General features: G+C 66.7%; 53 protein-coding genes, 1 tRNA gene and 2 pseudogenes (1 of these 56 running past the window's edge). 36 read left to right on the plus strand and 20 right to left on the minus strand.

Annotated features, from left to right (window positions below; translation table 11 throughout):
- Positions 1 to 20: 20 nt before the first annotated feature.
- Complete coding sequence (gene trxA, locus XaplCFBP3123_RS19060) at positions 21 to 362, minus strand: thioredoxin TrxA (RefSeq protein WP_005923050.1); 342 nt, start codon at positions 360 to 362, stop codon at positions 21 to 23.
- A gap of 198 nt (positions 363 to 560) precedes the next feature.
- Here trxA and rhlB point away from each other — a divergent pair, with 198 nt between their 5' ends.
- From rhlB to rpoH, 6 genes are all read left to right on the plus strand, one after another.
- Complete coding sequence (rhlB, locus tag XaplCFBP3123_RS19065; RefSeq protein WP_104535460.1) at positions 561 to 2,279, plus strand: ATP-dependent RNA helicase RhlB; 1,719 nt, start codon at positions 561 to 563, stop codon at positions 2,277 to 2,279.
- 75 nt (positions 2,280 to 2,354) lie between these two features.
- A complete protein-coding gene (ftsE, locus tag XaplCFBP3123_RS19070; protein WP_016903688.1) occupies positions 2,355 to 3,041 on the plus strand; it encodes a cell division ATP-binding protein FtsE in 687 nt (228 codons plus the stop codon).
- Positions 3,038 to 3,988, plus strand: coding sequence for a permease-like cell division protein FtsX (ftsX, locus tag XaplCFBP3123_RS19075; protein ID WP_104535461.1), 951 nt, complete (start codon positions 3,038 to 3,040; stop codon positions 3,986 to 3,988). The genes ftsE and ftsX overlap by 4 nt, the downstream gene beginning before the upstream one ends.
- A gap of 8 nt (positions 3,989 to 3,996) precedes the next feature.
- Positions 3,997 to 4,839 (plus strand): response regulator, encoded by an 843-nt coding sequence (locus XaplCFBP3123_RS19080; protein ID WP_172453386.1) that lies wholly within the window; start codon positions 3,997 to 3,999, stop codon positions 4,837 to 4,839.
- Positions 4,836 to 5,561 carry a uracil-DNA glycosylase gene (gene ung / locus XaplCFBP3123_RS19085; RefSeq protein ID WP_104535462.1) on the plus strand — a complete coding sequence of 242 codons (726 nt, stop codon included), beginning with the start codon at positions 4,836 to 4,838 and terminating at the stop codon, positions 5,559 to 5,561. The genes XaplCFBP3123_RS19080 and ung overlap by 4 nt, the downstream gene beginning before the upstream one ends.
- A gap of 198 nt (positions 5,562 to 5,759) precedes the next feature.
- Complete coding sequence (gene rpoH / locus XaplCFBP3123_RS19090; protein WP_024938885.1) at positions 5,760 to 6,635, plus strand: RNA polymerase sigma factor RpoH; 876 nt, start codon at positions 5,760 to 5,762, stop codon at positions 6,633 to 6,635.
- A gap of 137 nt (positions 6,636 to 6,772) precedes the next feature.
- Here rpoH and XaplCFBP3123_RS19095 read toward each other — a convergent pair whose 3' ends face one another.
- Complete coding sequence (locus tag XaplCFBP3123_RS19095; RefSeq protein ID WP_104535463.1) at positions 6,773 to 7,387, minus strand: trimeric intracellular cation channel family protein; 615 nt, start codon at positions 7,385 to 7,387, stop codon at positions 6,773 to 6,775.
- A 52-nt stretch (positions 7,388 to 7,439) separates the two neighbouring features.
- Positions 7,440 to 8,732, minus strand: coding sequence for an NAD(P)/FAD-dependent oxidoreductase (locus XaplCFBP3123_RS19100; protein WP_104535503.1), 1,293 nt, complete (start codon positions 8,730 to 8,732; stop codon positions 7,440 to 7,442).
- A gap of 118 nt (positions 8,733 to 8,850) precedes the next feature.
- Here XaplCFBP3123_RS19100 and XaplCFBP3123_RS19105 point away from each other — a divergent pair, with 118 nt between their 5' ends.
- From XaplCFBP3123_RS19105 to XaplCFBP3123_RS19115, 3 genes and pseudogenes are all read left to right on the plus strand, one after another.
- Entirely contained in the window at positions 8,851 to 9,363 is a 513-nt protein-coding gene (locus XaplCFBP3123_RS19105) for a hypothetical protein (RefSeq protein WP_104535464.1), read from the plus strand.
- Positions 9,364 to 9,383: 20 nt separating this feature from the next.
- Positions 9,384 to 9,596 (plus strand): annotated as a pseudogene (locus XaplCFBP3123_RS19110) (OST-HTH/LOTUS domain-containing protein); the annotation flags it as partial.
- Positions 9,593 to 10,255: a glutathione S-transferase family protein gene (locus tag XaplCFBP3123_RS19115; RefSeq protein ID WP_429001641.1), complete on the plus strand. Its 663-nt coding sequence runs from the start codon at positions 9,593 to 9,595 to the stop codon at positions 10,253 to 10,255. The pseudogene XaplCFBP3123_RS19110 and the gene XaplCFBP3123_RS19115, both read left to right, overlap by 4 nt.
- Before the next feature lie 242 nt (positions 10,256 to 10,497).
- Here XaplCFBP3123_RS19115 and XaplCFBP3123_RS19120 read toward each other — a convergent pair whose 3' ends face one another.
- Positions 10,498 to 12,720 carry a primosomal protein N' gene (locus XaplCFBP3123_RS19120; RefSeq protein ID WP_104535466.1) on the minus strand — a complete coding sequence of 741 codons (2,223 nt, stop codon included), beginning with the start codon at positions 12,718 to 12,720 and terminating at the stop codon, positions 10,498 to 10,500.
- A gap of 471 nt (positions 12,721 to 13,191) precedes the next feature.
- Here XaplCFBP3123_RS19120 and XaplCFBP3123_RS19125 point away from each other — a divergent pair, with 471 nt between their 5' ends.
- The 5 genes from XaplCFBP3123_RS19125 (at position 13,192) to XaplCFBP3123_RS21565 (ending at position 18,764) form a co-directional block, all read left to right on the plus strand.
- Positions 13,192 to 14,229 (plus strand): hypothetical protein, encoded by a 1,038-nt coding sequence (locus XaplCFBP3123_RS19125; RefSeq protein ID WP_104535467.1) that lies wholly within the window; start codon positions 13,192 to 13,194, stop codon positions 14,227 to 14,229.
- A complete protein-coding gene (locus tag XaplCFBP3123_RS19130) occupies positions 14,216 to 14,818 on the plus strand; it encodes a DUF3106 domain-containing protein (RefSeq protein ID WP_104535468.1) in 603 nt (200 codons plus the stop codon). The genes XaplCFBP3123_RS19125 and XaplCFBP3123_RS19130 overlap by 14 nt, the downstream gene beginning before the upstream one ends.
- A 385-nt stretch (positions 14,819 to 15,203) precedes the next feature.
- A complete protein-coding gene (locus XaplCFBP3123_RS19135; RefSeq protein ID WP_104535469.1) occupies positions 15,204 to 16,580 on the plus strand; it encodes an MATE family efflux transporter in 1,377 nt (458 codons plus the stop codon).
- 84 nt (positions 16,581 to 16,664) lie between these two features.
- Complete coding sequence (sppA, locus tag XaplCFBP3123_RS19140) at positions 16,665 to 18,566, plus strand: signal peptide peptidase SppA (protein ID WP_104535470.1); 1,902 nt, start codon at positions 16,665 to 16,667, stop codon at positions 18,564 to 18,566.
- A gap of 24 nt (positions 18,567 to 18,590) precedes the next feature.
- Complete coding sequence (locus XaplCFBP3123_RS21565) at positions 18,591 to 18,764, plus strand: hypothetical protein (protein WP_172453387.1); 174 nt, start codon at positions 18,591 to 18,593, stop codon at positions 18,762 to 18,764.
- 81 nt (positions 18,765 to 18,845) lie between these two features.
- Here XaplCFBP3123_RS21565 and XaplCFBP3123_RS19145 read toward each other — a convergent pair whose 3' ends face one another.
- Positions 18,846 to 19,061, minus strand: coding sequence for a hypothetical protein (locus tag XaplCFBP3123_RS19145; RefSeq protein WP_047127474.1), 216 nt, complete (start codon positions 19,059 to 19,061; stop codon positions 18,846 to 18,848).
- Between the two features lie 105 nt (positions 19,062 to 19,166).
- Here XaplCFBP3123_RS19145 and XaplCFBP3123_RS19150 point away from each other — a divergent pair, with 105 nt between their 5' ends.
- Entirely contained in the window at positions 19,167 to 19,943 is a 777-nt protein-coding gene (locus XaplCFBP3123_RS19150) for an SDR family oxidoreductase (RefSeq protein WP_024938534.1), read from the plus strand.
- Positions 19,944 to 20,220: 277 nt separating this feature from the next.
- On the opposite strand, the gene XaplCFBP3123_RS19155 is transcribed toward XaplCFBP3123_RS19150, so the two are convergent.
- From XaplCFBP3123_RS19155 to XaplCFBP3123_RS19195, 9 genes are all read right to left on the minus strand, one after another.
- Positions 20,221 to 20,898, minus strand: a complete 678-nt coding sequence (locus XaplCFBP3123_RS19155) for a hypothetical protein (protein ID WP_104535471.1) — start codon at positions 20,896 to 20,898, stop codon at positions 20,221 to 20,223.
- Positions 20,895 to 21,662: a hypothetical protein gene (locus tag XaplCFBP3123_RS19160; protein WP_104535472.1), complete on the minus strand. Its 768-nt coding sequence runs from the start codon at positions 21,660 to 21,662 to the stop codon at positions 20,895 to 20,897. The genes XaplCFBP3123_RS19155 and XaplCFBP3123_RS19160 overlap by 4 nt, the downstream gene beginning before the upstream one ends.
- Positions 21,663 to 21,752: 90 nt before the next feature.
- Entirely contained in the window at positions 21,753 to 22,316 is a 564-nt protein-coding gene (locus XaplCFBP3123_RS19165) for a Sua5/YciO/YrdC/YwlC family protein (protein WP_104535473.1), read from the minus strand.
- A 9-nt stretch (positions 22,317 to 22,325) separates the two neighbouring features.
- On the minus strand, positions 22,326 to 24,809 hold the full coding sequence (locus tag XaplCFBP3123_RS19170; RefSeq protein ID WP_104535474.1) for a DNA topoisomerase I: 2,484 nt from the start codon (positions 24,807 to 24,809) through the stop codon (positions 22,326 to 22,328).
- Between the two features lie 182 nt (positions 24,810 to 24,991).
- On the minus strand, positions 24,992 to 26,221 hold the full coding sequence (locus XaplCFBP3123_RS19175; RefSeq protein ID WP_104535475.1) for an RDD family protein: 1,230 nt from the start codon (positions 26,219 to 26,221) through the stop codon (positions 24,992 to 24,994).
- 27 nt (positions 26,222 to 26,248) lie between these two features.
- Entirely contained in the window at positions 26,249 to 26,983 is a 735-nt protein-coding gene (locus XaplCFBP3123_RS19180) for a pilin (protein WP_104535476.1), read from the minus strand.
- Positions 26,984 to 27,020: 37 nt separating this feature from the next.
- The gene (locus XaplCFBP3123_RS19185) at positions 27,021 to 27,494 is read right to left on the minus strand and encodes a DUF494 family protein (RefSeq protein WP_003484452.1); all 474 of its coding nucleotides are present in this window, start codon (positions 27,492 to 27,494) and stop codon (positions 27,021 to 27,023) included.
- 43 nt (positions 27,495 to 27,537) lie between these two features.
- Entirely contained in the window at positions 27,538 to 28,674 is a 1,137-nt protein-coding gene (gene dprA / locus XaplCFBP3123_RS19190; RefSeq protein ID WP_104535477.1) for a DNA-processing protein DprA, read from the minus strand.
- 71 nt (positions 28,675 to 28,745) lie between these two features.
- On the minus strand, positions 28,746 to 29,882 hold the full coding sequence (locus tag XaplCFBP3123_RS19195; RefSeq protein WP_104535478.1) for a LysM peptidoglycan-binding domain-containing protein: 1,137 nt from the start codon (positions 29,880 to 29,882) through the stop codon (positions 28,746 to 28,748).
- A 131-nt stretch (positions 29,883 to 30,013) separates the two neighbouring features.
- Between XaplCFBP3123_RS19195 and def the strand changes: the two genes are divergently transcribed.
- From def to XaplCFBP3123_RS19220, 5 genes are all read left to right on the plus strand, one after another.
- Positions 30,014 to 30,526 (plus strand): peptide deformylase, encoded by a 513-nt coding sequence (def, locus tag XaplCFBP3123_RS19200; RefSeq protein ID WP_104535479.1) that lies wholly within the window; start codon positions 30,014 to 30,016, stop codon positions 30,524 to 30,526.
- Between the two features lie 108 nt (positions 30,527 to 30,634).
- On the plus strand, positions 30,635 to 31,558 hold the full coding sequence (gene fmt / locus XaplCFBP3123_RS19205; RefSeq protein WP_104535480.1) for a methionyl-tRNA formyltransferase: 924 nt from the start codon (positions 30,635 to 30,637) through the stop codon (positions 31,556 to 31,558).
- Positions 31,558 to 32,868 (plus strand): 16S rRNA (cytosine(967)-C(5))-methyltransferase RsmB, encoded by a 1,311-nt coding sequence (gene rsmB, locus XaplCFBP3123_RS19210; protein ID WP_104535481.1) that lies wholly within the window; start codon positions 31,558 to 31,560, stop codon positions 32,866 to 32,868. The genes fmt and rsmB overlap by 1 nt, the downstream gene beginning before the upstream one ends.
- 47 nt (positions 32,869 to 32,915) lie before the next feature.
- The gene (locus XaplCFBP3123_RS19215; RefSeq protein WP_104535482.1) at positions 32,916 to 34,637 is read left to right on the plus strand and encodes an ArnT family glycosyltransferase; all 1,722 of its coding nucleotides are present in this window, start codon (positions 32,916 to 32,918) and stop codon (positions 34,635 to 34,637) included.
- A 153-nt stretch (positions 34,638 to 34,790) separates the two neighbouring features.
- The gene (locus tag XaplCFBP3123_RS19220; protein ID WP_104535483.1) at positions 34,791 to 36,068 is read left to right on the plus strand and encodes an O-antigen ligase family protein; all 1,278 of its coding nucleotides are present in this window, start codon (positions 34,791 to 34,793) and stop codon (positions 36,066 to 36,068) included.
- Between the two features lie 141 nt (positions 36,069 to 36,209).
- On the opposite strand, the gene XaplCFBP3123_RS19225 is transcribed toward XaplCFBP3123_RS19220, so the two are convergent.
- Positions 36,210 to 37,034 carry a glycosyltransferase family 2 protein gene (locus XaplCFBP3123_RS19225; protein WP_104535484.1) on the minus strand — a complete coding sequence of 275 codons (825 nt, stop codon included), beginning with the start codon at positions 37,032 to 37,034 and terminating at the stop codon, positions 36,210 to 36,212.
- On the opposite strand from XaplCFBP3123_RS19225, the gene XaplCFBP3123_RS19230 reads away from it, so the two are divergent.
- Positions 37,035 to 38,093 (plus strand): CDP-glycerol glycerophosphotransferase family protein, encoded by a 1,059-nt coding sequence (locus XaplCFBP3123_RS19230; RefSeq protein ID WP_104535485.1) that lies wholly within the window; start codon positions 37,035 to 37,037, stop codon positions 38,091 to 38,093.
- Between the two features lie 75 nt (positions 38,094 to 38,168).
- Here the strand turns inward: XaplCFBP3123_RS19230 and XaplCFBP3123_RS19235 are convergent, their stop codons facing one another.
- From XaplCFBP3123_RS19235 to ribA, 3 genes are read right to left on the minus strand one after another with little or no spacing between them, the layout of a single operon-like run.
- Positions 38,169 to 39,674 carry a PH domain-containing protein gene (locus tag XaplCFBP3123_RS19235; protein ID WP_104535486.1) on the minus strand — a complete coding sequence of 502 codons (1,506 nt, stop codon included), beginning with the start codon at positions 39,672 to 39,674 and terminating at the stop codon, positions 38,169 to 38,171.
- Positions 39,671 to 40,270: a PH domain-containing protein gene (locus XaplCFBP3123_RS19240; protein ID WP_104535487.1), complete on the minus strand. Its 600-nt coding sequence runs from the start codon at positions 40,268 to 40,270 to the stop codon at positions 39,671 to 39,673. The genes XaplCFBP3123_RS19235 and XaplCFBP3123_RS19240 overlap by 4 nt, the downstream gene beginning before the upstream one ends.
- A 7-nt stretch (positions 40,271 to 40,277) precedes the next feature.
- Positions 40,278 to 41,411, minus strand: coding sequence for a GTP cyclohydrolase II RibA (ribA, locus tag XaplCFBP3123_RS19245; RefSeq protein WP_104535488.1), 1,134 nt, complete (start codon positions 41,409 to 41,411; stop codon positions 40,278 to 40,280).
- A 244-nt stretch (positions 41,412 to 41,655) separates the two neighbouring features.
- On the opposite strand from ribA, the gene XaplCFBP3123_RS19250 reads away from it, so the two are divergent.
- Positions 41,656 to 42,177, plus strand: coding sequence for a GNAT family N-acetyltransferase (locus tag XaplCFBP3123_RS19250; protein ID WP_016902496.1), 522 nt, complete (start codon positions 41,656 to 41,658; stop codon positions 42,175 to 42,177).
- Between the two features lie 54 nt (positions 42,178 to 42,231).
- On the opposite strand, the gene XaplCFBP3123_RS19255 is transcribed toward XaplCFBP3123_RS19250, so the two are convergent.
- A complete protein-coding gene (locus XaplCFBP3123_RS19255; protein WP_172453388.1) occupies positions 42,232 to 43,248 on the minus strand; it encodes a lauroyl acyltransferase in 1,017 nt (338 codons plus the stop codon).
- Between XaplCFBP3123_RS19255 and dtd the strand changes: the two genes are divergently transcribed.
- From dtd to XaplCFBP3123_RS19330, 14 genes and pseudogenes are all read left to right on the plus strand, one after another.
- Positions 43,247 to 43,687 carry a D-aminoacyl-tRNA deacylase gene (dtd, locus tag XaplCFBP3123_RS19260; RefSeq protein WP_104535490.1) on the plus strand — a complete coding sequence of 147 codons (441 nt, stop codon included), beginning with the start codon at positions 43,247 to 43,249 and terminating at the stop codon, positions 43,685 to 43,687. The genes XaplCFBP3123_RS19255 and dtd overlap by 2 nt on opposite strands.
- A gap of 107 nt (positions 43,688 to 43,794) precedes the next feature.
- A complete protein-coding gene (rpoD, locus tag XaplCFBP3123_RS19265; RefSeq protein ID WP_104535491.1) occupies positions 43,795 to 45,666 on the plus strand; it encodes an RNA polymerase sigma factor RpoD in 1,872 nt (623 codons plus the stop codon).
- Positions 45,667 to 45,855: 189 nt separating this feature from the next.
- Positions 45,856 to 46,169: pseudogene (locus XaplCFBP3123_RS19270) on the plus strand (DUF6566 family protein).
- 278 nt (positions 46,170 to 46,447) lie between these two features.
- Positions 46,448 to 46,523 (plus strand) — tRNA-Ile (locus tag XaplCFBP3123_RS19275).
- A 166-nt stretch (positions 46,524 to 46,689) separates the two neighbouring features.
- Positions 46,690 to 47,880, plus strand: coding sequence for a tyrosine-type recombinase/integrase (locus tag XaplCFBP3123_RS19280; protein ID WP_057673592.1), 1,191 nt, complete (start codon positions 46,690 to 46,692; stop codon positions 47,878 to 47,880).
- A gap of 344 nt (positions 47,881 to 48,224) precedes the next feature.
- A complete protein-coding gene (locus tag XaplCFBP3123_RS21760; RefSeq protein ID WP_253254254.1) occupies positions 48,225 to 48,737 on the plus strand; it encodes a helix-turn-helix transcriptional regulator in 513 nt (170 codons plus the stop codon).
- Positions 48,734 to 48,931, plus strand: a complete 198-nt coding sequence (locus XaplCFBP3123_RS19295; protein ID WP_053045950.1) for a hypothetical protein — start codon at positions 48,734 to 48,736, stop codon at positions 48,929 to 48,931. The genes XaplCFBP3123_RS21760 and XaplCFBP3123_RS19295 overlap by 4 nt, the downstream gene beginning before the upstream one ends.
- Positions 48,932 to 48,938: 7 nt before the next feature.
- Entirely contained in the window at positions 48,939 to 49,220 is a 282-nt protein-coding gene (locus XaplCFBP3123_RS19300; protein ID WP_080995657.1) for an ogr/Delta-like zinc finger family protein, read from the plus strand.
- Positions 49,221 to 49,513: 293 nt separating this feature from the next.
- Positions 49,514 to 49,723 carry a hypothetical protein gene (locus XaplCFBP3123_RS19305; protein ID WP_053045948.1) on the plus strand — a complete coding sequence of 70 codons (210 nt, stop codon included), beginning with the start codon at positions 49,514 to 49,516 and terminating at the stop codon, positions 49,721 to 49,723.
- Positions 49,720 to 49,935 (plus strand): hypothetical protein, encoded by a 216-nt coding sequence (locus XaplCFBP3123_RS19310; RefSeq protein WP_010369976.1) that lies wholly within the window; start codon positions 49,720 to 49,722, stop codon positions 49,933 to 49,935. Before XaplCFBP3123_RS19305 ends, XaplCFBP3123_RS19310 begins: the two co-directional genes overlap by 4 nt.
- Complete coding sequence (locus XaplCFBP3123_RS19315) at positions 49,932 to 50,582, plus strand: hypothetical protein (protein ID WP_104535493.1); 651 nt, start codon at positions 49,932 to 49,934, stop codon at positions 50,580 to 50,582. The genes XaplCFBP3123_RS19310 and XaplCFBP3123_RS19315 overlap by 4 nt, the downstream gene beginning before the upstream one ends.
- Complete coding sequence (locus XaplCFBP3123_RS19320) at positions 50,569 to 51,405, plus strand: toprim domain-containing protein (protein WP_057673433.1); 837 nt, start codon at positions 50,569 to 50,571, stop codon at positions 51,403 to 51,405. The genes XaplCFBP3123_RS19315 and XaplCFBP3123_RS19320 overlap by 14 nt, the downstream gene beginning before the upstream one ends.
- 66 nt (positions 51,406 to 51,471) lie before the next feature.
- Complete coding sequence (locus XaplCFBP3123_RS19325) at positions 51,472 to 53,310, plus strand: DUF927 domain-containing protein (protein WP_104535494.1); 1,839 nt, start codon at positions 51,472 to 51,474, stop codon at positions 53,308 to 53,310.
- 73 nt (positions 53,311 to 53,383) lie between these two features.
- The gene (locus XaplCFBP3123_RS19330; RefSeq protein ID WP_253254255.1) at positions 53,384 to 54,133 is read left to right on the plus strand and encodes a hypothetical protein; all 750 of its coding nucleotides are present in this window, start codon (positions 53,384 to 53,386) and stop codon (positions 54,131 to 54,133) included.
- A 352-nt stretch (positions 54,134 to 54,485) separates the two neighbouring features.
- Here XaplCFBP3123_RS19330 and XaplCFBP3123_RS19335 read toward each other — a convergent pair whose 3' ends face one another.
- On the minus strand, positions 54,486 to 55,783 hold the 3' portion of the coding sequence (locus XaplCFBP3123_RS19335; RefSeq protein WP_146091398.1) for a YecA family protein. Its footprint extends 226 nt past the window's final position; 1,298 of the gene's 1,524 nt are visible here — the last part of the coding sequence; its start codon lies off the right edge, out of view; the stop codon is at positions 54,486 to 54,488.

Genomic DNA, 55,783 nt, shown 5'->3' on the forward strand with positions numbered 1-55,783 from the left:
ATCGCTGGACGCCCACTCGCTCAGGCGGCCGCGCCGCCCAGGGTCTTGTCGATCATCTGGGTCAGCTGGCCCTTGCCAACTGCACCGATCTGGGTGGCCTGCACCTGACCGTCCTTGAACAGCAACAGCATCGGGATCGAGCGCACGTGGTACTTGATGGCCAGCGCGCGGTTCTGGTCCACATTGACCTTGGCAACCTTCAGTCTGCCCTGGTATGTATCGGCCAGATCGTCCAGCACCGGGGCGATCATCTTGCAGGGTCCGCACCACTCGGCCCAGAAATCCACCAGCACCGGTTCGCCGGATTGCAGTACTGCTGTATCGAAGTCGGCATCGCCGACATGTTGAACCTTGTCGCTCACGTTGGGTCTCCTGGAAACCAAAACGGCCCGCCCGAACGGGCAGGCCGCTACATTGCGTTAAACTGGGGCATTGCGCGACTGAATCAAGTGTCAGTCCTGAAGCCGCGCTGTCCGCCACAACAGCCGCAGTTTGCGACGCTGTCGGCATCGATGCAAGCCGCGCCCGGGCTGCCCAGGGCGCCTCACGAAGACGGAATAATGAGCGACAAACCGCTGACCGATTTGACTTTTTCCACGTTCGACCTGCATCCGGCGCTGATCACCGGGCTGGAGAGCGCCGGGTTTACCCGCTGTACCCCGATCCAGGCGCTGACCCTGCCGGTCGCGCTGCCAGGCGGCGACGTCGCCGGCCAGGCCCAGACCGGCACCGGCAAGACCCTGGCGTTCCTGGTGGCGGTGATGAACCGCCTGCTGATCCGCCCGGCGCTGGCCGACCGCAAGCCGGAAGACCCGCGCGCGCTGATCCTGGCGCCGACCCGCGAGCTGGCGATCCAGATCCACAAGGATGCGGTCAAGTTCGGCGCCGACCTGGGCCTGCGCTTTGCGCTGGTCTACGGCGGGGTGGACTACGACAAGCAGCGCGAGCTGCTGCAGCAGGGCGTGGACGTGATCATCGCCACCCCGGGCCGGCTGATCGACTACGTCAAGCAGCACAAGGTGGTCTCGCTGCACGCCTGCGAGATCTGCGTCCTGGACGAAGCCGACCGCATGTTCGACCTGGGCTTCATCAAGGACATCCGCTTCCTGCTGCGGCGCATGCCCGAGCGCGGCACCCGGCAGACCCTGCTGTTCTCGGCCACGCTCAGCCATCGCGTGCTCGAGCTCGCCTACGAGCACATGAACGAGCCGGAAAAGCTGGTCGTCGAAACCGAGACCATCACCGCCGCACGGGTGCGCCAGCGCATCTATTTCCCCTCCGACGAAGAAAAGCAGACGCTGCTGCTGGGCCTGCTGTCGCGTAGCGAAGGCGCGCGCACCATGGTGTTCGTCAATACCAAGGCGTTCGTCGAGCGGGTGGCGCGTACGCTGGAGCGGCATGGCTATCGGGTCGGCGTGCTGTCGGGCGACGTGCCGCAGAAGAAGCGCGAGTCGCTGCTCAACCGCTTCCAGAAGGGCCAGCTCGAAATCCTGGTCGCCACCGACGTGGCCGCGCGCGGCCTGCATATCGACGGCGTCAAGTACGTCTACAACTATGACCTGCCGTTCGATGCGGAAGATTACGTGCACCGCATCGGCCGTACCGCGCGGCTGGGCGAAGAGGGCGATGCGATCAGTTTCGCCTGCGAGCGCTATGCGATGAGCCTGCCGGATATCGAGGCCTATATCGAGCAGAAGATCCCGGTCGAACCGGTGACCTCCGAGCTGCTGACGCCGCTGCCGCGCACCGCGCGCGCGCCGGTGGAAGGCGAAGAGGCCGATGACGACGCCGGCGACAGCGTGGGCACGATCTTCCGCGAGGCGCGCGAGCAGCGGGCCGCCGAAGAACAGCGTCGCGGCGGTGGTCGCAGCGGCCCGGGCGGCGCATCGCGCAGCGGCAGTGGCGGCGGTCGTCGCGACGGCGCCACTGCCGATGGCAAGCCGCGTCCACGTCGCAAGCCGCGGGTGGAGGGCGACGCCCCGGCAGCGGCTGCGCCGACCGAAACGCCGGTGGTTGCTGCGGCGTCGGTCGAGGCGCCTTCCACCATCGTGGCCGATGCCGAGCGCGCACCGCGCAAGCGGCGGCGGCGTCGCAACGGCCGCCCGGTCGAAGGGGCCGAGCCGGCAGTGGCCTCCACACCGGTCCCCACACCTGCCGCACCGCGCAAGCCCACCCAGGTGGTCGCCAAACCGGTGCGCAGCGCCGCCAAGCCGTCCGGCAGCCCGTCGCTGCTGAGCCGTATCGGTCGTCGCCTGCGCTCGCTGGTGTCCGGCAACTGATCGTCTGCGGCCTGCGTCGCATCGCCGGGCTCCGGCGATGCGACGCAAGCGCTGGCGCTCCGGCATAATCGCTGGATGACCGTTCTGCGTTTCGACAACGTCAGCAAGCACTACGCCGGTGGCCACCAGGCGCTGACCGATGTCAGCTTCGAAGTGGCCGATGGCGAGATGCTGTTCGTGACCGGCCACTCCGGCGCCGGCAAAAGTACCCTGCTCAAATTGATCCACCTCAGCGAGCGGCCCAGCCAGGGCGCGGTGCTGCTGGGCGAACGCAACCTGCTCAAGGTGCGCGGCCGGCAGATTCCGCTGCACCGTCGCCAGGTGGGTGCGGTCTATCAGGACCATCGCCTGCTCAACGACCGCAGCATCGCCGAGAACGTGGCGTTGCCGCTGATCCTGCGCGGCACCCGGCGTGCCGAGATCGGCAAGCGCGTGCGCTCGGCATTGGAGCGGATCGGGCTGGCCCATCGCGAGCGGGCCTTGCCGTCGCAGTTGTCGGCCGGCGAGCAGCAGCGCGTGGGCATCGCCCGCGCCATCGTCGGCGAACCGCGCCTGCTGGTGGCCGATGAGCCCACCGGCAATCTGGATCCGGCGCTGGCCGCGGAAATCATGCAGTTGTTCGCCGAGCTGCCCGCGCGCGGCACCAGCGTGCTGGTGGTCAGCCATGACCTGGCCCTGCTCAAGCAGATGCGCAAGCGCGTGCTGATCCTGGATCACGGCCGCCTGGTCGACGACATCTCGCCGCAGGATCTGGCCGAATGAGCAAGCCCGCCAATACCGAAGCCCTCGCCCCCTCGCGGTTCGGCGTGTGGATCGACCACCATCTGCACAGCATCGCCTTCAGCCTGGGCCGTGCTATGCGCAAGCCCTGGGCCACCTTGCTGACCATCGTGGTGATGGCGCTCGCGCTGGCCTTGCCGCTGGGGTTGTCGATCGCGCTGGACAACGTCAAGTTGCTGGCCGGCAGCGTGCAGCAGTCGCGCGAGATCAACCTGTTCCTGAAGGTCGAGATCGGCGCCGAGGCCGCGCAGGCGCTGGCCGGCGAACTGCGCGCGCGCCCGGACGTTGCGCAGGTCACGCTGCGCACGCCGGCGCAGGGGCTGACCGAGCTGCGCGAGAGCGCCAAGCTCGACGAGGCGATCGACGCACTCGGCGACAATCCGCTGCCGACGCTGTTGATCGTCACGCCCACCGAGACGGCCGACGATGCGCAGCTGGCCGGCGCGCTGCAGGCCTTGCCGCAGGCCGACCAGGTGCAGCACGACGCGCTGTGGCGCAAGCGCCTGGATGGCTGGCTGCATTTCGGCGAGCGGCTGGTGCAGGTGCTGTCGGCACTGCTGGGTGTCGGCGCGGTGCTGGTGGTCGGCAATACGGTGCGGCTGGACATCCAGTCGCGGCGCGAGGAAATCGGCGTGCTGCAGTTGCTGGGCGCCAGCGATGGCTTCATCCGGCGTCCGTTTCTGTATCTGGGTGCCTGGTACGGGCTCGGGGCCGGCGCTGTGGCCCTGGCGCTGATCGCCGCCTCCGGGCTGGCGCTGCGCGCGCCCTTGGCGATCCTGGCCGACAGTTACGGCAGTTCCTTTACCCTGCACGGGCTGGATCTGCTGCATTCTGCGATGGTGCTGGTCGGCACCCTGGTCCTGGGTTGGCTGGGCGCTTGGCTGGTGACTGGCCATTTCCTTCGCCAGACCCGTCCCACCGAGACCTGAGGCCCGCCATGCATCCACCGGATCTCAAGCACCTGATCAGCGCCGCGCCGCGCGTGATGGTGGTCGATGGCTCCAAGCTGGTGCGCAAGCTGATCGCCGACGTGCTGCAGCGCGATCTGCCCAACGTGCAGGTGATCGGCTGCGCCAGCATCGCCGAAGCGCGCCAGGCACTGGAAGCCGGTGCAGTGGATCTGGTCACCACCTCGCTGTCGCTGCCCGACGGCGACGGCCTGACGCTGGCGCGCAGCGTGCGCGAAGCGGCCGGCCAGGCCTATGTGCCGGTGATCGTGGTCTCCGGCGACGCGCAGCAGCACCTGGTGGAGCGTCGCTTCACCGAGTACGTCACCGACTACTTCGACAAGGCGCTGGGCCACGAGGCCCTGGCGACCTTCATCCGCGGCTATGTGCAGCCCGAGCCGGTGATCGGCGCGACCGTGCTGTATATCGAGGACAGCCGCGTGGTGGCCGAGGCGACCAAGCGCATGCTCGAGCGGCAGAGCCTGAAGGTCATCCACGTACTCACCGCCGAGGACGCCTTTGCGCTGCTGACTGCCGAATCGCTGGGCCGCACCGAGCGCCGCATCGACGTGGTGCTGACCGACGTCACCCTGAAAGGCGAGCTCAACGGCCGCGATGTGGTCGAGCGCATCCGCATCGACTTCGCCTACGGCAAGCGCCGCCTGCCGGTGCTGGTGATGACCGGCGACACCAATCCGCGCAACCAGTCCGAGCTGCTGCGCGCCGGCGCCAACGACCTGGTGCAAAAACCCATCGAAGAACGTCTGCTGGTGACCAAGGTGCTGTTCCAGCTGCGCCTGGCACGGCTCGAGGATCAGGCTGTCACGCTATGACCGAAGTGGAAACGCGTATCCAACTGGAACCGTCGTGGAAGGCGCGGGTAGGCGATTGGCTGCTGCGCCCGGAGATGCAGGAGCTTTCGGCGTTCTTGCGTCAGCGCAAGGCAGCCGGCGCGCGGGTGTTCCCGCCGGGCCCGCAGATCTTTGCGGCCTTCGACGCCACCCCGTTTGAGCAGGTCAAGGTGGTGATCCTGGGCCAGGACCCCTATCACGGCGAAGGCCAGGCGCATGGACTGTGTTTCTCGGTGTTGCCCGGGGTGCCGGTGCCGCCGTCGCTGCTCAACATCTACAAGGAGATCCAGGACGACCTGGGCATCGCGCGGCCGGACCATGGCTATCTGATGCCCTGGGCGCGCCAGGGCGTGCTGCTGCTCAATGCGGTGCTGACGGTGGAGCAGGGCCGTGCCGGCGCGCACCAGAACAAGGGCTGGGAAGGCTTCACCGACCATGTCGTGGAGACTCTCAACCGCGAGCGCGAAGGCCTGGTGTTCCTGCTCTGGGGCAGTTACGCGCAGTCCAAGGGCAAGGTCATCGACCAGGCGCGTCATCGCGTGTTCAAGGCCCCACATCCCTCGCCGTTGTCGGCGCATCGCGGCTTTCTGGGCTGCCAGCACTTCTCCAGGACCAACGAGCACCTGCAGCGCCGTGGGCTCGGTCCGATCGACTGGTCGCTGCCGCCGCGCAACGCGCTGGACACCACCTCGGCCAGCGGCTGAACGGTACTGGCGTCGGTCCGTTTCGCGGCGTCTTTGTCACGGTCTGCGCAGGACGGCGGTGGTAGCTTAAGAGCCGAATTCGGGAGCTGCGCCGTGGAACGACGGCAATGCCGAAAGCCCGAACGTCCTGTAAATAGAATGCTGGGAACTCTTCCTGTACCCGGCAGTCCAATAGTTCGACTGCTAAGATGGTGCCCTATGAACCAGATCACCTCGACTGCCCTAGTGGCAAACAATCTCCCGATTCCCAGTGCGCTCGGTTCGCTGGACGCCTACATCGGTGCCGTGCACCAGATCCCGGTGCTGTCGGTCGATGAGGAACAGAATCTTGCCCGTCGCTTCCGTGACGAGCTGGATCTGGACGCCGCGCGCGAGCTGGTCCATTCCCACCTGCGCTTCGTGGTACACGTCGCCCGCGGCTACAATGGCTACGGCCTGCCGCTGGGCGACCTGATCCAGGAAGGCAACATCGGCCTGATGAAGGCGGTCAAGCGCTTCGACCCGGAAATGGGCGTGCGTCTGGTCAGCTTCGCGGTGCATTGGATCCGTGCCGAAATGCACGAGTTCATCCTGAAGAACTGGCGCATCGTCAAGGTGGCCACGACCAAGGCGCAGCGCAAGCTGTTCTTCAACCTGCGCAAGTCCAAGACCCGTCTGGGCTGGCTCAATGCGTCCGAAGTGACTGCGGTCGCCAAGGATCTGAACGTCTCCGAGCGCGAAGTGATGGAGATGGAGTCGCGTCTGTCCGGTCGCGATATCGGTTTCGATGCGTCGTCCGACGAAGACGATGATCACGGCCCGCCGTCGCCGGTCAGTTACCTGGTGGCCAACGACGAAGATCCGTCGCAGGCCTACGAGCGTCATGACAGCGAAGATAACCAGTTGCAGCTGCTGCGCGAAGGCATGGCCGGTCTGGACACGCGCTCGCGCGACATCGTCAAGCGCCGCTGGCTGGATTCCGACTCCAAGGTGACGCTGCAGGAGCTGGCCGACGAGTACGGCGTGTCGGCCGAGCGTATCCGCCAGATCGAGGCGAATGCGCTGAAGAAGATGAAGGCACTGTTCGTGGCCTGATCATTCGATCATGCACCAAGTGTTGCACGAACGGCCCGGTTTTCCGGGCCGTTTGCATGTGCGGCGCTGGTGATGCCTCGATTCTGAAGACGCGTGGTTGTCCACCGGTGATCGACCACGCACTGCGGCCGGCCGCGCTATTCCGGCAGGCGCGCCACCGGCAGATGCCAGCCGTAGCGGATGGCCATGAAACGCAGCCCGAAACAGACCAGCGCACCGGTCGCCAGCGACCAGGCCTGCGGCACCGCGAGCACGTGCCCGATCGCGACCAGGCCGCCACCGGCCAGCGCGGCGACCGCATACAGCTCGGCCTGCAGCACCACCGGCGTACGCGCCACCAGCAGATCGCGCGCGATGCCGCCGCCGATGCCGCTGAGCATGCCGAGCAAGGTCGCGCTGAGCGGGCTGAGCTGGTAGTCGAGGGCCTTGCTGGTGCCGTAGACCGCAAACAGCGCCAACCCGGCCGCGTCGAACAACTGCACCGGATTGCGCAGCCGTTCCACCGCCGCATGCCAGTAGAAACCGGCCACGCCGGCCAGGCAGGCGACCAGCAGATACTGCGGATGCACCAGCGCGGCCGGTGGGGTGGCGCCGATCAGCACATCGCGCACGATACCGCCGGACACCGCCGCCGCGCACGACAGCACCAGCACGCCGAACAGATCCAGGCGATTGCGCACCGCCACGGTGGCGCCGCTGAGGGCGAACACGAAGGTGCCGAGCAGATCCAGCAGGAACAGGAGAGTGGTCACGATCAGACCGTCGCATCAGGCCGCACAGCATCGCGTACGGCCTGTGGCGCTGTCATCCGTCCTTGCTGCTGGGCGGCGGGTCGTCGGTAGCGCCGCCGAAGATGATGCGCGCGGCACGCTGGTAACTCCAGTACGCCATCGCCCAGTTCACCAGCACCACGAAGCGGTTGCGGAAACCGATCAGGAAGTACACGTGCGCGGCCAGCCAGAACCACCAGGCCACGATGCCGGAGAGCTTGAGCTTGCCGACATGCACGATGGCGGCCATGCGGCCGATCGTGGCCAGGTTGCCGTAGTCCTGATAACGGAAGGCCGGTGTAGGCTGACCGCGATGGCGGGCGCGGATCGCCTTGGCGATGTGCTTGCCCATCTGCTTTGCTGCCGGTGCCACACCAGGCACCGGGCGGCCGTCCTGCTGGATCGAGGCCAGGTCGCCGCCGACGAAGATCTCCGGATGGCCAGGCACGCTCAGGTCCGGCTGCACCAGCACGCGGCCGGCGCGATCCAGCGGCACGCCGAGCGTGCGCGCCAGCGGCGATGCGGCCACGCCGGCGGCCCACACCACCGTGCGTGCAGGCACGAAGGTGTCGCCGAGCTGATAGCCCAGCGCATCGATATGGGTAACCGGCGTGCCGGTGTGCACGTCAACGCCCAGGCGCTCAAGCTGCTTGCGCGCCTTGTCGGTGAGATCCTGCGGGAACGAGGGCAATACGCGCGGGCCTGCTTCGACCAGGCGCACGCGTGCCTGCTGCGGGTCGATATGGCGGAATTCGTTCTTGAGCGTGTGGCGGGCGATTTCGGCCAGCGTGCCGGCCAGCTCGACGCCGGTCGGGCCGCCGCCGACCACCGCAAAACTCAGCCAGGCCGCGCGTGCGGCCGGGTCGGATTCGGCTTCGGCACGTTCGAAGGCGAGCAGCAACTTGCGCCGCAACACCAGCGCGTCGTACAGCGTTTTCAGGCCGGGCGCATGCTCGGCCCACTGATCGTTGCCGAAGTAGGCATGGGTGGCGCCGGTGGCCAGCAGCAGCATGTCGTAGCCGAGCGTGCTGCCGTCGGCGAGCACCACCTCGCGGCGGGCTGGTGCGATTTCGGCGACGTCGCCGAGCAGCACTTCGACGTTGCGTTGTTCACGCAGGATGTGACGCAGCGGCGCGGCGATATCCGGTGCCGACAGGCCGGCGGTGGCGACCTGATACAGCAGCGGCTGGAACAGGTGATGGTTCTGGCGGTCGATCAGGGTGATGCGGATGCCGGGATCGTCGAGCGCGCGGGTGGCCCATAAGCCGGCAAAACCGCCACCAACCACAACCAGGTGCAGCGGAGCTTGGGAGGGGGATGAAGTCATCGTCAGGTCCGATGGAATGCGACGCGGGCTCATCAGCATGCCGCATCGTCAATGAATATGACGCCTGAACGCGGCCCGCCTGCGGCATCATGTCGCATCTCATCGACCTGGTGACCGCATGCCGGCATTACCGCCACCGTTGCCGCCACCGTCATCCGCTTCGCCCGCGATGGCGCCGGCTCTCGCGCGTGCGCCCGGAAAGCGACGCAGTGGCGTCACGCTCGGCCTGATCGGGCTGGCGGCCTGCGTGGTGCTGTTCGGCATGGTGATACTGGGCGCGCTCGGCTGGCTGATCGTTTTCGGCTGGTCGCTGTTTGCCGATCAGGCACGTGCCGCGCTGCAGGACGATGCGGTGGTGCAGGAACAGATCGGCCGGATCCACACGATGCGCGTGGATCTGGTTCGCACCGGTCTGGCGCCGGGCGACGACGATTTCGTGTTTACGGTGGAGGGCGATCGCGGCCGCGGCCGCGTGCATGCCACCTGGGTCAGCGGCGGGTCCGAGCGCGAGATCCTGAGTGATGGCGTGCTGACCATGCACGATGGCAGCGAATATACGCTGCCGTCGGCCGATGCCGCCGACACCGACCCCGACACCGACCCCGACTCTGCCGACACCTTCGAGGAATGACCATGCTCGACACTCCCGGCGACCCGCGCAATTACGGCTATCGCAAACTCAGCGACCTGGTGCGTGCGATCGGCCTGTTCGAGATCGAGCAGGACGAGCAGGCTTTGTGGGCGCGCGATGCGCCCGAGGGCGGGCGGGCGAAAGCGGGGCAGCCGGCGGCCGCTGTCGCAACGCAGGCCTCCACTGCGAAGCGTCCGGCGCGCACGACGCCCAAACCGGCAGCGGGGAAATGACGATGGCTGACGTTGCAACGCAATCGGCTGCAGGAAACGCCTCGATCACGCTATGGGGGCGGCGCAATTCCAGCAATGTGCGCAAGGTGCTGTGGTGCGCCGAAGAAGCCGGGCTGCCGTACACCTCGATCGAAGTCGGCGGTGCGTTCGGTCGTAACGACACGCCCGCCTATCGCGTGTTGAATCCCAACGGTCTGGTGCCGACGCTGCAGGATGGCGAATTGGTGCTGTGGGAGTCCAATGCGATCGTGCGCTACCTGGCCGCGCAATATGCGCCGGCCCTGTATCCGCAGGCGCCGGCCGAACGCGCGCTGGGCGATCGCTGGATGGACTGGACTACCTCGACGTTTGCGGGGGTGTTTCGCGACCTGTTCTGGGGCGTGCTGCGCACACCGGAGACCGAGCGCGATCCTGCGCGCATCGCCGCGGCACTGACGCGCTCGGGCGAACTGCTCGCACGCGCGGATGCGGCCTTGGCGCAGCAGCCGTATCTGTCCGGCGCGCAATTTGCGATGGGCGATATTCCGCTGGGCAGCTTCATCTACGCCTGGTTCGAAATGCCGATCGCGCGGCCCGAGCTGCCGCATCTGCAGGCGTGGTACCAGCGCCTGCGCGCACGGCCTGCCTACCGGCGTGGCGTGATGACCGCGCTGACCTGAGTGTCGAGCTTCTGCTCAGGCCCGCGTGGTTCATGGCCGGCACCACACGCGCCGCCGATCTCACGCAAGTACGTGGGCTTGTACATCGCGCCGCCAGGCAGCTCGCGTTTCCTGTAGGAGCGCACCTGGGCGCGAGGGCATTGGCGGTAACGCCGCGTCGCGCCCAGGGACGCTCCTACAAAACCTGGGTACAGCGCGCAACGTGGGTCTGGCTGCAGCACCCCGCGTGCGATACGCCGGCACTAATACAGATCGATCGGATCCACATCCAGCGACCAGCGTACGCGCCGCGCCTGCGGTAGCGCGTAGATCGCGGGCAGCTGCGCGTCCAGCAGACGATGCAGCGCCGAACGCTGTTGCGCGGACAACAGCAACTGCGTGCGCTGGAAACCGGCGCGGCGCGGCATTGGTGCCGGCATCGGGCCGTAGCATTCCACTGCGGCAAACGCGGGCGATTGCGCGGTGGTGTCTGCGGCGGTCAGGCCACGCACCGCCATCAGGAATTGGTTGGCCGCCGCCACGTCCTTGGCCTCGGCGCGGAACAGCGCCAGATGCGCGAACGGCGGAAATCCCGCGGCTTCGCGCTGCTGCAGTTCGGCATCGGCGAAGGCGTGGTAGCCGCCGTTGACCAGGGTCTGCAGCAAGGGGTGTTCGGGGTGATGGGTCTGCAGCCAGACCTCGCCGGGGCGGTCGGCCCGCCCGGCGCGTCCTGCTACCTGGATCAGCTGCTGGGAGAGTTTTTCGGCGGCACGGAAGTCGGCCGAGAACAGGCCTTCGTCGATGCCGACCACCACCACCATGGTCAGCCGTGGCAGGTCGTGGCCCTTGGCCAGGATCTGGGTGCCGACCAGGATGCCGGCGGCGCTGCCCAGACGCGCCAGCTGGGTCTCCAGCGCATCGCGGCGCTGGGTGGTGCTGCGGTCGATGCGCACCACCGGAAACTCCGGGAACGCTTCGGTCAGGCGTTCTTCCAGCCGCTCGGTGCCGATGCCTTGCGGCTGCAGCGCCAGGCTGCCGCAGGCCGGGCAGGCCAGCGGTGCGGGCTGGCGCGCGCCGCAGTGGTGGCATTGCAGGCGCCGGCCACCGGCGTGCACGGTCATCGGGGTCTGGTGCAGCGGCGTGCTGCAGCGCTGGCAGGCGGCGGTCCAGCCGCAGTCGTGGCAGAGCAGCACCGGCGCATAGCCGCGGCGGTTCTTGAACACCAGCACCAGCTCGCCGCGCGCCAGGGTCGCGCCGATGCCGGCCAGCACTTCCGGCGACAGGCCGTCCTTGAGCGGGCGCTTGCGCACGTCGAGCACGCGCACGCGCGGCGGACGCGCCTCGCCGGCCCGGCGCGACAGGCGCAGATGCTGGTAGCGGCCGGAATAGGCGTTATGCAGGCTTTCCAGCGACGGCGTGGCGCTGCCCAGGATCACCGGCACATCCAGCGCCTTGCCGCGCACCAGCGCGAAGTCGCGGGCGTGATAGCGGATGCCGTCCTGTTGTTTGTAGCTGCCGTCGTGTTCTTCGTCGATCACGATCAGCCCGGCATTGGGCAGTGGAGTGAACACCGCCGAGCGCGTGCCGACGATCAGCTTGGCCTCGCCGCGCCAGGCCGCCGCCCACACCCGCGCGCGCTCGCCATCGGACAGGCCCGAATGCAGCGCGTGCACCGGCACGCCCAGGCGGGCGCGGAAGCGCCCCAGCGTCTGCGGGGTCAGGCCGATCTCCGGCACCAGCACCAGCGCCTGGCGACCGGCCGCCAGGCAGTCGGCGATTGCCTGCAGGTAGACCTCGGTCTTGCCGCTGCCGGTGACGCCATCGAGCAGATAGGTGGCAAAACCGCTCTGCGCACGGATGGCGTCGACGGCCGCCTGCTGTTCGTCGTTGAGCTGCGGGCCGCTGCCGGGGCGGGGCGGGATGCTGTCGGCCGGCACCGCCACGCGCGCGGCATGGCCGCGCTTGGCCAGGCTGCGTGCGGCCTCGCGCCATTGCGGCAGCAAGGGGTCCAGCTGTTGTTCGCCCAGCGTACCGGCCAGCAGCAGGGTGGCCAGCAAGGCGGGGCGACTGCCGGCGCGCAGGCTGGCGGCGCCGGTGCGCCCGGCGTCGGTGAGCTGCCAGGCCCAGGCGTGGGTATCGGCCAGCGGCTCGCCGCGGCGCAGCGGGCCGGGCAGGGCGCTGGACTGGGCTTCGCCCAGCGGGGCGTGGGTGTAACGCGCCAGCCACTGTAGCGAACGGGCCAGCTCGTCGACCAGCAGCGGGGCGTCGTCGCACCATGCCAGCGCCGGGCGCAGCCCCTCGGCCGACGCCAATTGCCCGATCTCCACCACCACCCCGACCAGCTCGCGCGGCCCGAACGGCACCCGCACCCGGCAGCCGACCCGCGCCGGGTCGGTCAGCGGAGCGTCGGCCGGAGGCAGATAGTCGAACAGTTGGGGCAGCGGCACCGGCAGGGCAACGCGCAGGGTGGCGACGGTCGAAGACATCCGGCCAGTCTACCGACCCTGTCCGGTACCCGGCAGACGCCGATCGATCGCCCTCGTACCGGCGCATCGGCTTACGACGCGTTTGTGTGACGGAAGTGATAAATCCGACGTAAACCTATGTGAGGGTTAAGGAAACGGGTTTATCCACACTGGCTGTGGATAAACCTGTGAATTAGTCTCGTGCTCCACGCCCTGAAGGCGGATTCACTAGCCTCTGCAACCTGTTGGACATTTTTTCGCCAATCGGCTTAAAGCGATAATAATCAATAACTTAGGCGTGAAACACGAATGCAACAAAGAAAAATCAACAGTTGACAGACGCCTGCGTATCGGCATGTCTGCCGCTGTGCACAACCCGCGTGGGCGACAGCGGTCGGTGGCACCGGTGCGCAGCGCAGCCGGGTCGATCTGTCAAGCCATCGGCGGGGGGGCGATTGCGTCGGTATCATGCCGGCCGATGCTGGAGCTCCCATGACCGTAGTCCCCGACGCCCCCGTCACCCCTGCCGCGCTGTCAGCGTTCCTGCGCGGTGTAGAACGCCGGGGTCTGGTGCTCGCACAACTGCAATGTGGCGATGTCACGGCGGCCGAACGGGCCCTGGCGGCGGCGTTGCGGGCGTTCAGCAGCCAGGCGGCGAGTCGCCCGATGGCCGGCTGGCCGATGCGCTTCTGGAGCCTGCTGGCGACCGCTCCGCCGTTGCGGCGCGAGCCCATGCCCGGGACCTGGCTGCCGCCGTTCACCGCACTGGGGCGGATGCAGACCGCCGATCGCCTGGCGCTGCTGCTGCGCATCGTGGCCGGGCTGGAAGAAGCGCCTGCCAGCGAGGTGCAAGGCATCGAGGCGGCGGCCTATCGGCAGTCGCTGGCCCGTGCCTGCCCACGCGATGCGGCCGGCAACCCGGACGCGCAGGCCTGGCGGGTGCTGGCCGAGGCAGCCCAGCAGGAGTTGCGCGACCTCACCCCGGCGCAGGTCAGCCGGCTGGCGCAGCTCCGCGAGTCGGCCCTGGCAGGCATGCCGCTGCAGCCTGTCGCGGCCGCGCCTGTGGCTGCCGCCGCCGAGTCGCGCCGCCCGGCCGCACCGCGCAACCGTCCTGCCAGCCAGTGGCATTGGCCGCGGATCGATCGCCGCCACGCCGGCATCGTGCTGGCCGTGCTGGCATTGGCGTTGCTGCTCGCGGCGCTGGGCTGGTGGTGGACACATCGCCGGCCGACGCTGCCGCCCGACCCGGTCTCGCAGGCCCCGGCCGGCGTGCTGCACGTCACCGATGCCGCGCCAGTGCTGGTGGAAGACCTTCCCGCCGCCGACCTGCCGGACGCGGTGGCAAACCCCGGCCTGGATCCGCGCGACCAGGCGATGCTGGCCGACCCGGACCTGGAACTGGCGCGTTCGGCCGATTTCTACGCCTGGTATGCGGCGGGCCATCCGGTGCCGGCCGACGAATCCGGCGCGCATGCCACCGCCGCCGACCAGCCTGCCGCCGCCCTGGAGACCGTCGATGACGACAATTAAGTGGTGCGGCCTGCTGGTGTTCGCCGCGGTCGGCATGGCCGCGGCGCAAACCCTGCCGGCGCCGTTGGAGGAAGGACACGCGAGCGCGCCGTCCGGCCTTCCGACGCCCGCGACCTCCACTGCCGCGACCCCCAACGCCGCGCAGCAACGCGCGCGCTGGGACACATTGACGCCTGCGCAGCGGGCCGAGCTGCGCGCCCGCTATGCGGCCTGGAAAGGGCTCACCGCCACCGACCGGGTGGTATTGCGGCAGGCACGTGAGCGTCTGCATGGCTTGCCCGAAGACCAGCAGCGCGCGCTGCGCACGCAGTTCACCGCGATGGACCGCCTGCAGCGCGATGGCTGGCGCCTGGGCTCGCAGCTGGGCGCGTTCTATCAGCAGTTGCAGCCCTTGATCGGCTACGTGCCGCCAGCGCAGCGCGACACGCTGCTGGCGGCGCTGCGCAGCCTGGATGCCGGGCAACTGGAGCAATTGGCGATGCTGGCACAACGCACCCCGCCGCAGGAGCGCGATGCCTTGCGCGACGCCCTGCTTGCGCAGGCGCCGGCAACGCGCAGCGCCTGGCTGAAGCGCCAGCTGGCGCGGTAGCCGGCAGCGGCGGGATGGCGCCCTTGCAGTAACCCTGCACTGGCGTTGTCTCCATACGTCCTCGGGGGCCATCCTCGATGCCGCGCACCGGGGCCAGACACCGAACCGAGGGCGTGCGTGCCTGCCGCCTCGGCAATGCGTGTGCGAAGTGGCGATCGGCACGACCAGGACATCGACCCCGCTCAAGCCCAGGCATTCGGGCCCGATGACCAGCCACCACGGCCGCTCGCCGCCGCGCACCTCCCGCCCCGCGCGTTCCAGGCTTGCGGTGGTCTTCCCGGCGACCCAACGGCCCCTCTGGGAAGTCCGGGTAAGATAGCGGCCCCACGCGACCCGGTGCCAGCGCCTCCCGGCACGGCCGTAGTCCGCGCAGCGATCGGTTTTCATGTCTGTCTCTTCTGCACCCACCTCCGCGACGCCGCGCTTCGCCGCGGAAGTGCGCACCACCGGCCTGCTCGCATTGCCGCTGGTGCTCGGCCACGTCTCCACCGGCCTGATCGGGTTTGTCGACAATGTCATCGCCGGCCACCACGGCACCGCCACGCTGGCGGCGGTCACCATCGGCACCTCGCTGCTGTGGCTGCCGATGCTGGTGCCGATCGGCACGCTGATCTCGTTGACCGCCTCGGTTTCGCAACTGCGCGGTGCCGGCCGCGAGCACGAGATCGGCCCGCTGTTCCGCCAGGCCCTGTGGCTGTCGCTGGGACTGGGCGCGGTGATGTTCGCGTTCCTGAGCGCGGTGCCGCCGCTGCTGCCCACCTTCGGAATTGCGGCGGACATCGTGCCGGGCGCGACCGACTTCCTGCATGCGGTGCGCTGGGGTGGGCCGGCGCTGACGTTCTACTTCTGCATGCGCTATCTCAGCGAGGGCATGCACTGGACCCTGCCGACCATGCTGCTGGGTTTTGGCGGCCTGCTGGTGCTGGCGCCGCTGGGCTATGCGTTGACCTACGGCAAGTTGGGCGTTGCCGAGCACGGTGCGCAAGGCCTGGGCATGGCCTCGGCGATCACCATGTGGGTGCAGGCCAGCGTATTTGCGCTGTATCTGTGGCGCTCGCGCCGCTTTGCGCATCTGCAGTTGTTCGCCCATTGCGAGGGGCCGCGCTGGCGGGCGATCGGCGATCTGTTGCGCACCGGTCTGCCGATCGGCATCACCGTGCTGATGGAGGGTGGCCTGTTCATCGTCACCGCCTTGCTGATCGGCCGGCTCGGCTCCACCGAAGCGGCCGCGCACCAGATTGCGATCAACGTCGCGCAACTGTGTTTCATGATTCCGATGGGCGTGGCCGAGGCGACCACCGTGCGGGTCGGGCATGCGGTCGGGCGCGGCGATCCGCTCGGCATGCGGCGTGCGGCCTGGGCCGGTTACGCCATCGTGCTGGGCACCCAGGCCTTGTCGGCCAGCGTGCTGTTGCTGGGCCACGATGCCATCGTGAGCGTCTATACCGACGATGCGGCGGTGGCGGCGCTGGCCTCGGTGCTGCTGCTGTTTGCCGCCACGTTCCAGTTTCCCGACGGCATCCAGGTGCTGTCCAGCGGCGCGCTGCGTGGGCTCAAGGACACCCGTGTGCCGATGTTCCTGGCGATGTTCTCGTACTGGGGTGTCGGCATGCCGATCGGCGCCGGACTCGGCCTGGGGCTGGGCTGGGGACCGCAAGGCATGTGGATCGGCCTGATTCTGGGCCTGACCGTGGCGTCGGTCCTGATGGGCTTGCGCTTCCGGCAGACCAGCCGGCGGCTGACCGCCGGCGCGCCCCCCTGACTTCCAGCGCATGCCGCGCGCGCCGCGCAGCCGGTATGCTGGACACCATTGAATTGTATGCAGCGTCTTTCGACGGAGTTTTCCATGAACCACCCCGTGCGTCGCAGTCCCATCGCCAGTTTCTTCGTCGGCCTGTGGGATGTGATGAATTTCACCCGGCGGCTGATCTTCAACCTGGTGTTCTTCGGCTTTCTGTTCCTGATGCTGCTGCTGTTCGTGGTGGCGATCGCGCGGGGCGACGGCACCAAGCCGCTGGCCGAGCGCACCACCCTGGTGATCAACCCCGAAGGCACGCTGGTCGAGCAGTTCAGCGCCGATCCGGTGAGCCGCTCGCTGGCCAAGGCGGTCGGCGACAAGAGCGCCGAGGAAGTGCAGCTGCGTGACCTGGTGCGGGTGATCGAGGCGGCCGGCAAGGACCGCAAGATCGAGCGGGTGGTGTTGAACCTGGACAAGTTTCAGCCCTCCGGTTTCGCCTCGCAGCGCGAAGTGGCCGCGGCATTGCAGAAGCTGCGCGCCTCCGGCAAGCAGATCGTCGCCTTCAGCGAGAGCATGAGCCAGGGCCAGTACCTGCTGGCCGCGCAGGCCAACGAGGTGTATCTGGATCCGATGGGCAGCGTGCTGCTGGAAGGGCTTGGCCGCTATCGGCAGTATTTCCGCGAGGGCCTGCAGGACAAGCTCGGCGTGGACGTGCATCTGTTCCGCGTGGGCGAGTACAAATCCGCCGCCGAGCCGTACATCCTCGATGCCGCGTCGGCCGATGCCAAGGAAGCGGACCTGTTCTGGATGAATGACGTGTGGCAGCGCTACCTGGCCGATGTCGGCAACGCGCGCAAGCTCAGCCCGGCGCAGCTGACCGCCGGTATCGACACGTTGCCCGAGGGCGTGGCCGCCGCCGGTGGCGATCTGGCCAAGTTCGCGCTGCAGCAGAAGCTGGTCGACGGGCTCAAGACCCGCGAGGACGTCGATGCGTTGCTGACCAAGCGCGGCGTGGCCGACAGCGATGCCGACAGCGGCTTTCGCAACATCGGCTTCAACGACTATCTGAGCCAGCTGCAGGCGCAGCGCTCGCCGATGGACAGCCGCCCGCAGGTGGCCGTGGTGGTGGCCGCCGGCGAGATCAGCGGCGGCGAGCAGCCGGCCGGCCGCATCGGTGGCGAGTCCACCGCCGCGTTGCTGCGTCAGGCGCGCGACGACGACGAGGTCAAGGCGGTGGTGCTGCGCGTGGATTCGCCCGGCGGCGAAGTGTTCGCCTCCGAGCAGATCCGTCGCGAGGTGGTTGCGCTCAAGCAGTCCGGCAAGCCGGTGGTGGTGTCGATGGGCGATCTGGCCGCTTCGGGCGGCTACTGGATCAGCATGAACGCCGATCGCATCTATGCCGACCCGTCGACCATCAGTGGCTCGATCGGCATCTTCGGCATGGTGCCGAACCTGACCCGCGCGCTGGACAAGATCGGCGTGCACACCGATGGCGTGGGCACCACGCGGTTTGCCGGCGCCTTCGACATCACCCGTCCGCTGGACCCGGCCGCCGGCCAGGTGATCCAGGCGGTGATCAACAAGGGCTACGCCGACTTCACCGGCAAGGTGGCGCAGGCGCGCCACCAGTCGGTGGACGCCATCGACAAGGTCGCACGCGGCCGTGTGTGGAGCGGTGCGCAGGCCAGGCAGCATGGTCTGGTGGACGCGTTCGGCGGCATGTCCGAAGCGGTGGCCGATGCGGCCGACCGCGCCAAGCTGAGCCGCAGCAAGTTCCGCGTGCGCTACGTGGAAAAGCCGGCCACGCCGTTCTCGCAGTTCATGAGCGGATTTGCCGGCAGCCGCATGGGTGCCTGGATGCTGGGCGATTCGGGCATGGCACGTGCATTGCTGGCGCGCTCGCTGCCGGAAGTGGACACGCAGCTGCGCTTCGTCGAAGACGCCGTGCACGACAGCAAGGCGGGCGGCACCCCGGTCAAGTCGCTGGCGTACTGCTTCTGCGGCTTCTGACGCGGCAGGTTTGCAACGTGATGGATGATCGACAACGCCGGCCTTGTGCCGGCGTTGTCGTGTCTGCGCTCAGGCGATGCAGCGATGCGGGCGCGCCAGCAGCGCAAAAATGGCAGAACGCACGGCGCCGCGATCACAGGCAATCAGCCATCGGTCGAGCGAACGCACGCGTGTGTGCCGTGCGCGCAGATGCAGTGATCGCCTTGCGCTCAATCGCATGCGCGCACGCGCAGTTGCTGCCTGGACAGAAACGCGCGTGCTTCAGACAGCAGGCTTCGGTTACTGCGTGGCCGCATCGATCGCTTTGCGTTGATCGTCTGCGGCCTGATCGCTTGCCGCCTGTACCGCGTGCGCCTTGTTCAACGGCTGCTGGATGTGGTCGCGCAAGGCGGTGGCCTGCGGCTCGGGCTTCTGCTCGGTGGGTGCAGGCTGCGGTCGCTGACACGCGCCCAGCAGCAGCATCAGGCTGGTCGCAAGAATCCAATGCCGTTTCATCGTCGTGACCTCGCTCGGGGTGGCGGTATCCTAACGCTCGGCCGCAGGCATGCGTCAATCGCGCTGCGGGGGCCGTTTCCTGCGTCTTGAAAGAGGATTACCCACGTGACAACCCACCGTTGGCGGCTGGATGGACAGACCGCGCTCATCACCGGCGCCAGCGCCGGCATCGGCTTTGCCATCGCGCGCGAATTGCTGGCCTTTGGCGCGGATCTGCTGATGGTGGCGCGCGATGCCGATGCGCTGGCGCAGGCGCGCGACGAGTTGGCCGAGGAATTTCCCGAGCGCGAGCTGCATGGGCTGGCCGCCGATGTGGCCGACGATGAAGAGCGGCGCGCGATTCTGGATTGGGTGGAAGACCATGCCGATGGCCTGCACCTGCTGATCAACAATGCCGGCGGCAACATCACCCGCGCGGCGATCGATTACACCGAAGACCAGTGGCGCGGCATCTTCGAAACCAATGTGTTCGCCGCCTTCGAGTTGTCGCGTTATGCGCACCCGCTGCTGACCCGCCACGCGGCTTCGGCGATCGTCAATGTCGGCAGCGTCTCCGGCATCACCCATGTGCGCAGCGGCGCGCCGTACGGCATGACCAAGGCCGCGTTGCAGCAGATGACGCGCAATCTGGCGGTGGAATGGGCTGAAGACGGCATCCGCGTCAACGCGGTGGCGCCGTGGTACATCCGCACCCGTCGCACCTCCGGGCCGTTGTCGGATCCGGATTACTACGAGCAGGTCATCGAGCGCACTCCGATGCGCCGCATCGGCGAACCGGAAGAAGTGGCCGCCGCCGTCGGCTTCCTCTGCCTGCCGGCAGCCAGCTACATCACCGGCGAATGCATCGCAGTGGATGGCGGCTTCCTGCGCTACGGGTTCTGACACGCCATGCATGCATGGTCACGCGGACAGTGCCCATGCATGGCATCGGAAGATGCGCAGACATGCGCCGGCCCATCGGCGCGCCACTCCTCTAGGTTTTTGCCAGCTGCGCCTGCACGCTAGGCTGGCGACAGCGAGGATGCCCGCGTGCGCCGCGGCGCAATGCACCGCGCCTGCCAACTGGTGATGGTGACGGTTGCCGGTGGCTTGAAGAATCAGCCCGGTCAGCGCAGTGCCGGTACATCGACTGACCTGCGCCGGAGCGCCGTTCCCGGCATCACGGCGTGGCGGACGGATTCGCGCAGCGGCTTTCGTCCAGGACCCGGCGCATCTGTGCGTAGCGCTGTTTGCGCTCGGCCGATTGCGCCTCGTCGGAGAAACGCCAGGTGGATTCGGCCTGCTCGGCACGCTGGCGCCAGGCCTCGCACAGGCGCTGGTCCGGCACCGGCGCGCAGCGATCGGTGACCACCTCGCAGGCGCTGCCGCCGCCGGTCGCCGGCCCGCCGGCCAGGTTGGTGGTCTGCATCGGCAGGCAGCGCGTGGCCGGCTCGCGGTCTTCGGTGAAATAGCGCCCGTTGTCGTGCGCGGTGCATTCGAACAAGGGCGGCGGTGGCAGCGTCGATGTCGATGTCGAGGTCGTGGCAGGTGGCGTCGACGCCACCGGTGTCGGAGTCGCAGCCGGGGCGGCAGCGGGGACATCGGGTTTAGGCATGGTCCGCGGCTGCGCAGAGGGTGCTGTACGCACCGGCGATGCTGCGCTCGCTCCGCCCTGCGTAAACGGCACTGCGGCCGGCACCGTCATCAGTTTCTTCTGCTGCTGCATGCCTTTCGGGCACGGCATGTTCTGCACCGTCAGCGCACCGGTGGGGTCGGTGCAGCGGTAGATCGCCACTTCCTGCGCGCCAGCAACCGACCCCCACGCTGCCATCGTGGTCAGCAACATCCAGCGCCTCATGCGCCGCCGCAATCGCGTTGCAGGCGCGCGTCGATGCCGCGCTGTTCGCGGCTGAGATCCTGGCGTTCGCTCTGCAAGGCGTTGTTGTAGCGGCGGATCAGTTCCCAGCGACGGTCGGCCAGGCGCGCGCAGACTTCCTGTTCGGGCAGGGCATGGCATTCGTCGCGGATCTGCACGTTGCCGTACGGCACGATCACCGTGCCGCCGTAGCCGCCGCCGTTGTAACCGCCCTGATAGCCGCCGCCTCCGAAGCTTGCGCTGCCGCGGAGGCTTCCCCCCCTTCCGGAGCCTGCCTGCAATGAGCCCGCCGGGCGCGGGCTGACCGAGATCGGCGGACGCTGGATGCCGCCGCCGCTGACCGGCGGGGCAATGCCGTTGCCCACATAGGCCGGGCCCCAGGTCGGCACCCAGCGCGGATTGCCTTCCGGGCTGTCGCTGGTATAGCGGTTGCCGTCTTCGGTGGTGCACTCGTACATCGGCTGCGGCGGCTGCACGGTGATGATGCGCACCTCGCGCGGTGGCTGCGTCGCGACGGCGGCAGGGGCGGCAACGGCGCGTTGCGGCCGCGGCGGCGGATCCTGCGGGCGCTGCAGGTCCAGCACCTGCTGGCGGCCGCTGCTGCATGGCGCATCCTGCAAGGCGACGGTGCCGGTGCTGCTGACGCAGCGGTAGATCCGCACATTCGGATCCGGTTTGCTGGCGGTACTGGCCGCCGACGCAGCCAGTGCGGTGGCCAGCAACAGAAGGGTCAGGACGGTACGCATGGCCGCAGTGTGCGCGTCTACCCGGCTGTGGGCAAAGGGGCTGGCGGTATCCAGGGCCAAGCGAGCCGACAGGCGGCGCGTGGCGACTGCTCAGTCGCGCAGGATCTGTCCGCTGCGGGCGTCGCGGATCTGGGTCGGTTGCGCCAATGCGCCCACCTCGCCATCCGTCACCCCGTCGATGCTGGCCAGCAGGGCCGGGTCCAGCGCCTGGCGGCTGCGCGCGGGCGGTTCGCCGGCCAGGTTGGCGCTGGTGGACACCAACGGGCCGCCCCAGGCCGCACAGAGCGCGGCGACCACCGGATGCGCGCTGATGCGCACCGCCAGCCCGTCGTGCGCGCCGGTGACCCAGCGCGGCGCCTGGGCGGTAATCGGCAGGATCCAGGTATGCGGGCCCGGCCAGCTGGCCAATACCTCCTGCCTGCGGGTCGGCGCTAACGCGTCCAGATCCACCCATTCATGCAGTGCATCCACGCTGGCGGCCACCACGATCACGCCCTTGTCGACCGGGCGGCGTTTGATCTCCAGCAGTCGCAGCACGGCGGCCTGCCGGCGCGGGTCGCAGCCCAGTCCCCACACCGCTTCGGTGGGATAGGCGATCACGCCGCCCCGGGTCAGGGTGGCGGCGGCGCTGTCCAGGCTGAGCGTGTGCTGCATGCGGCGCCCTTAGCCTGCGGCCTTGCTCACGGTCTTCTTGACCACGCGCTTGGTGGCCTTCTTGGCCGGCGCCTTTTTCGCAGCCGTCTTGGTGGCCGTTTTCTTGACCGCGGTCTTCTTGGCTGCGGCGTCCTTCGCCTCCTTGGCCGAATCCTTGACCGCGTTCTTCTTGAGCGTGGCCTTCTTGGCGCCGAAGCCCTTGCGTACCGGCTTGCCGGTGTCGGCCAGCAATTGCTGCACTTCTTCGAACGTCAGCGACGCCGGCTCGCGGTCCTTGGGGATCTTGCCATTGAGCTTGCCATCGCTGATATACGGGCCGAAGCGGCCATTGAGTACCTGGATGTCGCTGCCTTCGAAGTGCTTGATCACGCGGTTGCGCGCGATCTCTTCCTTCTCCTCGATCAGGAACACCGCGCGCTCCAGGTCGATGGTGTACGGGTCGTCTTCCTTCTTCAGCGAGGCATAGACGCTACCGCGGCGCGCGAACGGGCCGAAGCGGCCGATGCCGACGCTGACGTCCTGGTCCTTGTCCTGGCCGAGCGCGCGCGGCATCTTGAACAGTTCCAGTGCGTCTTCGATGGAGATCGAATAGATGCTCTGGCCCGGCCGCAGCGAGGCGAAGGTGGGCTTTTCCTCGTCTTCGACGGTGCCGATCTGCACCATCGGGCCGAACCGGCCGATGCGCGCGCTGACTTCCTTGCCGCTGACCGGGTCGGCGCCCAGCACACGCACGCTGCCGGCGTCGGTCTTGTCCAGCGAATCCTTCTTGTCCTCGACCAGTTCCTTGAACGGGCCCCAGAACTTTTCCATCAGCGGGATCCACTCTTCCTCGCCGCGCGAGACCGCATCCAGGTCGTCTTCGAGCTTGGCGGTGAAGTCGTAATCCACGTAGCGGGTGAAATGCCCGGACAGGAACTTGGACACGGCGCGGCCCACGTCGGTGGGACGGAAGCTGCGGCCTTCCATTTCCACGTACTTGCGGAACTGCAGGGTCTGGATGATCGAGGCGTAGGTGGACGGCCGCCCGATGCCGTATTCCTCCAGCGCCTTGACCAGCGCCGCTTCGGTAAAGCGCGGCGGCGGCTGGGTGAAATGCTGGTCGGTGACGATGCGGTCCAGCGGGATGTTGTCGCCGGCCTTCATCAGCGGCAGCTTGCGGCCTTCGTCCTCGTCCTCGCTGCTCTTGGTGTCCTTGCCTTCTTCGTAGACCGCCAGGAAGCCCGCCACCACCACAGTGGTGCCGCTGGCGCGGAACACGTGCTCGCTGCCGGCCGACAGATCGACGCTGACGGTGTTGAGCGTGGCCGGGATCATCTGACAGGCCACTGCGCGGCGCCAGATCAACTCGTACAGGCGACGCTCGTCGTCGGACAGGAAGCGCGCCACCTGCGCCGGGGTACGCAACGCTGAGGTCGGACGTACCGCCTCATGTGCTTCCTGCGCGTTCTTGGATTTGGTGGTGTAGGCGTTGGGCTGATCCGGCAACGAGGCGGTGCCGAAATCGCGCGCGATCACATCGCGGATTTCCGCCAGGGCATCCTGCGACAGGTTCACCGAGTCGGTACGCATATAGCTGATCAGACCGACCGAGCCTTCGTCGCCCAGCGCCACGCCTTCGTACAGTTTCTGCGCCACCTGCATGGTCTTGCGGGTAGTGAAACCGAGCTTGCGCGAGGCTTCCTGCTGCAGCGTGGAGGTGGTGAACGGTGGGGCAGGGCGACGCTTGCGCTCCTTGCTGGCCACATCGGTGACATGCAGCACGCCTTGCGCGGCCTGCTGGATGCGCAGCCGCGCCGCTTCGGCGGTATCGCCGTCGGTGACGGTGAACTGCTCGAACTTCTGCCCGTCCAGCTTGATCAGACGTGCGTTGAACGGCTGCGACGGATGCCGGCAATGCGCATCGATGGACCAGTACTCGCGCGCGATGAAGGCTTCGATCTCTTCCTCGCGCTCGACGATCATGCGCAGCGCCGGCGATTGCACGCGGCCGGCCGACAACCCGCGCTGCACCTTGCGCCACAGCACCGGCGACAGGTTGAAGCCGACCAGATAGTCGAGCGCGCGACGGGCCTGCTGCGCATCCACCAGATCGGCCGCGATCGCGCGCGGCTTGAGCATGGCTTCCTTGATCGCGCGCGGCGTGATCTCGGTGAACACCACCCGCTGCATCGTCTTGTCCTTGAGCAGCCCGCGCTCTTTCAGGATCTCGGCGATGTGCCAGCTGATTGCCTCGCCCTCGCGGTCCGGGTCGGTCGCCAGATAGATGTCGTCGGCGCTCTTGGCCGCGCGCGCAATGGCTTCGACATGCTTCTCGTTCTTTTCGATCAGGTCGTAGCGCATCGCAAAGCCGTTGTCCGGATCGACCGCGCCTTCCTTGGGAACGAGATCGCGCACGTGCCCATACGAGGCCAGGACGGTGAAGTCCTTGCCGAGGTATTTATTGATCGTCTTGGCCTTGGCAGGCGATTCGACGATGAGCAGGTGCTTGGGCATGGTGGTGAATTCTTTGGGCAGAGCCCGGGGGGCGGGTAGCGTGGCCTAATTGGCCGGTGGAGGGAAGCAGATCGGCTGTTTCCCACAGGTCAACGCCCGGGCAACGAGCCCGGGCGTTCAGTTCACTTATTAGAAAGATCACGGCGGACGCCGCCGTGTCAAGCGGCCAGGGCCGAGAACTGCTAGTTCTGGCTCATTCCGATCGCGGTCAACAGGAAGGCCAGCGCCACCACCGAGAGCACCAGCAGCACCGCATAAATGGCCAGAACCACGATGGTGACCGTGTCCAGACCGCTGGATTGCCGCTCCGGGTGATCCGTGAACGCCCAGCGGTCCACCACCAGGGTGTCGCACACCTTGTCGTGCGGAGCCTGCTTGCGCGCGGTCATGCCGGCCATGAACGCGGCCACGATCGCGCCGATGCCCAGGGTGAGCACGCTGATCAGCATGTAGGCCAGATAGCGCAGCACGTTGCGCCAGAAACCGACCCGGCCGCCGTCGCTGTCGGCGCGCACCAGTTTGATGCCGCAGGCGAGCTTGCCCAGGCTGGCCTGGTGGCGGCTGGACTGCATCCAGGCGAAATACAGCGTCGGGATCGCCAGGCCGATGCCGTAGGACATCACCAGGATGGCGATGCCGAGCGCGCTTCCGTCGTCCAGCGCCGAGCCGGAAGCGCCCCGGCTGGTCGCCAGCGCCACGACGAACACCAGCGGGATCACGATCAGGTACACCGCAAAGCTGGTGATCAGGCTGTCCAGGATGCTGGCGGCCACGCGCCGCCACAGGCCGGCGTAGACAACCGGGGCACCGCGCAATGCAACGGTGGCTGCGGGCGCGGCGGCGGAGCCCCAGGCATCCGGAACCGGCACGCCGGCGGATGTTTGCGAGGAGGCATGGGCAGGCGTCGCAGGCGCGTCCGAGGTGTTGGTCAGGATCGGGCTTGATGCCGCTGGGGGTATGGCCGTGTCTGCCGGCGTGGTGGACCACGCCACTGGATCTGCAGGTGCAGCGCGCTCGCTCGGCGGAAGCTGCTGGTGATCGACAGCTGCAGGCTGATCAGCGAGGCCAGGCCCGGTCTGCCCGAGCGCAGCGTCTGCAGCGGCGCCGGCAAACGGCGTAGCTGCGGCGGGCGCACTGTCTACTGGGGTGCTGGCCGGGTCAACCGTCGCCTGCGGCGCGCTGCGCGGAACGTCCAGGTCCGCATCTGCGGTCGGCGCGGGAGGCATTGGCACGGCAGTGTCGACGCCCAGCTCGGCCGCGACCTCGCCAAGTGCAACCCACTGCGGCAAGCCTTCGCGCCAGACCAGGCTGGATGCATCGATCAGACCGTCGGACAGGCGCGCGCGTAGCGTGTCCGTGTCCACCGGCCCCTGGCGCTCGCGTTGTGCGTCGGCGTAGTACCACTGCGTCATTGAAGTCCCCTTGGGTAAAGCGATTGACTAGCCGCGGCAGTCCGGCGGAAGTTGGTTGTCGTCGATCTCGGAGCTGCACTGCCAGGTGCCGGCGTCCGCGTCGAAATCCAGCCACAGCGCCTTGCCGTCGATCCTGGCCATTGTCGGCGCATGCAGCAGCGCCTCGACTCCGCAGTTGGTGGTGTCGAAATGGCCGATCTGCACGCTGGTCAGGACGTCGTTGGCATACCGCTCGGGCGCGAGGAAGCCGGCGTCGCCGTTGACCGGGCAGCGGCCTTCCTGGTCGAGAAATCCGGCGATCTGCGGTTTCAAGGGCGCCAGCGCCGTGATCGCCCGGGCGACCTTGCTACGCGCGGTGTAGTCCTGATACACCGGCAGCGCGATCGCAGCCAGGATGCCGATCACCGCCACCAGCACGAACAGGCCCACCACTGCGCCCAACACCACTGCCAGCGGCCAACCCGGCCCGTTGCCGGGCAGGCGCTGCGCTGACGACGGGGACGAACTGGCGGCAGCGGCGTGAACAGCCGCAGGCGGAACCGGCGGCAGCGGCGGCGGCAGCACTGCGGTGCGCATGGCGGTGGAAATCGGGGGGCCGAGCTCGTCGGCGCATGCTGACAGCGGCACCCATCGGGCCAATCCTTCGCGCCAGACCAGGGTGTCCAGTGCGATCGCGTGATCGCGATACAGCGCCAGCAAGGCCTCGCCGGCCACCGGGCCACGCCGGTGGCGGTTGCCCTCGGCGTAATACCAACTGCTCATTGCCGTCCCCTCGCACGCTTCCGTTGCGGCTTCCGCCTCAGTGTACGGGTTCAGGCTCGTCCAGGAACATCTGCGTTTCCATCCAGGCGTAGGCCGCTTCGGCACCCGGCTGATTGAACAACACCATCAAGACCACCCATTTGAGGTCGTCCAGATCCAGTTCGTCCTGATCCAGCGCCATGGCGCGATCCAGCACCAGCTCGCGCTGGTCGGCGTCCAGAATGCGGTGTTGTTCCAGGAACAGCAGAAATCCACGGCAGTCCACATCGAGCTTGTCCAGCTCCGGGCCGTGATAGATGCGGACCGGTCCATCGACATGCGGTCGCGCGACACTGGGCCGCTGCTCGGAGAGCGCGTCCAGCCAATCGAAGGCTTTGCTGATTTCTGCGGGACTGAAGCCAGCCTGGATCAGGCCATTCTGAAGCGAGTCACGGTCGCGGACCAAGTCCGCATCTTCGCTGAAATAATGTTCGAACAGGTATAGCAGTACATCAAGAATGCTCTCTTTCATTGCCCCTCGGCCTGCGTCGCGCGACGCTGTGGAGGTGAAGAAACTAGGGATTGCGGGTATAGCGACCGTGCTCGGCGACCACGTCTCCCTCCAGTTCCATGATGAGCAGCATGGAGGACAGCGCGGCGGCCGTCAATCCGGTGCGTTCGACCAGGGAATCCATAGGGGTTGGGTCGTGGCCAAGCGCCTGCCACAAGCGCTGGTAGTCCGGATCCGAGCGCACCGGGCCGGCTTGCGGTGTCGTCCTGGCCTGATCAGTGGGGGCGGACAGACGCTGGCGCAAGGCGTCTGCCAGTTCGCCCGACAGCAGGCGCAGGCCGTCGATGATCTGGGCCGGCTCCTGCGCCAGGGTGGCGCCCTGCCGGATCAGGTGATGGCAGCCACGCGCGAGCGGATTGTGCAGCGAGCCGGGCAGGGCGAACACCTCGCGCCCGGCCTCCGCCGCCAGCCGCGCGGTGATCAGCGCCCCCGAGCGCATGGCCGCTTCCACCACCAGGGTGCCCAGGGCCAGCCCGGCGATGATCCGGTTGCGGGCCGGGAAGTGCGCCGCCACCGGCCCGGTGCCGGGCAGGTACTCGCTGACCACCGCGCCACGCGCGGCGATGCGATCGCGCAGGGATTGGTGATTTGCCGGGTAGGCCACATCCGCGCCGGTTCCCACCACTGCCACGGTGATGGCCTCGGTGCGGGCAAGCGCGGCCACGTGGGCGATCGCATCCACGCCGGCGGCCATGCCGCTGACGATGGCCAATCCGGCGCTGGCCAGGCTGGAGGCGAATGCGCGAGTGTGGTCACGGCCGCCGGCGGTGGCGGAGCGGCTGCCGACCACGGCCACGCCCGGGTGCCAGAGCGCGTTCGGGTCGCCATCCACGAACAGGGCCAGCGGCGGATTGACGATGTGGCGCAGCAGGGCGGGGTAGTCGGGATCGTTCAGGCCGATCAGGTGATGGCCGGGCTGTGCGCACCACTGCAGGGCGGCGTCCAGGGCGCGCGCATCGGGAGTCTGCAGCCGGGCGGCCTGCAGCTCGTCGCAGCCGGCGGTAAGCCAGGCCTCGGGCCCGGCCGTCAGTATCTCGGCCGGGCTGGCGAAACACCTCAGCAGCGCGTTGCGTGGCGGGCTGCGGCCGCCCGCCAGGAGCAGGGTCAGTAATGCGCGCAGGTCGGGAGTGGGGAGAGCCATGCGTCCAGCCTGGACCGCAAACGCCGACGGCGCCCTCAGGCGCCGTCGCATTACCGCATCGGAATTTTCGCTTACTGCGCGTCGGGATGCTTGACGAAGTAGCCCAGGCCGGTCGGCTTGACGCTTTCCATCACCAGCGCGTAGCTGACCTTGTCGAAGGTGCGGAACACCATCGCGTGCGAGGCGTATTCGTCGGGCAGGCCGACGGTGGAGCCGGCCGGGCCGCTGAAGTCGTCGTCGGTCCGCGAGAAGCGCGAATGCTTGACGCGGTCGCTGACGGTGCGGCCCTTGCGCCATATCGAGAACACCGTGCCGTTGTTGATGCCTTCGCGGGCACCGCCGGAGATGGCGATCACATCGCGGGTACCGCCGACGATGAAGGCATCGGAGATGGCCAGCACCCGCAATTCGGTCTGCAAGGCCTGTTCCGACGGCGGATGCGGGATGAACTGCAGATCGTAAGGCTGCGCCTCGACGGCGACGACGCGGTCGCCGGCGCGCACTTCGCGGCCGCTGTCCTGCAGCAGCAGGGTGGCCGCCTTGGAGTTGCCGCCCGCCGCGCTGCGCGTGATGGTGCCGACGTTGACCTGGGCCAGTTCGTAGCCCAGGAACTCGCGGCGCGTGCTCGGTGCGATGTAGTTCTTCCAGATGTTGCCGGCGCCTGCGGTGATGTTGCCGGCCGCGTCGAGATCTTCGTTGTGCTTGGGCAGGCTGAACTTCACCGTCGGGCGCACCACCGCAAAGCGCTGGCCCGGCTGTGCATCGTCCAGGCCGACCACATAGGCCACCTGACCGGTGGTGGCGCGCGAACGTCCGCCTTCCAGACCCACTACGTACGGCAGCTGGTCGAAGTCGTCGGTGACGCGCAGGTTCTTCAGGAACGGCTCGACATCCGCCAGCGGAATCGCGTTGATCGGCGCTTCCTGGCGCGGACCGGGCTGGACGGTGCCCTTGGCGACGCGATCCAGGTAGGCCAGGCTGATCACGTCACCGGGATAGATCAGGTGCGGATTCTGGATCTGCGGGTTGGCCTGCCAGATTTCCGGCCACAACCACGGTTTTTGCAGGAAACGTCCAGCGATGTCCCAGAGGGTATCGCCCTTGCGGACCACGTAGGTGTCTGGATGTTCGCCCATCGCTTGCGCGGCAGCGTAGGTCGCGACGGTCAGCATCGCCGCAGCGACGACCGTACGAAGTCGGTTCAACATGAGTGCCTTCTTGCCTGATTCCCCAACAGGTCCGCGCACTATAGTCCAGAAACCGGGGCGCCACGCAAGCATTGCGCTAGAATGATAGCGTCTTGCCGGCGCAGCGCCGGTGTTCCCAGACGGGTAATCCCATGGCTTTGCTCCCTATCCTCGAATTCCCCGACCCGCGGTTGCGCACCAAGGCCGTGCCGGTCGATGCTGCCGAGCTCACCAGCCCGGCATTCCAGACCCTGCTCGACGACATGTTCCAGACCATGTACGAGGCGCCCGGCATCGGCCTGGCCGCCAGTCAGGTGGACGTGCACAAGCGTTTCATGGTGATCGACGTCAGCGACGAGAAGAATCTCCCGCAGGTATTCGTCAACCCGGAGATCGTGAGCAGGCAGGGCGAGCAGGTGTATCAGGAAGGTTGCCTGTCGGTACCGGGCATCTATGCCGATGTCGCCCGCGCCGATGCGATCACCGTGCGCTATCTCGACCGCGAGGGCAAGGCGCAGGAACTGAGCACCGATGGCCTGTTGGCGGTGTGCATCCAGCACGAGATGGACCATCTGGACGGCAAGCTGTTCGTCGATTACCTGTCGCCGCTCAAGCGCGAAATGGTGCGCAAGAAGCTGGCCAAGCAGCGTAAACACGTGGCCTGACGGCCGGGATTTGGGACTTGGGAGTCGGGATTCGGAAAGCCGGTTCTCTCACCGATTGCCGAATCCGCCGTTGCGACTCCCCAATCCCCACTCCCGAATCCCCGCCCTATGAGAATCGTATTCGCCGGTACGCCGGATTTCGCCGTCGCGTCGTTGCGCGCCGCTGCGCAGCGGCATGAAGTGGTGGCGGTGTACACCCAGCCGGATCGGCCTGCCGGCCGTGGCCGTGGGTTGACGTCGTCGCCGGTCAAGCTGGAGGCGATCGCGCGCGGCATCCCGGTGTTCCAGCCGCAGACGCTGCGCTCGCCGGAGGCCCTGGACACGCTGCGCGCGCTCCATGCCGATCTGATGGTGGTGGTGGCCTACGGACTGATCCTGCCCAAGGCGGTGCTGGCCGCGCCGACCCATGGCTGCTGGAACGTGCATGCCTCGTTGTTGCCGCGCTGGCGTGGCGCCGCGCCGATCCAGCGCGCGATCGAGGCCGGCGATACCGAAACCGGCGTCTGCCTGATGCAGATGGAAGCCGGGCTGGATACCGGCCCGGTGCTGCTGTCGCAGCGGCTGGCCATCGGCGAGCAGGAAACCGGCGGGCAGTTGCACGATCGCCTGGCCGCGCTGGGCGCGCAGGTGCTGTCCGATGGCCTGGGCTTGCTGCGTGCCGGCATTCGTCCGGTGGCGCAACCGCAGCCGGCCGAAGGCGTGACCTATGCGCACAAGCTGGACAAAGCGCAGGCGCGGCTCGATTGGACCCAGCCGGCGCAGGAACTGGCGCGGCGCGTACGCGCGTTCAATCCATGGCCGGTGGCCGAGGCGATCCTGGCCGGCGAGCGTGTGCGCCTGCATGGCGCGGTGGCGCTGGAACTGGCCCATCAGCAGGCGCCGGGCACCCTGCTCGCCGCCAGCAAGCAGGGCATCGACATCGCCTGCGGGCAGGGCGCGCTGCGGGTGCGCGTGCTGCAGCGCGAGGGCGGCAAGGCGATCACCGCTGCCGACTACCTCAACGCGCGTCGCGACCTGCCGGCGCTGCGCTGATGTCGGCAGAGACCGCAACGGCGGGCGTCGGCTCGCGTCTGGCCGCGGCACGGGTGCTGACGGCGGTGTTCGATCAGGGCCGCTCGCTCAAGGCCGAACTGGCCGCGACCTTGCCTGGCCTTGGCGATCCACGCGACCGCGCGCTGGTGGAGGCGATCTGCTTTGCGGTGCTGCGCCGCCGCCCGGCCTACGACGTGGCATTGCGACAGTGGCTGGAACGCCCGCTGCCGCCGCGCGATGCCGAACTGAAAGCGCTGCTGATGGCCGGCTTCGCCCAGCTGGACGTGTTGCAGCTGCCCGCGCATGCGGCCTTGTCGGCCACCGTGGACGCGTGCCGCGCGCTGGGCCGGCCGCGTCAGGCCGGCATGGTCAACGCGATCCTGCGGCGCGCCCAGCGCGAGGGGTTTCCGGCGGTGTCCGCCGATGCGGGCTGGCCGTCCTGGCTGCGCAAGCAACTGCGCGCCGATTGGGGCGACCAGGCCGAGACCATTTTTGAGGCGAGTGCGCAGATGGCGCCGATGTGGCTGCGCGTGCAGCGCTCGCGGATCGACCCGGCCGGCTATGTCGCAGGTCTGGCCGCGCTGGGCATCGCCGCCGAAACGGATGCGGTGTTGCCGGATGCGGTGCGTCTGCACGGCGCGGTGCCGGTGAGCCAGTTGCCGGGCTTTGCCGAGGGCGATGTCTCGGTGCAGGACGGCTCCGCGCAGCAGGTGGCCGATGCGCTGGTGCTGGCGCCGTCTGCGCGTGTGCTCGATGCCTGCGCCGCGCCCGGTGGCAAGGCCGCGCATCTGCTGGAGCGCCATCCCGGCCTGCAGCTCACCGCGCTGGACGTAGATGCGCGCCGGCTGGAGCGGGTGCAGCAGACCTTGCAGCGCACCGTGCCGGGCGCGCAGGTGACCTTGCATGCCGCCGACGCGGCCGATACCGCCGCATGGTGGGACAGCCAGCCATTCGATGCGGTGCTGCTGGATGCGCCATGTTCGGCCACCGGCGTGGTGCGCCGTCAGCCCGACGTGCTGCTGCATCGCCGTGCCGACGATATCGACGCCTTGTGCGCGTTGCAGGCGCGTCTGCTCGATGCCACCTGGCGCACGCTGCGACCGGGCGGGCAGTTGCTTTACACCACCTGTTCCCTGCTCGCGCGCGAGAACCAGGCGCAGGTGCAGGCATTCCTGCAACGCACTGCGGACGCACAGGCGCAGCCACTGGGTGCGCAATTCGGGCACGCGGCCGGTGCCGGACGGCAGCGTTTCCCCGGCGAGCAGCACTGCGACGGTTTTTTCTACGCGCTTTTGCTAAAAGCGTCCTGACCGCGCGCCGATCCCGGCCTCCACCTGTGCACCCATTGCCGCCCGTGATGCTCAAGACTCGTGCTTCCAAGGATTTCTGGCTGCTGGCCATTACCGCTGTTCTGGTGATCGGTGCCGGCCTGGGACTGCGTGACCCCTGGCCGTCGGACGAACCACGGTTTGCACTGGTCGCCAAGCAGATGGTGATGAGCGGCGACTGGCTGTTCCCGCATCGCGGCAACGAGCTGTATTCGGACAAGCCGCCGATGCTGATGTGGCTGCAGGCGCTGTTCTACACGCTGCTGGGCAACTGGCGGGTGGCGTTCCTGCTGCCGTCGCTGCTGGCGGCGCTGGGCACGCTGGCCTGCGTGTACGACCTGGGGCGGCGGCTGTGGACCCGGCGCGTGGGCGCGTATGCGGCGTGGATGCTGCTGTTCACGCTGCACTTCACCTTCCAGGCCAAGAAGGCGCAGATCGATCCGCTGGTGGTGTTCTGGATCACCCTGGCCAATTACGGATTGCTGCGCCATCTGCTGCTGGGGCCGGCCTGGCGCTGGTGGACGCTGGGCTGGTTTGCCGCCGGGCTGGGCGTGATCACCAAGGGGGTCGGCATCATCGCCCTGCTGATGCTGATCCCGGCCGGCATTGCGGCGGTGCGCGGCTGGCCGGGCGTGCGCGTGCATGTGCGCGATCGGCGTTTCTGGCTGGGGCCGCTGTTCTTCTTCATCGCGATCCTGTTGTGGTTCGTGCCGATGATGGTGACCGCGCTGACTGCCGGCCAGCCCGAATACCGCGTCTATCTCAACGACATCCTGCTGCGCCAGACCGCCAAGCGTTACGCCAATTCCTGGGACCACGCGCAGCCGGTCTGGTACCACGTCAAGGGCATGGCCACGATGTGGCTGCCGACCATCCTGGTGCTGCCCTGGGCGATCCCGGCCTGGTGGCGCCGGCTCAAGCGACACGATGCGCGCTATCTGTTGCCGCTGGCCTGGTGGCTGCTGGTGCTGGTGTTCTTCACCATTCCCAGCGGCAAGCGCGATGTGTACATCCTGCCGGCGCTGCCGATGTTCTGCCTGGCCCTGGCGCCGCTGGCGGCAGGCCTGCTGCGTCGCGCCGGGGTGCAGCGGCTGCTGTTCGGGTTCGTGCTGCTGCTGACGGTGGCCTTCGCTGCCGGCGGTGCGGCGATGCTGATCGGGCACCCGGGGTTCGAGCAGAAGATCATGGACAGCCGCGGAGTCGGCAGCGAGGCCACCGACCCGCTCGGCTGGCTGTTGCTGGCGGTCGGTCTGTGGGGCGTGGCCAGCCTGTTGCTGCTGCGGGTGCGGCGTTCCGCGCTTGCCGCCGCATCGCTGCTGGGTGCGTGGTGGGTGGCGTTCGGCCTGGTCTGCTATCCGATCTTCAACGATTCCAGTTCGGCGGGCGCGGTGATGCGCGAGGCCGGGCGTCGGATCGGCCCGGACGCGCAGCTCGGGCTGGTGGCCTGGAAAGAGCAGAACCTGCTGATGGCCGACCGCCCCGCGCAGACCTTCGGCTTCAAGGTGCCGTGGGAACAACAGCTGCAGCACGCGGTGGCCTGGCAGGCACAACGCCCGGACCAACGTTGGCTGATGGCGCAGGAGACCGCGCTGCTGGCCTGCGTAGACCGCAGCCGCAGCCAGATGGTGGGTGTGGCCAATCGCCGTCGCTGGTGGCTGGTGCCGGCCGATGCCGTGCACGGCAGCTGCGTTGCGAGTTCCGAGCAGCGGGCGGTGGAAGCGCAGGAGCAGGGCAACCTGGACACCGAATGAGCCGGTGCGGCGCAGGTTTCCGCCGCGATCGGCGGCCCGTCAATGCCGCCGCCTGCCGCTGTCTAGCATGGATTCATGCGGGGCATCGTTAGCTTGGCCGGCGTCGCTGACGCGTGTTGCCCGATTTCGCCCCCATTCGCCACCGATGTCTGAATGAATTCCTTGCCCACCCAGCCCGCTGCGCTCTCCTCGTCGGCCCCCATCGCGTCACCAGCGGGCATGGGCATTGCCGAACTGGGCGTGTTCGCATTGACCGCGTTGGTGGTCAGCATGCCGAGCGGGTTGCTGCCCTTCGGGCTGTGTCTGTTGCTTGGCTCGCTGGTGGGTTGGCGCAGCTTGCGCGCAGGCGTCGCTGCGCGCCCTGGGTCGTTGCGCGCGCTGGGGTGGTTGACGGTGGCGGTGATCGCGATGTCGCTGTTGTCGATCGCCTTGTTCGAACACGGGCTGCGCGATGTCGACAACCGCTCGCGCTTCCTGGTGCTGCCGTGGGCGGCGGTGTGGGCGTACGCACTGCAGCCGCGCCAGGTCTGGCTATGGCGTGGCGCGCTGGCCGGCGTGTTCGCGGCGATGTTGATTGCCATGCTGCAGGTGATGAACGGGGCCCCTCGCGCCGAAGGCTGGACCAATGCGATTGTGTTTGCCGATATCGCACTGATGCTGCTGGTGGTGGCGGTGTTCTGCCGTCCGGTCGGCCACGTGCGCTGGCTGGTGGGCGCGGCCATCGCCGCGGTGGTGGTGATCGTGCTCAGCGGCAGCCGCGGGGTGTGGTTGTCGTTGCTGGTGACCTTGGGCGTGCTGATCTGGGGCGCGCCCTGGCAGAGCGCACGCCTGCGCTTGCTGACCTTCGTCGGCAGTGCGGTGCTGGCGGTGGGCGTGGTGCTCAGCGTGCCGGCGTTGACCCAGCAGATGCGCCTGGGCGAGTTGCAGAACGACCTGCAGCGCTACGAGGTCGGCGACAGCGACTCGTCCGCCGGTGCCCGTATCGAGCGCCTGCATGTGGCCTGGGACACCTTGCGCGCGCATCCGCTGACCGGCATCGGCGTCGGGCGCTTCGACGATGCGATGCGCGAGCTGCCGGTGTGCGCCGGCGACACCTGGCTGCTGCGCTGTCATCTGGGCCATGCGCACAACGATCTGGCCGAGTGGGGCGCCACCCAGGGCGTTCCGGGTTTGTTACTGCTGTTCGCGGTCTACGGTGTGCCTTTGTGGATCTTCGTGCGGCTGCATCGCCGCAGCGGCCAGCGCCAGTTTCGCGGACCGGCAGCGGCCGGTGTGATGATCGTGGTGAGTTATGCGCTGTGCGGACTGACCCAATCGATGTTTGCGCACCAGGTGTCGGCCAGCTTCTACACGGCGATGGTCGGTGTGCTGGTCGGCCTGGCAGCGCGCCAGGCGCAGCGGTTCTCGGCTCACGCGGCCGAAAAGGCCTAGCGAGCGGCCTTGCGGTGGGTTTTGGATTTGGCCCCATCACCCGATAGACGGGCAACTGTCGGCTCGGAGTGCCGCCTGCGCGGACTTGGCGGCCGTAGTAGCGGTGTCGGCGGCCGCGCTTGCCGCGCTCTGGCGCTGCGTTCAGCCGCTGCGGTGATCGTCCGCACGCGGCGGATCCTGCACCGGTTGGTTGTGCTGCAGCAGCCATAACATGATGGTCTTCTGGCGCACGTAGTTGGCGCGGACATAGGCGTAGATCAAGCCGTGCCAGCCATCGCGAAACCCGCCGCGCAGCAGGTAGCCGCGCCAGAAGCGCCAGGCCGGCGCCAGCACCAGCTTGCTCCAGGTCGCACGCTTGCCGCGCGCGTGCTCGTGTTCGGCCATCATCTGCGCGTAGCGCTGGGTCTTGGCCAGTTGCTGCGCCAGCGAGCGGTACGGGTAGTGGATCAGATCGCCGGTCAGGGTCGCGACTGCACCGTCGACACTGGCCGCCTCGTGGATCTCGCGCTTGCCGCGCCAGCCGCCGCGGCGTCGATCGAACAAGCGCAGCACCCGATCCGGATAGGCGTTGCCATGGTGCAGGAACCGGCCGAAATACTCCGACAGCCGTGCGAAGCGATAGCCGGCCGCACCGGCAAACCCACCGTCGCGCGCGGCAATGATCGACGCCCGCAAGGCATCGCTGACGCGTTCGTCGGCATCCAGGCACAGCACCCAGTCGTGGCTGGCCTGCGCGACGCAGAACGCCTTCTGGCTGCGATAGCCATCGAAGGCGCGCTGCAGGACGCGTGCGCCGTGTGCGGCGGCCAGCGTCACGGTGGCGTCGGTGGAGCCGGAGTCCACCACCACGATCTCGTCGCAGAACGCCAGCGAGCGCAGGCAGTCGCGCAGGCGATCGGCCTCGTTGAACGCGATAATGCAGGCGCTGATGCGCGGCCGTTCGTCGGGTGCGGTCGAAGAGGACATGTGATGGCTCAATACCTGCTGTTCGCAACGGAACGTTACGCGTTGCCTATTCTGGCGCCATTGGCGCAGGCATTACAGGCCCGCGGGCACGCCGTGTCGGCGTGGTTCGAGGACGGTGCACGCGGGTTGGTGTTGCCGGACGTGCGCGAGGTTGGCCTGCGCGAGGCGCTGGCATTGCGCCCGCAAGCGGTGTTCAGTGCGGCCAACTGGGTGCCACCGTTCATTGCGGGGGCCAAGGTGCAGCTGTTCCATGGCTTCAACGTGCAGAAACGCGAAGACAATCGCGGGCATTTCCGCGTGCGCGGACTGTTCGATCTGTATTGCACGCAAGGCCCGGCCACCACGGCGCCGTTTCGCGCACTCGCCGAGCGCGAAGGGCATTTCGCGGTGGTCGAGACCGGCTGGCCCAAGCTCGACCCGGTGTTTCGCGACGATGGCGGCCGCAGCGCTGCACTGCGCGCACCCGCCAACGGGCGCCCGGTGATCCTGTTCGGCTCCACGTTTACCGAGCGCTTGAGCGCTGCGCCTGCGCTCTACGACGAGATCGCCGGCGATATCGCGCGCGGTGCGCATTACTGGCTGCTGACGCTGCATCCGAAGTGCGCGCCGGAACTGTTCGATCGCTATCGCGCGCTGGCCGGGCCGCATGCCCGCTTTGTCGAACCCGAAGAAGTCATGGCTGCGCAGCGCGCGGCCGATGTGCTGGTGTCGGACACCTCGTCGATCGTGTCCGAGTTCGTGGTGCAGCACAAACCGGTGGTGACCTTCCGCAACCGGGTGCCGCAGCCGCATATGCTGGACTTCCAGCAGCCCGGGCAATTACCGCAGCAGCTGGTCCGTGCGCTGGCGCCGGATGCGTCGCTGCGCAACGCGCTCGCCAGTTATGCCGACGCGATCCACCCGTATCGCGACGGGCAGTCCTCGGAGCGGGTGATTGCAGCGACCGAGGACTTCATCGCCGGCAAGCTCGGTCGGCTGCGGCGCAAACCGTTGGGCGCAGTGTGGCGAGGCCTGCAGATCCGCCGCGAACTCGGATACTGGGGCCCGGCACAGCGTTGACTGCTGTTAGTTGATCGTTGACGAGATACCGCTGCCAATCAGCACTGCATCCAATCCCGATTCCCGATTCCCGATTCACCAACGCAGCTTGCGCCGCGCCAACGCGGCACCCAACTGGGCCTGCAATGCCTGCGCCTGCGCCAATGGCACAAAGCGCAGGCGCAACCCCGGGCCGGTCGTGCTGGCGCCGGCCGTGTCCAGCCATAGCGTTGCGGTGCCGGACAGACGATCCAGCGGCGAGCGTTGCAGTTGCAGCGCCTGCAGCTTGTCCAGCTCGGCCAGCCGCCACCAGCGTTTCCACCAGCCGCCGCGCACGGCGACAAACCGCGCATCCACCGCGTAGCCCATGCGGTGCACCTGGCGATGCGCCTTGAACGCACTCCACGGCAACCACAGCAGCAACCATGCCGCCTGGTCGCCGAATTGCCAGGCCAGGCCGACCACCAGCGGCAGCAGCAACAACAGCGTGGGCAGGCTCAGGCGCCACCAGCAATGCGTGGCGATCGCCTGCCACTGTGCGGGCGGCCAGGCGATCCCCGGCAGCAGCCGCTGCAACAAGGCATCGCAGCGCTGCGGGTCGGCGATCGGCGCCAGCTCCTTCAACGCGCTGCCTTCGCCGTCGGCGGTGCCTGCCACTGCGGTCTCCACCCGCACCTGTCGACGGCCGAACAGCCGATGCAGGCGACTTTCGTACAGCGTCCACGACTGGATGCGCCGCAGCGCCACACTGCTGCGGATCCGCGTCAGCAGGCCGCGCTCCACGGTGAGGCGGCGCTCGGATTGGCTGAGATGAAAGCCGTGGTACTGCGTCACCGCCAGGGCCACCGACAGCGCACGCATCGCGATCAATACGGCCAGGGTGCCCAGCATCACCAGCGCGGCGGTGACGGCCGCCCCCGGATGGAGCTGGCTGACGTAGCGGTACGCCAGCTCGCCGTTGTGCTCCACGAAGTTGGACACCGTGCGGCGCGGAATCATCTGGTAGATCACGCCGAAGCTGGCAGCCACCACCACCATGCCGCGGTTGGAGATCAGCCCCAGCCGGATCACTTCGGCCATCGGCAAACGCAGCAAGCTGTTGCTGTCAGCCTCGGGCTGCGGTGTACTGGCGTCGGCATCATGCGTGCGGCGACGGATCAGGTCTTCCAGCGCCAGCGCCTGGTCCAGCCGCAGCACGCGCATTTCCGCTTCGGGCTTGTGGCCGCCCGCCGATTCCAGACGCACCTCGGCCACGCCGGCCAGCCGGTGCAGCAGCGATTGATGCACCACCACGTTGTGAATGCGCGCGAACGGGATATCGCGCCGGCTGCGTTCCAGCAGCCCGCTGCGGATCGCCACGCCATCGGTGCCGATGCGGTAACGATAGGTGAAATAGCGCAGCACCGAGATCGCTACCAGCACTGCCATCACCACGCCGGTGGCGATCTGGTCGGACGAGTCTCGGCTGCCATCGCGGCTGCCGAACAGGATCAACGCCGCCAGCGGAATCAGGAACTGGCGGATCTGCTGCAACAACACGAACACCCACGACAGCGGATGCAGGCGCTGCTCGTCCTGGCCGGGATGTTCGACGGCACTCACAGCGCGTCGTCGTCGTGATCGAGCTGGCGGGCGAGGCGGTCGCGCAGGCGTTCGGCATCGCCCTGATCCAGGCCGGACAATGCCACCGCGTTGAGCCGGCTGCCGGCGGTATGCACCACCAGCGTGGTCAGCCGGGTGGCGCGTTCGATCGGGCCGCGGCGCAGGTCCACGTGCTGCACGCGCGAAATCGGGATGCGCGTGTCGCTTTGCCATAGATGACCGCGTTGCAGTGCCAGGCCGTGCTGGTCGAGCTTCCACTGGGTGAGCCGATGCCGTTTGACCGCGAACCACGCACCCAGCAGCGCGGCGACCACGGTCAGGCCCACCACCGCCGGCCAGTAGTGCCAGGCATGCAGCACGGTGACGGCCACGCCGGCCGCGATCAGCCCCGCACATCCGCCGCCCAGCGCGCCGTTGACGCCGGCCACGTAGGCCCCGCGCTGCGGTAGCGGTTGCCACTGTGTGTGGTCCATGGCCGGAACCTGTGCCGGCGCGGCAGCGACGATGACCTCGGGGTGTGGCGGTGGAGCATCGTGCACAAGGCTGGCCTGCAGAAGCGGTGCGCAAGCATAGCCGGGCGCCGAGGGCAGGCGCAGGCGGCGCCTACTGCGCGGCCAGAATCAAGGCATCCACGTCCAGCGCATGCCCGGCACGCGCGGCCTTGGTGCGCAGGTACTGCTCGTTCTCCGGGGTGATGTCGCCGGTCACCGGGATGCGGTCTTCGACCGCGATGCCGGCCGCACGCAGGCGTTCGGCCTTGGCGGGATTATTGGTCAGCAGCCGGATCCGGCCGATGCCCAGACCGCGCAGCATCGCCACCGCACTGCCGTAGCGGCGCTCGTCCGGGCCGAAGCCCAGTTGCGCGTCGGCGTCGATGGTGTCCAGGCCGGCATGCTGGTAGCCGTACGCGCGCATCTTGGCGGCGATGCCGGTGCCGCGGCCTTCCTGGTCCAGATACAGCAGCACACCGCCGCCGAGCTCCTTCAGTTTGGCCAGGCCATGCCGCAGCTGGTCGCCGCAATCGCATTTGAGCGAGCCGAACAGATCGCCGGTCAGGCAGGAGGAATGCACGCGCACCGGCACAGCGGCCGACAGGTCGGGCTGGCCGACCACGATCGCCACCTGGTCGCGCTGCGCCACCCCGCCGCGGAACACCACGAACTCGCTCATCCCCAGCCCGCGCAGCGGCACCGGCGTGCGGGTGACCAACTCGTAGCCGGCAGCGGCGGATGTGGCGCAACCGCTGCCCAGATCGTCCAGTGCCAGCGACTGGCAGCCGGCGAAAGCGGCATGGTCATCTGCGCTGTGCAGCTCCACTGCCAGCATCGCCGGCAGCAGCAGTCCCAGCCGCGCGATCTCCACCGCGCCTGCGTCCAGCGCATCGCCCGGGGTCCACTGCGTCGGTACCGGGGTGTCGCGCAGGTAGGCCAGGGCCGCGAGCTGGTCGTAGTCGTGTCCGGCCAGCGCCACGCGTGCGCCCTGCGGCGCACGCAGGCCCAGCACCTGGGCGCGGGTCGGGGTGACGAACAGATAGTGCCGCCCCTGCGCCGCACGCGCGAAGGCCGCGTACGACTGCGCGGTGCTGCTGTCCAGCGCCAGCACCGCGCGCGCCTGCCCGTTGGCCGCCGTCAGCAGCACCGGGCGGCCGGCGCGCAGTTCGGAGGCGGCGCGCTCGCAACGGATCGCCGCCGGATCACCGAAGGCCTGCGCGCTGTGGGAGGGGACGGGGCTGCTCATGCACGACTCCAGATGGGGATTGCCACGGCCGCTTCAAGGCGGACGCCGCCGCGGCCGTTGCCTGCCGCGTGCGGCCATTGTCGCGTGGTTCGCAAGCGCCAGTCGCCACGGCCGGGTGGAACGCTGCATCCAGCGCCCGCCGTTTGAGTTGCGTGGCAGGCGCGGATTGGTTGCATGCCGGCCGCGTTGTTCATCGCCCGGCAATGCCTTTTAATTCCAAGACCCTCTGCCCGCACCGGACCCCATGTCTCTCATCGACTGCAGCGAAGACCGCCACGCCAGCGCCATCTTGGAGATCTTCAACGACGCCATCGCCAACTCGACCGCGTTGTACGACTACAAGCCGCGGCCACCGGAGAGCATGGTCGGCTGGTTTGCGACCAAGCGCGCGGGCGGCTTTCCGGTGATCGGGGTGGAAGCTGCCGACGGCAGCCTGATGGGGTTCGCCAGTTACGGCACCTTCCGCGCCTGGCCGGCGTTCAAATACAGCGTGGAGCATTCGATCTACGTGCACCGCGACCATCGCGGCAAGGGGCTTGGACGCCTGCTGTTGCAGGGCGTGATCGCGGCGGCGGAACAGCGCGGCGTGCATGTGCTGGTCGGCGGCATCGATGCCAGCAATCAGGCCAGCATCGCCCTGCACGAACAGTTCGGCTTCACCCATGCCGGCACCGTGCGCGAGGCCGGTTTCAAGTTCGGCCGTTGGCTGGACCTGGCGTTCTATCAGCGCATCCTCGCCACGCCGGCCGATCCGCACGACGATTGAGCCGCTGCCGACGCCGCGCCATGCGCAAGCGGATCTGTCTTCAGCTAGCCGGCTTCAGTGCGGATGCCGCTCGGTCGCATATGGATTGGCCTCGCCGCTGCCCGGCGGGCGTAGCGTGTAGCGCTTGTAGGTCCATTGGTATTGCGCCGGGTCGCGCCGGGCGATCTGTTCGATACCCGCGTTGAGCGCGCTGGCGGCGCGCACCGGGTCGGCGTCGGCCACTGCCGGGTCGGCCGGCTGCACATGCAACGCAAACTGCAGGTCGCCACCGGCGCGTTCGCACCAGCCATACAGCACGATCGCACCGGTGCGCTCGGCAAGTCGGTTGACCAGGGTCATGGTCAGGGCGGGGATGCCGAAGAACGGCGCAAACACGCCATCGCCCATTTTCGGCTGCTGGTCGGGCAGGATGCCGACCGCGCCCCCGTCCTTGAGCACCTTGAACAACTGCCGCACGGCCGGGCCTTCGGCACGCACCTGGCGCACATTGTCGCCGCCACGGGCCAGTTGCAGGAAACCGTCCACCGCGTCCGATTCCGGCGGGCGATACACGATCGCGATCGGCCCGCGTTCGGACAGCCACTGGTTGAGCAGCTCCCAGTTGCCGAAATGCGGCGCGGCGACGATGACGCCGCGCCCGGAGGCCAGCGCGGCGTCGTAGAGCGCCTGGCCAGTGCGCTGCAGCCGCGCCAGGTTCTCGGCCGGCGGGCGGGTCCAGGTGCGCAGCACTTCCAGCGTCTGCCGCGCGGTCGACCGCAGCACCTGCGCATGCAGCTGCGCGCGCCGGCCGGCATCCAGTTCCGGGTACGCCAGTTCCAGGTTGCGGCGTGCCACGCGGGCCTCGCGCGCATTGAGCTTGCGCCAGCTCCAGGCCAGCGCGTCGGCCACACGTTTGAGCAGCGGCCACGGCAGGCGGCCCACGGTGGCGGCGGTGGCGTAAAGCAGGCGAGCGCGAACATCGGGTTTCATCCGCGCAATTCTAAACAGCGCGGCCGGCGATGACCCACGCGTGACACTGCCAACCGTGCTGGGCATGCTGCGCGGCACAGTTTGCTGCCGGAGATTGCCCATGCTTGCGCTGATCCAACGTGTCACCCGCGCCGCAGTCACGGTCGATGCGCAGACCGTCGGGCAGATCGGTCCGGGGCTGCTGGCCCTGGTCGGAGTCGAGCCCGGCGACAGCGACGCGCAGATCCGGCGACTGGCCGAGCGCCTGCTCGGCTACCGTGTGTTCGCCGACGACGCCGGCAAGATGAACCGCTCACTCACCGACACCGGCGGCGGCCTGTTATTGGTCAGCCAGTTCACCCTGGCCGCAGACACCGGTTCCGGCAATCGCCCCGGCTTCAGCACGGCGGCGGCGCCGGTGGAGGCTGAACGGGCGTTCAATCGATTGGTGGCGATCTGCCGCGAAAAACATCGTGGCGGGGTGGAAACCGGGCGCTTCGGTGCCCATATGGTTGTCGACCTGGTCAACGATGGCCCGGTGACCTTCCTTCTCAGACCCTAGATACCCACGTCCACCAGCGGTCCTGTCTTGAATCCGGCAGATCGGGCTTCACGCTGGTATAATGCTAGGTTCTCTTTCCAATCTCAAAGCCGGTGGCGCGAGCACTCATGGCCAACGAACGTCCTGCCCAGCAATCCGACATCAAGCTACTGATCAGCAAGGGCCTGGAACAGGGCTATCTGACCTACGCCGAAGTCAATGACCACCTGCCCGACGACCTGGTCGACCCGGAGCAGATCGAAGACATCATCAGCATGATCAACGGCATGGGCATCGATGTCCATGAAGTTGCGCCCGATGCTGAAACCCTGCTGCTCAACGATGGCAACACCGGCAACCGCGAGGTTGACGACACCGCAGCCGAAGAAGCCGCCGCCGCGCTGACCGCGCTCGACACCGAAGGTGGCCGCACCACCGACCCGGTGCGCATGTACATGCGCGAAATGGGCACTGTCGAGCTGCTGACCCGCGAAGGCGAAATCGCCATCGCCAAGCGTATCGAGGAAGGCCTGAGCCAGGTCCAGGCAGCGCTGGGCGTGTTCCCGCTGTCGACCGAAATGCTGCTGGCCGATTACGAAGCGCACAAGGAAGGCAAGAAGCGTCTGGCCGAGATCGTGGTCGGCTTCAACGACCTGATCGAGGAAGCCGACGCCGCCGCCGCCGCGCTGGCGGCCGCTGGCCCTGTCGCCGTCGACGAGGATGCGGTCGATGAGGACGCCGAAGACGGCGATGACGACGCTGCCGAGGAAGAGGCCGGCCCGACCGGTCCGGACCCGGTGGAGGTCGCCACGCGCATGGAGAACCTGGCCAACGAATACGCCAAGTTCAAGAAGATCTATGCCAAGAACGGTGCCGAGCACAAGCTGGTGGTCAAGGCGCGCGAAGACATGGCCGCCATCTTCACCACGCTCAAGCTGCCGCTGCCGCTGACCGATGCGCTGGTCACCCAGCTGCGTGGCGTGGTCAACGGCATCAAGGATCATGAGCGCAAGGTGCTGCACCTTGCCACCACCGTGGCGCGCATGCCGCGCAAGGATTTCATCCGCTCCTGGGAAGGCAACCAGACCAACCTGGAATGGGTGGAAGACGCACTCAAGCGCAAGCAGAAGTGGTCGTCGGCGCTGCGCGACGTCAAGGATCAGATCGTCTCCGAGCAGCAGGGCTCGATCGAGATGGAGAAGGCCAACTACCTGACCCTGGGCGAGATCAAGGAGATCAGCCGCGCAATGGCCTATGGCGAAGCCAAGGCACGCAAGGCCAAGAAGGAAATGGTCGAGGCCAACCTGCGTCTGGTCATCTCCATCGCCAAGAAGTACACCAACCGCGGCCTGCAGTTCCTCGACCTGATCCAGGAAGGCAACATCGGCCTGATGAAGGCCGTGGACAAGTTCGAATACCGTCGCGGTTACAAGTTCTCGACGTATGCAACGTGGTGGATCCGTCAGGCCATCACCCGTTCGATCGCCGATCAGGCGCGCACCATCCGTATTCCGGTGCACATGATCGAAACGATCAACAAGTTGAACCGCATTTCCCGCCAGATGCTTCAGCAGTTCGGCCGCGAGGCCACGCCGGAGGAACTGGCCAAGGAAATGGACATGCCCGAGGACAAGATCCGCAAGGTGATGAAAATCGCCAAGGAGCCGATCTCGATGGAAACCCCGATCGGCGACGACGAGGATTCGCATCTGGGCGACTTCATCGAGGACACCAATGTGGAGTCCCCGATCGATAACACCACCAACATCAATCTTTCCGAGACGGTGCGCGACGTGTTGGCAGGTTTGACCCCGCGCGAGGCCAAGGTGCTGCGGATGCGTTTCGGTATCGACATGAATACCGATCACACGCTGGAAGAAGTCGGCAAGCAGTTCGACGTCACCCGCGAGCGGATTCGTCAGATAGAGGCAAAGGCGTTGCGTAAGCTGCGGCACCCGAGCCGTTCGGAACAGCTGCGTTCGTTCCTGGACATCGACTGATCCAGTCGTCGTACCGTTGCAGTGATCACACAACAGCCCCGCACTTGCGGGGCTGTTGTGTTGTGGGGCATGCCGCAGGCTATGCTCCGCCGGGTGGGCGTCCGCCGAACCGCGGATGCGTCGGGGATGGCACGCAGGTGACATTCACGCCTCGGCGACGAAGCCAGACAGCGGCGCAACATGAAGCCGATGTTTCTTCCAGGCTCACGTGACGTTCTAGCCGTGGCTTCTAAGTTGATGGACGAATGGAACGAGGCCGTCGTATGAGCAGGCAAAGCCGCTTTGAAACCACCACATACCGCGAGCACGAGATTCGCGTACGCGCCGAGCAGGCGTCCCCGGGTGCCATGTGGACATTGTGGGTGGATGTGTATGCGCTGGGTGGCAAGCGTGAGCCACGGATCGATGGCCGGGAACCGGGTTGGGAGACCTACCAGGACGCTATCGCGCAGGGATTCCGTGCAGGGCGGCAATTGGTCGACGTGCAGCTTGAGATGGCGTAGCAGCCGGGATTGGGGGAGTGGGGATTCGGGATTGCTGAGGGACTTGTAGCTCCGGATCGTGCACCGCGAACGGTGCGCAGGGCAGGCTGGTCGCTTACAACTTCAAAAGCCTGGCTTACGCCGGGCTTTTCTGTGTCCGCATGTGCAAGCACAGGTGGGTGCGGACACTTCTCCTCATTGACAGCCCGATGTCAGCAGACAGCGATGCACGCGGACAGGTAAACTTTCGCGTCAGCTGGACGGTCCGACATGCCCCGCATCTCGCAACCCACCCCGCCGGGCCTATAGCTCAACGGTTAGAGCAGAGGACTCATAATCCTTTGGTTCCAGGTTCGAATCCTGGTGGGCCCACCATTTTAAGATCCAGCAGCGTCCTAAGAAGGCCGAAAACCCGTATGAAATAAGGGATTTCGGCCTTTTTTGTGTCTGATTGCGTCCTATGGGGTCTGTTTAAATCCCAAGTTTGATGACGGTAAGTTTGGCGGTAAGCTACCGCCCCCCAAAGTCAGTTACCGCCAAAGTGCCTTTGACCGATACAGCCATTCGTAAGGCAAAGCCAGCCGCCAAAGTGCAGAAGCTTCGCGACGGCGGCGGCCTGTATGTGCTACTGCGCCCTGACGGTGCAAAGTGGTGGCGTTGGGACTACCGCCGCCCGGTGACGAGCAAGCGCAACACGCTATCGCTTGGGACATATCCGGATGTCAGCTTGGCTACGGCACGTGAGCGGCATGCGGCGGCGCGCAAGTTGTTGGCCGAAGGCATCGATCCTGGCGAACAGCGCAAGGCCGAGAAGTCGGCAACCTTGGAGCGCTCGGCTAACACGTTTGAGGCGATCGCCGCGGAGCATCTATCTATGCGAGCCAACAAGCTCTCTGCTGGCTCAGTTGTGCGTGAGCGGCGCCTGCTTGAGAAGGATCTCGGTCCTTACATCGGTAGCCGTCCAGTGGATGCAATACCGGCTCGCGATCTACTGCAGGCACTGCGGAAGATTGAGGCGCGTGGGGCGGTGGAAACTGCTCATCGCGCGCGAATGCTTGCCGCCCAAGTGTTTCGCTATGCCATTGCTACGGGCCGAGCGGAACGCAACCCTGCTTCTGATCTGAAGGGCGCTTTGACTCCACCGGAGGGTCGTCATTTCGCCAGCGTGACCGAGCCAGCCTTGGTAGGTGAGCTATTGCGAGCGATCCATGGCTATCGTGGTTCACCAGTGGTGATGGGAGCGCTGCAACTGGCTCCACTCGTATTCGTGCGCCCAGGAGAACTGAGGCGAGCACGCTGGGAGAACATTGATCTTGATTCGAGCGAATGGCGATTCATTGCGAGCAAGACCGCTCAGTCCCACGTGGTTCCATTGTCCTCGCAAGCGGTTGCCATCTTGCGCGACCTACATCCGCTGACGGGTCGCGGTGAGTTCGTTTTCCCTAGCGTGCGTGGGAGAGGGCGGCCGATGAGCGAAAACACCATCAATGCGGCGCTGCGGCGGCTGGGCTACGACTCAGACACGATGACAGGTCATGGCTTCCGAGCAATGGCACGCACAGTCTTGGACGAGGTTTTGGGCTTTCGTCCCGACTACATCGAGCACCAGCTTGCGCATGCCGTCCGAGATCCCAACGGACGCGCCTACAACCGCACTGCTCATCTGGTCGAGCGCCGGAAGATGATGCAAGCCTGGGCAGACTATTTGGACAGTCTCAGGGCGTCCATCTAGGCCGCTATTTGCCCACTTTTATTTCCTGACTTGCCATTTTTCTGGGTAACCGCTGTAACGCGCGTAACGTCATGGAAATAACGCAATAAATTCAGGTGATTAGATGGTTGTGTTGGTGGTCCCGTTGCCGCGTAACGCACTGTAACCCGTGTAGCAAGCACCTCGCTTTGGGACGATGCCGGACGCACCCGGACGCCGGATCAGGCTGCGCCTAGCGCGACGCAGGTCGGCGGGGTCAGCCGAGGTGACTTTTTGGCGAGCCTCTTCTCTGGCGCCGAATCCCTTCTCCGCTAGGCCCGTGCAGACCTCAGCAGGCGCACGGGCAGCCCTGCGCTGCAAGTTACTTGCTGGCGTTCGCCAGCCATACCGCCACGCCTGCACGCCAGTGCCTTGCTCGCATCGTCTACGTGGGCCGGCAACGCCTGCCCGTCGTCCGCCAGATTCCGGCCGCGTCCAACAGAGTTTGTAAAAAAAGTTTTTACACAGCCAGTCGCGTGAACTCCGACCCGCTGGCTTCTAGTCTCTTGGCAAGCCCAAAACACATGGCAGTCGTTGACCAGCAGGTCAATGCGCCACCTCAAACGATGCTCGCTTCCCGAACAACACCCGCCGCCCCACCAGGCGCGCCGGCCAACGCACCACGTCCCGATGCCGGCCGCAGCGAACGCTTCTTGCGTAAGCCCGAAGTGCTCAGTCGCACCGGCATCTCCCGATCCCACCTGTACTGGCTGATGGATCGCGGCCGGTTTCCCAAGTCCATCCCGCTCTCTCCCCGCGTCACGGTCTGGCTTGAGTCAGATGTTGATGCCTGGATCGCAGCCCAGATTCCCGCCACCCATCCGCGAGTACAGCCATGACCGACGACATCCACCTGACCATCTCCGGCAAGCGCTTCACGCTGACGCGCGCCGAAGCCGAGTTCCTTGCCGAACACCTGCGCACGGCAATCGCGCAGCCGAACCTTGGCCTGCACTTCACCCATCACCGACCTGGTCGGATTGGCGAGATCGTGTTGACGCGCGGCACTCCCGCGATCTTGACCGATTGCTGAGGTGCCTATGACCACTCCCGCTCGCGCGTTTCTTCGCTGCCCGCACTGTGATGCTGCTGCCATCGTCCGGTCGAGCGTGTCCCACAACAGGCTGCTCCGTGAATCGATGCTTCAGTGTCGCAACGCGCTGTGCGGGCACACATTCACCGCCTACACCGAAATCGTCCGCACCATCTCCCCAAGCGCTTGCCCAAGCCCTGAAATCTGCCTGCCAATCAGCAGCGCATCAGAGAAGGCCGCCTTCAAGGCGAAGTTGATCGAGAAGCAGATGGCAGGAAAAAGCGCGTGATGTTGTGGTTGACAATGCGCGGGCAATGCGCGCAGCATTCCCACGTCGCCGCACAATCGGCGACCGGGTTTTGCAGCCCGACACATGAGGCGCACCAGCGCCCATCGATCGATGCACGGCGCTTTTTTATTGCCCGCTGTGTCGTCGCGGGCGACTGCTTGCCAGTTCTATGGCGGGCGGTGCGCGGAGGCCGCAAGGCCTGCCGGTCCTCATGCCGGTCTGCAAACCGCGTACCGTCCGTCACCCCGTTTTGCAGCGGGGCGGCGGATTCCGACCTACATGAGGAATCAGCCATGTCCCACGACACCCTAGTTGCGCCTACGCGTTTCAGCGTTCGCATTGCCCATCATTTTGGCGAAATCGCCGACACCCTCGATTGGGATCACACCCGTTGGCTGGCGCTCGATGCGTGCCTGCAAGCCACTGGGAAGCAGCCCGACACACTGACGCTGGCCGAGATCCAGCAGGCCATTGCCGCCGCCGCACAGGAGGTTGCGCGATGATCGGTTCGCACCTTGATGCCCTGGTCGGTAACGACGATGCGGTGATGCACGACTTGTTCAGTGCGACCCGTCAGCTGCTGCGCATCTACGAAATGCCAATGACCGCGCTGTTCCAGCTGGTCGAGGCACTTGAGCGTCGCGCCGGTTCCATGGAAGACCTGTCGCTGGGCGAACTCTTGAGGATGGTCGGCAGCGTGGAGGTGACCCCATGACGCACGAGACCGTTGGACTGTCGGGCGTGCCGAACATGGGCGACGGACAAGTGAGCGCCACGATGCTAGATGCGGTGCTTGATGCCGAGTGCGCAGAGAGCATCTTGCGCCTAGCGCACCGCATCGATCGCTTGCGTTGTAAGGCCGAAAAGCACCTGGCAACCGCACGTGCAGAGCTCGATGAAGCGCTGCAGGGCCATCCGCTTGAAGATCGGCTGCGCAAGCGCTTTTTCGCGCCGCTGGAACATGATTGCACAGAGCTGGTCCGCGTTTTTCAGCGCGTGCAGTGCCGCCTGTCGCTGTTCACTCCTGCCCAATCACAGAAGCAGTTCGAGGACTGCATGGCCTTGCAATTGGAGGACATCCAGGCCGAGCGAGCGGCCAGCTATGCAGAAGCACCATGCGCGTGCACTGTGCCCGAATTGCCCTTCGGCTACTGGATGAGTGAGGACAGCTACAACCGGCTCAGGCGCGCCCGCTGGACGGCGTTGATGTTGAGCGGCATGGGCGATGGCATGGCCGAACGTATGGCGCTGTCGTTCGAGTCGATGGCCGCCAGCACGCTCTACATCCACGAGGATCTGGCTGCGGTCATGAACGACGCCACGCATAGCACCGAGTTGGTGGCTGACGATGCGTCGTGCTGACGGCTTCGTGGTTGCCATGCAATCGGCGGGCTTGCTGGTGGCGTCTGTTGTTGCCGATGGTCGTCTCCGGCGCGTGCGGGCCGAAGGCGACGGCAGCGGTCAGCGCAGTGGCTGGTATGTCCTTCATGCTGGTCCGCCGCTGGCCGGCGCCTATGGCAACTGGAAGACCGGCGCGAGCGCGCAATGGCGTGACAGCGAGGGTGGTTCGCTATCGGCTGCGGAATTGGCGGAGATCCGCGAGAAAGCGCGCCGCGCGCAGCGGCAACAGCAGGCCGAATGCGCACGGCGCCATGCAGCAGCACGCGAGGCGGCATTGGCGCAATGGCGACAGGCGGATGCGGCCAGCGCGACGCATGCCTATCTGGTCGCCAAGGGCGTGGCCTCCCACGGTCTACGGCAATCAGGTGGGCATCTGTTGGTGCCCATGCGCGACGCCGAAGGACATCTATGGAGCATGCAGACCATCGCGGCCGATGGAAGCAAGCGCTTCCTCGCAGGTGGTCGAAAGCGTGGGCTGTATTACGCCATCGGGCGAGAGGTCTCGGAGGTGGTGTGCATTGCCGAAGGCTATGCCACCGCTGCCAGCATCTATGAGGCGACGGGCTATCCAACCGCCGTGGCCTTCGACGCCGGCAACCTCGAACCTGTAGCGAGGGAGCTGCGCAACAAGTTTCCCGACGCCTTGATTGTGCTGTGCGCAGACGACGATGCAGCGACTGCGTTATGTCGCGGCATCAATCCCGGCTTAGCAAATGCACAGCGCGCAGCGCACGCCGTCGGCGGTGTCGTGGCACTGCCACCGCGCTCACCCGATCACTCTTAAGCGCCTCACCTTTGTGACCCTTCAACCCAAGGCGCTACGCGCCGACGTGGCAATGGAGCCTCGTGCATGAGCAACACCATCAAATCCGTAGACTTCAACGATGCTGCCAAAGCGGTGGGCAAAAAGGCCGTGCGTAGTTCGATCGAGGCGGCCGTGCGCAGGGGCAGTGGGACCAGCAAGGCACGCGCCGATAGCGCTGCCGGAGCTAAGCCGCACTATCGACTGAGCGATGCCGGTGTGTTCTACGTCGGCGTCAACGAAGACAGCGAGCAGGCAGAGCCGCAGTTCATCTGTTCGCCGCTGAAAGTCGAGGCTAAGACCCGCAATAGCCAGAGCGAGGAATGGGGCCGGCTGTTGAGTTGGACCGACGCCGATGGTCATCGCCACCAGTGGGCCGCGCCAGCCGAAATGCTGGTGGGCGACCCACGCGAGTTCGTCCGCCAGTTGGCAGCTGGTGGTGTGGAGATGTCCGCGCACCGCAGCACGATGCAGCGGCTGCTTGCCTACATCATCCAAGAGCGCATCGACGCACGTGCCCGCAACGTGGCCGTGCCGGGCTGGCACGACAGCAGCTATGTGCTGCCCAGCGGCGAGAGCTACGGTGCCGGCGAGGAGTTGCTGGTCTACCAGCACAGCGGCGGCTTGCAGCATCACTACGCGGCGGTTGGCTCGCTGGACGATTGGAAACGTGAAGTGTCAGCACGTTGCGCGGGTAACTCGCGGCTGGTGCTGGCGGTAGCGACGATGTTTGCCGGCCCGCTGCTGCGCTTCACCGGCGCCACGGGTGGCGGCTTCCACATCGTCGGCGGCAGCAGCAGCGGCAAGACCACCGCGCTACGCGTGGCCGCCAGCGTTGTAGGACCACCAGAGTACGCCCGCGAGTGGCGCAGCACCGCCAACGGGCTGGAAGGTGTGGCGGTGCTGCACAACGATGCGACGCTGATCTTGGACGAGCTGGCACAGATCGATCCGAAGCAGGCCGGCGATGCGGCGTATTTGCTTGCCAACGGTAACGGCAAGAGCCGCGCGAACCGTGCCGGCGACGCACGGGCGGCGGCACGCTGGCGCATCATGATCCTGTCGGCAGGCGAGGTGGGCTTGGCCCAACACATGGCCGAGGCTGGCAAGCAAGCAAGGGCCGGGCAGGCCGTGCGCTTGGCGGACGTGCCAGCAGAGGCCGAGGCCGGCCACGGCGTCTTTGAACGGCTTCACGACGCCAGCGACGGCGCAGCCCTATCTGCCCTGCTCAAGGACGCCTCGGCGCGCTCCTACGGCTCGGCATGGCCGCTATGGATGGAATATTTGACGCGGCTGGACAGCCCCAAGCTCACAGCGCAGCTGCGCGAGGCAACAGACCGCTTCCTGGCAACGCACGTGCCGGATAACGCGTCGGGTGAGGTACGCCGCGTGGCAGAGCGATTCGCCATCGTCGCCTTTGCCGGCGAGCTAGCCAGTACCTGCCGGCACCAGCTCACCGGCTGGCAGAAGGGTGAAGCAACCAAAGGTGTGGCGACTTGCTTCCAAGCCTGGCTGCAGCGCCGTGGTGGCTCGGGCAGCGCTGACACTGACGCTTTGATGTCGCGCATCCGCGCGTTTTTTGAAGCCCACGGCGAGAGCCGCCTTGAGCGATTCCGCGCAGCGGACGGTCTTCCCGTGCGAGAGCGTGCCGGCTTCCGTCGCTTCGATGAAGTGGGCGTCACCGAATACATGGTGTTGCCCGAAGCTTTCCGCCGCGAATTGTGCGCTGGCCATGACGCACGGCAAGCCGCGCGTGAGCTGATCGCCGCTGGGTGGATCAAGCCCGCAGCCGACGGCAAACCCTCACAGGTTGTGCGCGTGCCCGGTATGGGTGCGGTGCGCTTGTACATCTTCGACTCGCGCAAGGTGCATGACGGCTCATTGTGAGCTGCTTGCAGTGCGTGTCATCACCCCGGCCGCCGTCGTGCATGCGCGGCCGTCACAACTGGAGCATCACCACATGAAGACCAATGCCGAAACAAACCACGACGCGGAGGCCGCTCAGGCATCCACCACGCTAACGACGCCCCGCGAGGTGCGGGCAAGATACGAGGCCGCAGCGCGGGCGCTGAGCGAGGCGCTCGGCCGCAAGAGGGCGATTACTGACCGCGCCGCGACCATGGCCCGAGCCGGCGAAGCGGCACAGGCTGAGGCAGACGCCGCGCGGTCACAGTGGCGTGAGCTGCTGCGCGAGACCAGCGGCTTGCTGACGCGTGATATCCACAAGCTGCGCGCCGCTGAGCGCTCGGCACTGACGCTGGTGGAAGAGTACGCGGCCATGCAGCAGGAGATCCAGGGGCAACTGAGCGGCATGGAACTTGAGGTGGCTGAGCTGGCCGATGAGGGCGTTAATTTGCGCGATCGCGTGTTGAATGCCGCGGCGTCTGAAGCATTTGACGCCGTGATCGACAAGGCGGGCGATGCGATAGCGACAGCGTATGTGCTGCACCGCCGCGCGACGTTGGAGCCGCTCCAGGTACGGATGCGTCCGAGTGATGAGCAAGTGTTGGGCGAGTTCCTTCATCGGCTTGGCAAGAAGATGCAGGAGCGTACGGGCGTGGTAGCTGGTGCGGTGGACAAGATCGTGAGTGCTCCGGAGCTGGAACTTGTTGGTGTAGATATGATCCTTGCGGGCAGTCCGGCGCGGCGTGCGCTACTGCGTCGCGCGACCGAAGACGCTCAATCCCGTGGACTCGGTACCCCGAGCTAAATAGTATGGATTTGGTCTCCACCTCTGCCCATGAGGGGAGCCAACGGTAGGTTGCCAAGCTTGGGGCCGTGGTTGCTCTGCCAATTTCCACCGGCGCAAGTTTGGCGGCCGGCCGTCTTTTGCCCCTGGCTCAAACGTTGGGCGGTAGCTCTCGCGCAGCGAAGTCGCTAGGTTGCAGGACTGCAATGGTCGCAAGCGCCGGCGCGATGCGGCCACCAGCGGTTTTCACGGAGGCTGACGACTGTTTACAACGTCTGGCTTAACCTAATTGCAAGCGCAAGCAGACAGCAACTCTCTTTGCCACAGAGATTCTGAATTAATCGCTCCGAGCCATGAGGCGAGCTAATTTGCGCTAGCTGATCGCCACTGCATAACGCTTGCTGTATCGAGGCCCGTATTGGTTGCAGCACTTCTTATTCTTCTTGAGAGAACCGCAGGGGCATGGCTCATTGCGAGTAAAACGACGAGGCAAATCGGGCTGCGTCTGCTTTTTGCGTGTCATTTGAGTCGGCACGTCCGACAGGATTCTCTCAGATTTCATCAGTTCATGGGCCTCGGCGATGTGTTCCGCGTCAAGCGGATCGCTGTACCTTGCGTAGATCATGGTTTCGGAGCGCGTTCCCGTAGCATCCTGAGTCTGCGCACCGAGGATGATGAACTCGCTTGCATCAACGAACTTGAGAGGCGCAACGATTGCGTAAGCCTTCATCACCGAAAGGCGATATAAGCGGTACTCTTCATATGTTGCTTGGTGACGGATCCAAGGAACAAAGACAAAAAGATAAACTCTCCCTGGATGGCATGGTGAGTATGCCGCCCTTGAACTCCGTGCTGCGTGAGGAACACTTAAATACTTCTCGGCGAACGCGGACCCGAGTCGTGCACGCGACGCAAGATTCTCCGATGCCGCAACGCGAAGCGTTACTTCATGCATGTCCAGAGGGGTATTATTGGCCTCGCCCGTATCGGCGGTGAGGACCGCAGTGCTAAACGGATCGATGAGCTCATGCCACTCACGCGCGAGCTGCCTCATGCGTGTACGCACGCTATAGTCAGGTGAGCTTTCATAAGCGCGCCACTCTCCCTCTGGGATCCTGACCCAGTTGGCAGGATGAAGGTCCTGACGAGCGAAGGGTAAGCGCCCATAACCGTCTGGCATGGCCTCCTGAAGGTAGAATGCCAGAAGATCCTCTTCACCATCGTACATTTGCAGCTGTCCCCTGCGGATAGCTGCTTCCTTCTCTGTAAGGTAGTGAACGAAGTCGCCGATAGTGCCCAATTCCGTTAGAACGCGGTCGAGGCTATCTTCGTCCAGAATATGGATGTAAGGCCTCTTGGGGTTTAAGTCTCCGACCACGAAGGGTCGCTTCCCCTCTACTACGTCGGGCAAACCGAAAGCGTGAATCAATGTGCCGCTGCTCCCTGGTCCACCGATCCTGCGGAAGTAGTCGTGGGCTGGCAACGTGCTATTGGATGCCACAGCCACCAGATGAATTCGCGTACGATCTGATAGGGCTGGCAACGGAAATGGCACTTGGCATCGAGCATCCAGGTAGATAGTTGGAGTTGGTCCGCGTAGATGCTTCGCAGCTCCCCAGAGCTGCGTGGCGGAAGCAAGGATAGCTTCGCGATACCAGCGGCTCCACGCGA

This window comes from Xanthomonas arboricola pv. populi, from assembly GCF_002939945.1.
GTDB classification, from domain to species: Bacteria; Pseudomonadota; Gammaproteobacteria; order Xanthomonadales; family Xanthomonadaceae; genus Xanthomonas; species Xanthomonas arboricola_A.

Coding starts and splice junctions, on each gene's coding strand:
- rhlB (WP_104535460.1), top strand. CDS start 561: ATGAGCGACAAACCGCTGACCGATTTGACTTTTTCCACGTTCGACCTG.
- ftsE (WP_016903688.1), top strand. CDS start 2,355: ATGACCGTTCTGCGTTTCGACAACGTCAGCAAGCACTACGCCGGTGGC.
- ftsX (WP_104535461.1), top strand. CDS start 3,038: ATGAGCAAGCCCGCCAATACCGAAGCCCTCGCCCCCTCGCGGTTCGGC.
- XaplCFBP3123_RS19080 (WP_172453386.1), top strand. CDS start 3,997: ATGCATCCACCGGATCTCAAGCACCTGATCAGCGCCGCGCCGCGCGTG.
- ung (WP_104535462.1), top strand. CDS start 4,836: ATGACCGAAGTGGAAACGCGTATCCAACTGGAACCGTCGTGGAAGGCG.
- rpoH (WP_024938885.1), top strand. CDS start 5,760: ATGAACCAGATCACCTCGACTGCCCTAGTGGCAAACAATCTCCCGATT.
- XaplCFBP3123_RS19100 (WP_104535503.1), bottom strand. CDS start 8,732: ATGACTTCATCCCCCTCCCAAGCTCCGCTGCACCTGGTTGTGGTTGGT.
- XaplCFBP3123_RS19105 (WP_104535464.1), top strand. CDS start 8,851: ATGCCGGCATTACCGCCACCGTTGCCGCCACCGTCATCCGCTTCGCCC.
- XaplCFBP3123_RS19115 (WP_429001641.1), top strand. CDS start 9,593: ATGACGATGGCTGACGTTGCAACGCAATCGGCTGCAGGAAACGCCTCG.
- XaplCFBP3123_RS19120 (WP_104535466.1), bottom strand. CDS start 12,720: ATGTCTTCGACCGTCGCCACCCTGCGCGTTGCCCTGCCGGTGCCGCTG.
- XaplCFBP3123_RS19125 (WP_104535467.1), top strand. CDS start 13,192: ATGACCGTAGTCCCCGACGCCCCCGTCACCCCTGCCGCGCTGTCAGCG.
- XaplCFBP3123_RS19130 (WP_104535468.1), top strand. CDS start 14,216: ATGACGACAATTAAGTGGTGCGGCCTGCTGGTGTTCGCCGCGGTCGGC.
- XaplCFBP3123_RS19135 (WP_104535469.1), top strand. CDS start 15,204: ATGTCTGTCTCTTCTGCACCCACCTCCGCGACGCCGCGCTTCGCCGCG.
- sppA (WP_104535470.1), top strand. CDS start 16,665: ATGAACCACCCCGTGCGTCGCAGTCCCATCGCCAGTTTCTTCGTCGGC.
- XaplCFBP3123_RS21565 (WP_172453387.1), top strand. CDS start 18,591: ATGATCGACAACGCCGGCCTTGTGCCGGCGTTGTCGTGTCTGCGCTCA.
- XaplCFBP3123_RS19145 (WP_047127474.1), bottom strand. CDS start 19,061: ATGAAACGGCATTGGATTCTTGCGACCAGCCTGATGCTGCTGCTGGGC.
- XaplCFBP3123_RS19155 (WP_104535471.1), bottom strand. CDS start 20,898: ATGAGGCGCTGGATGTTGCTGACCACGATGGCAGCGTGGGGGTCGGTT.
- XaplCFBP3123_RS19160 (WP_104535472.1), bottom strand. CDS start 21,662: ATGCGTACCGTCCTGACCCTTCTGTTGCTGGCCACCGCACTGGCTGCG.
- XaplCFBP3123_RS19165 (WP_104535473.1), bottom strand. CDS start 22,316: ATGCAGCACACGCTCAGCCTGGACAGCGCCGCCGCCACCCTGACCCGG.
- XaplCFBP3123_RS19170 (WP_104535474.1), bottom strand. CDS start 24,809: ATGCCCAAGCACCTGCTCATCGTCGAATCGCCTGCCAAGGCCAAGACG.
- XaplCFBP3123_RS19175 (WP_104535475.1), bottom strand. CDS start 26,221: ATGACGCAGTGGTACTACGCCGACGCACAACGCGAGCGCCAGGGGCCG.
- XaplCFBP3123_RS19180 (WP_104535476.1), bottom strand. CDS start 26,983: ATGAGCAGTTGGTATTACGCCGAGGGCAACCGCCACCGGCGTGGCCCG.
- XaplCFBP3123_RS19185 (WP_003484452.1), bottom strand. CDS start 27,494: ATGAAAGAGAGCATTCTTGATGTACTGCTATACCTGTTCGAACATTAT.
- dprA (WP_104535477.1), bottom strand. CDS start 28,674: ATGGCTCTCCCCACTCCCGACCTGCGCGCATTACTGACCCTGCTCCTG.
- XaplCFBP3123_RS19195 (WP_104535478.1), bottom strand. CDS start 29,882: ATGTTGAACCGACTTCGTACGGTCGTCGCTGCGGCGATGCTGACCGTC.
- def (WP_104535479.1), top strand. CDS start 30,014: ATGGCTTTGCTCCCTATCCTCGAATTCCCCGACCCGCGGTTGCGCACC.
- fmt (WP_104535480.1), top strand. CDS start 30,635: ATGAGAATCGTATTCGCCGGTACGCCGGATTTCGCCGTCGCGTCGTTG.
- rsmB (WP_104535481.1), top strand. CDS start 31,558: ATGTCGGCAGAGACCGCAACGGCGGGCGTCGGCTCGCGTCTGGCCGCG.
- XaplCFBP3123_RS19215 (WP_104535482.1), top strand. CDS start 32,916: ATGCTCAAGACTCGTGCTTCCAAGGATTTCTGGCTGCTGGCCATTACC.
- XaplCFBP3123_RS19220 (WP_104535483.1), top strand. CDS start 34,791: ATGAATTCCTTGCCCACCCAGCCCGCTGCGCTCTCCTCGTCGGCCCCC.
- XaplCFBP3123_RS19225 (WP_104535484.1), bottom strand. CDS start 37,034: ATGTCCTCTTCGACCGCACCCGACGAACGGCCGCGCATCAGCGCCTGC.
- ribA (WP_104535488.1), bottom strand. CDS start 41,411: ATGAGCAGCCCCGTCCCCTCCCACAGCGCGCAGGCCTTCGGTGATCCG.
- XaplCFBP3123_RS19250 (WP_016902496.1), top strand. CDS start 41,656: ATGTCTCTCATCGACTGCAGCGAAGACCGCCACGCCAGCGCCATCTTG.
- dtd (WP_104535490.1), top strand. CDS start 43,247: ATGCTTGCGCTGATCCAACGTGTCACCCGCGCCGCAGTCACGGTCGAT.
- XaplCFBP3123_RS19255 (WP_172453388.1), bottom strand. CDS start 43,248: ATGGGCAATCTCCGGCAGCAAACTGTGCCGCGCAGCATGCCCAGCACG.
- rpoD (WP_104535491.1), top strand. CDS start 43,795: ATGGCCAACGAACGTCCTGCCCAGCAATCCGACATCAAGCTACTGATC.
- XaplCFBP3123_RS19295 (WP_053045950.1), top strand. CDS start 48,734: ATGACCGACGACATCCACCTGACCATCTCCGGCAAGCGCTTCACGCTG.
- XaplCFBP3123_RS19300 (WP_080995657.1), top strand. CDS start 48,939: ATGACCACTCCCGCTCGCGCGTTTCTTCGCTGCCCGCACTGTGATGCT.
- XaplCFBP3123_RS19305 (WP_053045948.1), top strand. CDS start 49,514: ATGTCCCACGACACCCTAGTTGCGCCTACGCGTTTCAGCGTTCGCATT.
- XaplCFBP3123_RS19310 (WP_010369976.1), top strand. CDS start 49,720: ATGATCGGTTCGCACCTTGATGCCCTGGTCGGTAACGACGATGCGGTG.
- XaplCFBP3123_RS19315 (WP_104535493.1), top strand. CDS start 49,932: ATGACGCACGAGACCGTTGGACTGTCGGGCGTGCCGAACATGGGCGAC.
- XaplCFBP3123_RS19320 (WP_057673433.1), top strand. CDS start 50,569: ATGCGTCGTGCTGACGGCTTCGTGGTTGCCATGCAATCGGCGGGCTTG.
- XaplCFBP3123_RS19325 (WP_104535494.1), top strand. CDS start 51,472: ATGAGCAACACCATCAAATCCGTAGACTTCAACGATGCTGCCAAAGCG.
- XaplCFBP3123_RS19330 (WP_253254255.1), top strand. CDS start 53,384: ATGAAGACCAATGCCGAAACAAACCACGACGCGGAGGCCGCTCAGGCA.